This is a genomic window from Bacillus sp. CDB3 (genome assembly GCF_002081505.1).
Classification (GTDB): Bacteria; Bacillota; Bacilli; order Bacillales; family Bacillaceae_G; genus Bacillus_A; species Bacillus_A cereus_AT.
Genome location: NZ_ALBR01000090.1, coordinates 1 through 47,861, shown reverse-complemented (window position 1 = coordinate 47,861; position 47,861 = coordinate 1). Strand labels below are relative to the sequence as shown.

Below are 47,861 nucleotides of genomic sequence, written 5' to 3'. Positions count from 1 at the left end.
TAGAGCATGGACCGTTTCGATTCCTTTCAAGGTACGTGAAGCATGGCGAATATTTTGAAATCCTGCGGACTTGGAAAAACGTCGTTTGATATGTCTATGATCTTGTTCGATAAGATTGTTCAAATGCTTGCTTGTACAATGAATTGCACGATATAAATAACACCATTTTCCTTTCACTTTGAGGGTGTTGCAAAGCTAAAATAAACATGCAATGTTATGAATCAGAAAAACTAGCTGAACATGTAATAGATAGCGATTTTGGCCCTACCAACAAGGCTGTTCCAGCCCTTTATCTTTTAATGTACTAAACTGTTGTTCAATTTTCCGACGCTCTTTCATCAACTGTTTTCCAAAGATGGTTTGTATAAAATGAGACAATACACGACGATGTGTATTGTCTCATTTTTTCACCATTCCGAGGGTTGATTGGATTTATGGCAAAGATGTCACGTGTTCGTGCAATTTCATAAATGTGCTGACTATCATAAGCCGCATCTGCCACGGAAAGCAGGACATTTCGATCTTGTATACCTTGAAGTAATACAGGAGCCATTTTGCTATCATGTACGTTCGCTGTTGTAAATGTATAGGGCAACAATACAACACCTTCTGGTGTAGCACAGACAAGGGCTTTATAGCCCTTATACCAACCATAACGAGTAGATTTTCCCCATTTTGCTTGGGAATCGTATAAACTACTCCGTAAGGCTGTACTATCAATTAAAACACACGGAATCAGTCCTAAATTCATTTCTTGAAGAGTTTGTTTATGAATCAACGGAATTCCTTCGTTGCGAAACCAAGTACCTACACGTGAAAAAGTAGATATATGAGGAACAAAAGAAAGACCACAAGATACACGAAATGAAGGATATTGATGCAAAAAACGAGTTAATTTGCGTAAAGAGTCAATTTGGAATACAGTTTTCAAGAAAAAACGTAACTACTCAGCCACCTTTTGGTGTCTTTTTTTAATTTTACTAGTTTCATATGCCTCCTATTTGTAAATACTGAGTATATCAAACAGGGGGGTGAATATGATGGTGGATCGAAAAATCATTTTAGATGCATATAAAAAAGGATCTGAAGCTGTTATTTCTTTATTTGAAGAAACATTTTCTAAGTTAGAAAAACGGATACTCGAACTAGAAAATGCTTCAAAAAAAACTCTACAAATAGTCATAAACCACCTTCTACAGATGGTTTGCGTAAGCCTGTTACAAAAAGTTTACGCAAATCGTCTCATCGTCAAACTGGTGGCCAGTTGGGCCACAAAGGACGTACTCTTGGTTTGACAGCGACTCCAGGCCATACAATTACGTATTCTCCTACATATTGTACTTGTTGTCATACTTCTTTGGACCATGAGCCTGTAAAAGGATACCGCATTCGCCAAGTGTATGACTTACCCCCTATTCAAATAGAAGTAACAGAACATAAAGTAGAACAGAAAGAATGCCCACATTGCCATGCCATCCAAGGAGCCCTGTTTCCTTCTACCGTCTCTCGTCCTGTCCAATATGGTCCAAATATAAAAAGACTGGTTCCTTATTTAACACATTATCAGTGTCTTTCTTTGAAACGCACAAAAGAATTCTTTCAAGATTGTTTTGGACATTCGATTAGTGAAGGAACTTTGATAAATCATACAAACAGTTTTTCGGCTCAATTACAGCCCTTTCTCCAAGAAGTAAAAGACAAGATTCTGCAGTCTCCTGTTGTCCATTTTGATGAAACCGGTATGCGAGTAGAAAATAAAACACAATGGTTACATACTGCCAGTACAACGGAGGTGACATTGCAACATATTCATCAAAAACGCGGAAAGGAAGCAATGAATGCGGGAGAAATTTTACCGTCTTTTTCTGGAATTGCAATGCATGATGGTTGGAAATCGTATGATGCGTATACAGATTGTCGTCATGTATTATGTAATGCCCATCTCTTGCGAGATTTGCAAGGAATTATAGATAGTACCGGACAAAAATGGGCACAACAGATGCAGAAATTTCTAACGCAGGCTTTCACGCTGAAAAAGCAATACAAAGGAAGTCTGCCAAAAGCGGAGCAACAGAATCTATTTATCATTTATCAATCCATATTGAAAGAACAACCAGTCTTTTCTGCAGAATTAAAAAAGAAAAGAAAGCAGACGCCTGCTCAAAATTTATGGAATCGCTTCGTCAAATATGCTGACAGAATTGTAGCATTCTTAGAACATCCAGACATTCCATTTGATAACAATCAAGCGGAACGGGATATCCGAATGACGAAAGTAAAACAGAAAATGTCTGGAACTTTCCGAAGTAAAAAAGGCGCAGAATCTTTTTGTCAGATACGAAGCTTTATGAGTACCATGAAAAAACAAAAACAATCTGTCGTATAAGCGGTAGGCCAGGTTATAGAAACCGGAACGATTCCTTGGAATCGCATGACTTCATAAGAGAAATTCTCTATTTGATCTAGATTCTTTCTCTTATTGAAATATTTTCTTTTTCATGTTTTCGAATGGAAAACATGTATTTGGTATGCCCTTTTTCCTAACTAAGCTGAGTAGTTACAATATACTTTAGTATAAAGAGAAGAGAGATACAGCGCAAGGTTGCCTGTATGACTATGAATCTGCAGAAAATTGAGGATGAAGATATAAAAAGTGGATTTTGAGAAAGATATGAAAAAATGGTCTCTTATTTTCCTTTTTATGAGAAAGAAGAGGGACTCCGAATGGTTTTGTATGCAGGGAAGATAAAACCTGTTATACAAAATAAATAAACGGTTAAAAGGAATTGAGTAGACTTGAAAGATAAAAGCAGTAGAAAAAGAACTTGTTAGAAGTCTATTTAGTGGTGTATTGAAGTATTATATAATTTCACGTACTTTATTCATTAACAAAAATAAAACCAATCATCAAAGGTTGCTTCTTCTCTCAATTTTTCGATACTATAGAATACCGATAAGAAAGGTGACTCTATCCATGAAGCAACCTTTAGTGAATTTACGAGTCGATTTTGCATGTAAGCAATTATTTGGTGCACAAGAAGAATTATTAATTTCTTTTTTAAATGCAATCTTGCATGAATCCTTATATACACCAATTGTGTCACTGAAAATTGAAGAACCACATTTGTATAAAGAATATGAAGAAGATAAATTATCCCTACTAGATATACTTGCAACAGAACCTTATTTCGGTATCAACCTTTGCAGTGTTTTAATCAAATCTTTAGCACCTTCGTGACTTAAAATCAAACGCCCATCATAAAATTCCATATGATTTTCAGATATGTTTCCTGTTACAAAACAAATTCTTTCTTGTTTCCGTATATGTATATTGCCATCTTGTACAAACATCTCTACACTAGTATTCGGCATTAAATCTAACGTTCTTCGCAGTTCTTTAGGTAGTACACATCTTCCTAAGTCGTCCAATCGTCGAATCATACCTGTTTTTTTCAAAGTGAATACCTACTTTCTTTTTTGTTTTGCACATGTAGTAAGCGTATAACAGTGTATATATGAAATTGAAAAATATGTATATCCTTGGTTGAATTCAAATACAAGTGTCGGAGGTACTTTTGATTATAAATTGATATCATGATTCCTTCATCCTTCAAGAATAAAATGACTGAGTGGAGTCGAAGGCTTGTATGACTCATGCTATTTAGTTTGGAAGGACTTCACAATTGGTAAAAGAATTGTACAAGTGTTCTTTTCCATTTTTAACATGCACCATTGTTTGGTTTTTTATACCAATAAAAACAACTGCAACAAAAAAAGAGACGAATCAGCTCGGCTCTTTTTTTACAGGTGTGAGTGTAAGGATGGTACAGTACTTATAATAAGATAACTAGGGAAAGATATCTTATATGAAACAAACTTATTTGTAATATATTCCATTTTTAGTATCATATACTTTTTTAGTTATTGAAAAAATTTTTCCTATCAACTCCTACAAAACAAACGAACAAAAATAGAGATGGTTAACAAAATGAAGTTTACCATGTATCTATAAAGGTATATCTTTGCGAATATTTTTTACTTTCATATTCCTAAAAACGCGAGAATCCCTTGATGCGTATTAAAAGGTACACGTTTATTTACAATTTTATTGGTATGTAAAACCAATTTTGTTACATACTAAGCACATGAATGTAGAAATTTATTGTATTTTCTTAAAAAATTGGGTCTTTATACCCAATTTTTTTGGCTTTATCTATGGGCTTTTTTCAGGTAGTTGTTTACCACCTTCCTGTTATAGTAATAATGGATCTTTTCTACATTTTTATTAAAACAGACAATCAGATTGATTTAGGATTTTTCTTAAATAACCAATCAGATATATAGGCAGGCGATAAAATATGAAATTCGTTTCTTATGCCATATCATTTGGTATATTGGGGCATTGTATTGGACTTCTATATACATTTTTTAGATGGTTTGGTTTAATTTTTGCGGGATCTGATCGAAGTATTTCATATTCCGAAGAAATATATAATACCCTTCCTTTCATATTAACAGCTATAGGAATTAGCACATATGCATTATTCAAACAAAATTTTAAATGGTTATGTATTATAGGCAGCATTTCTATGCTAAATGCAATATTTTTAATAGGTGATAGCATCTATTTAGCAAGCAATAGCACCATTTTTTCCGACGATGAACTGGCTGGGCATATTTTTAATTACGTGCTTACTGTATCACCACTTGTTTATTTTATCTTTATCGCGTTATCGATTATGTTTTTAATTACTTCTCGAAAAAAAACTTTCTAAATCAGTCGTGATATATTTGAAATCTTAAAAGAACGTGGTGTTTCCGTTCATCCTACAATTATCATGCGCCGGGTTCATGAATAGGGCAATTTGATTTATAATTTGTCAGGTATATTAATTTTTTTGGTTCTTTGTAGGGGAAATATGACCGCTCATTTTCCACTGTAAGGAAAAGAAGAAGGGTTCAAAATGATTTTGTATGCGGAATGAATAAAATTTGTTATATAAAACAAATAGATCATTAAAAGGAATTGTGGGGGATTGGAAGATAAAAGTAGTAGAAAGATCCCGGTTTAGAATTCTATCAGATTTTACCGAAAGAGTACCCCCACTTCAATCATGTGAAGGGCAAAACCAAATGATAAGTGGGGGTACTTCAATTTAATGTTGGTTGTTTGGAATATGAATTAGAGCCACTTATGACATCAAAGTGGTTAAAAATGGAGTAACAATTCCCCAAAGTGTGAATATAGTAAGTGTAAGTGTATCCTTTTTCCATATAAAGATATATTTCTATTTTCCATTATAAGAATATTTGGATTAATTAAAATAACAAAATAATTATGTACATGTTTCCTTGTATACTAATTTTTGTAGTTCTTTGTAGGTAAAAAACGAAATCTAATTTAAGCATGATGAATTTCTAAAAAGGACTTACATACGTCGAAATTTGCAACTAAATCATTAAAATATCCTTTAACAACGGACAAAATAAGACTTATGGATTCTTGACTACTTGATATGATAAAAGCGATACTATTTTATAATCTACGCTAAAAAGAAAAAATAGATGATTTTTTCATTGATGTTAACTAGAAAATATGATTAAATTACGCCTTATGTTGTTAGATAAATATTGTATTATTACGCCGTTTTCGAGAGAGCGTAAGCGATCGAAGAACCCCGAAACCCCACTCCTTTAGGGGGATGTGGAACGACAATTAAAACTTGTAACCTTCAAAGCCCACTGCTTTAGCTGTGGGTATTTACCCTGTCTTTAAAATCAGTTAATAGTAATATACAGAAAATAAAAAACAATTCAAAGGGTGATAGTAGGAGGAGATCATCTGTTGGAAAATAAAGTACCATTTGCACTTATTTATCTAAGTGCAAAACATAGTATTCTATTAGCTTTTTAACAGAACCGAATATATCTTGGAGGTATAAATCATGAATTTTAGACAGTTTGCTTTTAAAAATATAACGCGAAATTCAAGTGCTTATTTCGCTTATTTCATAAGCAGTTCATTTTCAATTGCGACGTTCTTTTCGTTCGCTGTTTATATATTTCATCCGAAACTCGAAGATTTGCACACGATACATATAATGGTGGCTATAATGAATTTTTCAGAAGTCGTTATTGTAGTGTTCTCTTTCTTCTTTCTATTATATTCAATAAAGGCATTTTTAACTGTTCGTAAAAAACAATTTGCTGTTTTAACTATTTTGGGCATAGCAAAAAAACAACTATATCAGCTCGTCTTTATGGAAAATATGTTAATTGGTTTTTTCTCTCTCTTTTTTGGTATGCAGTTTGGACTTGTCTTTTCACAATTTTTCTTATTAGTAACAGCTAAAATTACGCATGCTCCAGGAATATATTTATATTGGCCAACAAATGCATTTATTTTAACAACGATCGTATTTTTGGGTCTTTTTATTGTTGTCTCTGCATTCACACCAATGCTTATTCGGACAAAAAAATCAGAACATCTTTTAAAAACAATCCCTTTTACACAAAAAGAATGTAAGATATCTATCATTATTTCATTATTAGGAGTTATATGTTTAATGTGTGGTTATGCATTAGCTGGGTATTACAACTACTTCTCCTCTCTAGTTGATAATAGATATTCTTTTTTAATTATTTTTGTTATTCCAACACTTGTTACAATTGGAACATATTTTTTCTTCCGTCAAACTAGCTTCTTGCTTATTTATATTTTAAAAAAGAGAAGAAAGTTCTATATGAAACGAATTAATATGCTTTGGATTTCCGATTTAGCAAGCCGTATTCGACCGAATATTAATATGTTTTTTATTGTAACAATGTTATCTACAATCTCTTTTACAATGATTATATGTTTAGTTAGTATCGATAAGCTTAGAAAAAATGATATTATTGGATCTTCCCCCTTTGCATTTTCATATTTTTCATATGATGCCAATCCATTTACTAAGGAGCATTTAACATGGCTCGAACAACAATTACAAAAGGAAGGTTTCTTATATAAGAGAATAAAAGTTGATTTATATGAAACACGGTTGAAGGAAGACAAAGGCGAAGCTAATGATAATGACGTATACGTAATGAAACAGAGTGACTATAACAAACTTGCTACATCCTTACATTTGAAACAAATTTTTATAAAGGATAACGAAGCATATTTTGTTGAACCAATCGATGATCGAAAATACATTACACTTTCTAATACAAATCAGAAATTGCAAGTAAAAACTCACAAACATGCAAATGCACTGCCGTCTGAATTTTCATATAAAACACTAGTCCTATCTGATAATTTCGAAAAAAACTCACCGAATATAACAAGACATATAACGGCTTACAATTACAACGTACAAAATTGGAAAAAAACGCATAAAATTGCTAATGCGTTTATACAACAAGTACAACAAGATCGAAAAAAAATCCAGTACGAAGGCCCCCTCATATATCCATATGAAGCGGCAAACTCATTAGTGAGCATGACATCAAATAATAATTCATTTTTTCTAATTGGGGCATTCTTAGGAGCTATTTTCTTTATTGGAGCTGGTAGCGTACTTTACTTCAGAATATATACCGATTTAACGAATGAACAAAGAAAGTACGTTGCGATTTCAAAAATTGGTGCAACAGATGCTGAAGTGAAACGCTCTGCAACAATTCAACTTAGTATTTTGTATTTCGTTCCATACATTGTGGCATCTATTCATACCGTTTTTGCAACTAAACTGTTACAAGATCTAACTAAATTATCATTATTCACTGAAGCTTCAGCTCTTCTTAGTATTTTCGTTGTCGTTGAAATCATCTTTTCCTTAGCGATTCGTTCGTTTTACATGAAAAAATTATTAAGATATATTAATAATTAATATAAGAATTAATTGGAATTTTTTCCATTAATCTGAAATTATAGAATTAAAATATAAACAAGAAGCATAAACCGTGTGAAAAATACAAAATGGTGTAGCGTACATCCATTATTTTGTACCACTTTTCAACTTTGCACCAGAATCCAAAGAATTACAGCAATTATTTAGAACTGCTTAAACTACAATAATATTTTGTAAACAGGATTATGTTTTCTCCAACTTTGCAACAGAACCTATCCTGGTCTTTTTATATGGTCTACCTTGAGGGGATAATATCAATGTTTCTTTTAATCTTGTCCTTATACAAGGACATTTTGAAGCTAATCATTTTGTGCCCTTTATGTTAAATTAAGATTTCTAATAATATCTTTCCTTTTCAAAGGTGCATTAGATGGTATACAACACCAAAAAATGTGCACATTAATACTAAAAAAGATGGTGATGAAAGTTGAAGTGGACTGGGTACGCTATAACATTCGGAAAAATTGGAAATATAATTGGATTTATATATGCTCTTTATAGTTGGCTGGTCTGGCGAATACCTATAGGATCCGAGCGGTTTATTCCATTTTCTGAAAACATATTGAATGTTTTCCCTATTGTATTAGCAGGTATAGGGCTTATCGGATATTCATTATATAAATCATTCTTTTTCATTTTTGGTATTTCTATATTTAATGCGCTCTATTTAATAAATCATTCGATTTATTTGGCACGTATGAGTACAATAACTGTAAATGATAAAATAGGATATCTAGTTGTACAGTCTTCCTTTGATTCCTTACCATTTATTTGCATTACGTTTATTGTTTTATCGGGTATTTTCCTATATTCTCCTAAATTAAATAAACAAGATACGCCCCTATAACATGTAGAAATATTGTGAAATCAAAAAATGAAATAAGTGGCTGTAAATATTTCAACCGAAAATAAACTAATAAATAAAACGATGGAGGAATAACTATGATTTTCGAATTACCACTTAATCATGAGAAATTGTAACACAATATACTAAAGGTGGTAGAGCAGGCTATTTCAATAGTCTGCTCTTTTTCGTTCGTAAAGGTAGACTTTTATGTATAAATGACACAATAATTATTTATATTTTTCCTTGTATACTAATTTTTGTGATTCTTTGTAGGCAAAAAAACGAAATTCAATTTAAGCATTATGAATTTCTAAAAAGGATTTATATATCAAACTTTGCAACAGAACCAATGTGCTACTGTTTTTTGTGAAATATGGACACCTTGTTTTTACAATTCCTTTGTAATTTTAGGGCTTCCATAAATTTGATTAGATTGTAAATATTCATTTCGGATTTGTTTGATTAGCTGCTCTTTACGATTTTTCTGTGAGCTAGTGGGGGCGCTTTAACCATGCATAATAACCACTACGTGATACACTGAAGACTTGACACATCTTCACTACACGAAATTCATCTCGGTGATCCATAATAAATGTGTAGATTACTTCTGGTCCTTGCTGAAAATGCCAAGCGCCTTTTTTTAAATAGCCAATTCTTCCTCGAGCTCACGATTACGCCGCTTGAAAGCAAGGAGATCTTGATTCTCTGGTTTGATGTTTCCAGATCCTACAAAACCGGCTCCCTTACTTTGTGTATATTCATTACACCAACGGTGTAATGTTTTATATGAAATCCCTAGATTTCTTGCGGTTTGAGCAATTGTTTGGCCCTCTTCCTTACAAAGTTGAACAGCTTATTTTTTATAATCTATATCATATTGTTTTTTCTTCATAAGACACCTCGAACTTGTTTTTAGTATAAACAAGTTCGAGGTGTCTATCATTTAGACTGGCATCATAGTTACTATGTTTCTTTATGTCCACTATCTTGATTAAAGATTTTTCTCTCCAATTATTTCTACTTGCTTTATATACCTTCATTTGATTAATATTTGTATCGTATTCAGCAATTAAATACGTTTGCTGTGATGCACTACCGGATAAAAAGACCGGTACATCACCAAAATACTCTTTAAAATTATATACACCACTGTATTTATGATAATGTCCTGCAAATACAGCTTTCACGTCATATTTTTTTAATAAATCAATAAAACGTTGATTAGGGCCATTTTCCCACTTATTGGGTTTATGCATATTTATAATAATAACTTGACCATCACGGTAGGCCTCTTCAAGGTCTTCTTCTAGCCAATTCAAATCACTATCTATTGTATATGTTAACTTACCGTTCTTTGCTGAAACATCAAATTGCATTGTCGGATTGATGTTTAATTGAATCGAATGGATTGGCCCAAAATTAAGGGAATAAGAAAAGCTACCAAGGTGCTGTGTTGAATTCGTAGTGAATCGTATGGTCCTATCAAATCGTATAGTAGGCAACATTTCAGTATATGCCAAATACATAGACAGTGATCTATGTACATATAGCCTACAAATCCAGAAATTATTTTCAATATCATGATTCCCCAATCCGAAAGAAAAAGGTGATTTTAACGTGCTAAGAAGGGACTTCATTTTGTTCCACTGCCAAATATAACTAAAAAATGTCAAGTCCCCGTTAATCAGTACATGTGCTAAATTAGATTTTTTATCATTAAATTTATTTATACTATTGTATTGTTCTCTAATCATCTGAGCTGATCGTATTTCTTTTTCTATATCTGTTTCAAAATCGCCACCATCTGTTTTGCCTGTCCATGGGTATTGGGGATCAGATGTGATAACGAACACCCCACTTTCATTTCCATATGCTTTTTTAGTTGTATATGTATTCAAATGTATGCAACTGGAGGTACATAGTCCTGCAATAAACAGTACCGTTAACATACATATTAAATATTTTTTGGTATGTAGATGAAACATAGCATTTACCCCCCTTGTATTTTTTGGCTCTGGTATCAAAGAAACAAGATAGTACAAAAGAAAGGAGAGAGAATCCTAACAAGTTCCTTTCATTATGTTTTCATGTGAGACTTACTGTTTTTTAAATTGTTCATATTTAGGTTTTACATACCAACTATTTTTCATTATTGGTATGTAAACCTGACATTTGAAGAACATAAGAATCTAATGAGATATCCATATCCCTGTTTTTCCATCAAAATTCTTACTACTACTGTCCAGATAATGAGTTTGTATCACAATTAAAAGACATAATTGATGTACCACATTAAAAATACAAATATTTCTACATTGAATACTTAGATTACGTAATAATAAATTCTTCTAGAAAAGAGTGATAATTAACATGAAAGATATATCGCATAACCCACAATTCATTGATGGACTAACGCAGGCACAAGTGCACGATAGAATAAACAAAGGACAAACCAATACCAATCCTAAGGTACCTTCTTGAACATTTCTTCAAATTATGCGAGCAAATTTGTTCACAAGCTTTAATATTTTGAATGCTGTATTGGCAATTGCAGTTATCATTTCTGGATCACCTAAAAATGCTCTTTTTGCAGGAGTAATTATTACAAATACATTAATTGGAGTTATCCAAGAAGTACGTGCAAAAACTATTTTAGAAAAACTAGCACTATTAAATATGACACGTGTAAATGTTAAAAGGGATGGTAAGGAAAAAGACATAGGATTAGAGGAATTAGTACTTGATGATGTAGTGATTTTAAAGCCAGGTACAAAAATTGTGGCCGATGGAGAGATCATGTATGGAAATGAAATAGAAGTAGATGAAGCATTACTAACAGGTGAATCTGATCCTGTGTTAAAAAAAGAAGGTGACGCGGTTTATGCCGGAAGTTTTGTTGTTATGGGAAGTGGCTATAAAAAAGTTACAAAAGTCGGAGCAGATACATATGCAGCAAAATTAGTAGAAGAGGCAAAAAAGTTTAAGCTACTTAATTCTGAGTTGCAAAAATCTGTAAATCAAATACTTAAGGTAATTATTTGGCTCGTCTTTCCCATTAGTATATTACTTATTACGACTCAGATTTTCTTTGCGAAGAGTACTTGGCAAGACGCTGTGATACGTGCTGTAACAGGTATTGTCGGTATGGTTCCCGAAGGACTCGTATTATTAACGAGTGCAACGTTTGTGGTAGCGATTATTAGGCTCTCTAAATGGAAAGCCCTTGTTCAAGAACTTCCAGCTACGGAGGTTTTAGCACGAGTCGATGTTTTATGCCTTGATAAAACAGGTACAATTACAGAAGGTACGTTAAAACTAGATCGTGTAGAACCAATAGGACCATATTCAAAAGAAAAAATTGATAATGCTCTTGCAGGACTTGCACATGCATTTCCAAATATCAATCCCACGCAACAAGCAATTCTTAAACACTATCCGCAGTCTTCGCCGTTACACATTACACATAAAATTCCATTTTCATCTAAAACCAAATGGATGGGAGTCACCTTTGAACAGGAAGGTGCTTGGATACTCGGTGCGCCTGAGGTTATTTTAGAAAATCGATATGGAGAAATACAGAATCAAGTGGAAGAAGAAGCGATGAAGGGTAGACGTGTTTTATTATTAGCTCATCTTCAAACAACATCTTTTCAGGCATATGATTTTAAAAGAGTTGTAACAGGTGCATTACTTTTTATAGAAGACATTATAAGAGAAGAAGCTCCAAAGGCATTACAATATTTTGAGAAAGAAGGCGTAACAATAAAAATCATATCAGGTGATAATCCAGTAACCGTTTCAGCAGTTGCTCAAAGAGCAGGGGTGATAGGTGCGGAACAGTACATTGATGCGCGTACTTTGCCTGAAGGTCAAGTGCAATTCGCAGAAATATTAGAAAAAAACACGGTATTTGGTCGTGTAACGCCTCATCAGAAAAAACTGATGGTGACAACGTTACAAGCAAAGGGGCATACAGTAGCAATGACTGGTGATGGTGTAAATGACGTGTTGGCATTGAAAGAAGCCGATTGTGGAATAGCAATGGCAAATGCTTCTGATGCTACCAAAGCAGTGGCACAATTAGTATTATTACAGTCGAATTTTAGTGCGCTACCTGAAATTGTTGCGGAGGGTAGACGACTCATTAATAATTTAGAAAGAGTATCAGAATTATTTTTAACAAAAACAGCGTATTCCATTATCCTATCTCTTATTTGTGGTTTATTTTTCATTCCTTATCCATTCCAACCCATTCAACTAACATTAATAGGTTCTTTAGCTATCGGTATACCTGCATTTTTCCTTGCATTAAAATCGAATACTGATATAGTTCAGAAGGGGTTTTTAAAACGGATATTAACAAGTACTATTCCAAATGGGGTTGTGCTGAGCTTAGGTGTGTTAGTGACCTTTTTATTAGGTCATTTAAAGGGAGTAATGTTACAAGAAATAGAGACACTTGTTGTAATAATATTAGGAGGCGGTAGTTTTGTAGTCCTCGCTAGAATTATTCGACCCTATACAATGCTAAATGTATCTGTAATATTAACTATGTCAGGTATATTTGCAGGTACCTTTTTTGTTCCTTTCACAAGAAAGTTATTTTCACTGACTATGGTAGAGAGATATCATGTTTTTTTTGTGATCGGTGTGGTTGTATTAATGTGGCCATTTATTTCAATAGTACGAGGGTTGTGGTATAAATGTTTGAATATATTAAAAAAGAACAGTGTATGATTTTATATGGTTCTGTTGCAAAGTTTGAAAAAAGCACACATGAATAGATAAATAAGAGAAACTATTTATACAGTGGCCACTAATTGTTGGAGTTCACTATATACTGAAAAGACGGAGTCTTCAAGACTTCGTCTCTGTTTATATAGAGCATGAATGGTTTTGATTCCTTTGATGGTACGAGAAGCGTGGCGGATAGTTTGGAATTCCGAAGATTTGACCAAACGTCGTTTTCTTCGATCTAACCGCTTAAAGACGGATTCCAGTAGGAATCTCTTGTTGTTTTTTCTGTACTCACTCTATATTTGCACCAGAACCTTATTTTATTATCTATTATGAATAAGCGAACTGGAAAAAAGAATATTTTTGGTTTTAAATACCAAGTTATATGTATTAACTTTTGGAAATATTAATCTTAAACTTGCCATCAATTTTTATTGTGCAAATATATGAGAAATCCCAATCATGTAAGTCCTGCTTATATTTTTAAGAGGACTGTTGTACAGGAAGTTTTGATTCTGATGATTTTCTAAAGGGAACTTATATACGCAACACAAAAATTTTAGAAAGTAGGAAGTTATATGAAAAGATTATTTTTATCACTATTTTTATGTATTTTTGTGCAAGCTTGTTCATTTAATAGTCATGGACATGTTATTAAAGACGGAGAAATTATAAAAAAAGATGATTCTATACAAGGTACTTACTCCTATTTTAATGGAACTGATGTTATAGAAAAAATTTTTTCTAATAACCATATTGTTCATTTTTCTATAAATAGTCAAACAGACAAAGGTGATTTAGAAATAAGTATAGTGGATTCAAAGGGAAAGGAACTTCTAAAAACTAAAAATCCAAAAGACATTCATAAAGATATTAAATTTACAGAGGATAATGAATATAAAATTCGGATAAATGGCAAAAAACATAGCGGTAATTTTAAAATAACATGGAAAAGAGATTAGTAAAGGAATTCGCCATGGAACCGTTCCGGTTTTTATGACTTGACTCATTAAACAGTGCTTAATAATTTCTGTAATTCATTGTACATCGAAAAAACAAAGTTTGCTTGTGAACTGCACCCCAATTGTTAGACAAAAACTAACAATTGGCGGTGTATTCTTTTATGACTAAATTTATTGCAGAAGAAAAATTTCTAATACTCTAGTAAGAAAAAATTAGTCCGCAAAGGTAGACTTTTATGAGTTTTGATATAGGATGTAAAGCCTATTTCTCAATCTATTTAAATATTTATTCACTTACAACAGAGGCCGTTAGCTAATATAGGGATACTACATCATACTCCAGAGATTATATAATAGTTAGTGTTTTTTGAATATTAATTAAATTCGTCCTAGCCAAGGACATTTTGAAGATACTCATTTTGTGATCGTGATGATATATTGAGAGTGCTAATAAGGTTTTTTGCAAAGTTTTACGCAACCTTAACAATATACAAAGAAATATATTACATATGTATTTTTTTAAGTCAGTTTTCAATTTTAGACTGGAATCTCAGTAATTATATGAGTTTAATAGTACTAATATTTAGGTTTATTATATTTTTAAAATTTTATAATAAGAAAAATAAATTCAAAAGGGAGAGATATTATATGGGTAATTCAGGAAATTGAATACATAAAATATTTGTAACTACTCAGGTTAGTTAGGAAAAAGGGCATACCAAATACATGTTTTCCATTCGAAAACATGAAAAAGAAAATATTTCAATAAGAGAAAGAATCTAGATCAAATAGAGAATTTCTCTTATGAAGTCATGCGATTCCAAGGAATCGTTCCGGTTTCTATAACCTGGCCTATCGCTTGTACGACAGATTGTTTTTGTTTTTTCATGGTACTCATAAAGCTTCGTATCTGACAAAAAGATTCTGCGCCTTTTTTACTTCGGAAAGTTCCAGACACTTTCTGTTTTACTTTCGTCATTCGGATATCCCGTTCCGCTTGATTGTTATCAAATGGAATGTCTGGATGTTCTAAGAATGCTACAATTCTGTCAGCATATTTGACGAAGTGATTCCATAAATTTTGAGCAGGCGTCTGCTTTCTTTTCTTTTTTAATTCTGCAGAAAAGACTGGTTGTTCTTTCAATATGGATTGATAAACGATAAATAGATTCTGTTGCTCCGCTTTTGGCAGACTTCCTTTGTATTGCTTTTTCAGCGTGAAAGCCTGCGTTAGAAATTTCTGCATCTGTTGTGCCCATTTTTGTCCGGTACTATCTATAATTCCTTGCAAATCTCGCAAGAGATGGGCATTACATAATACATGACGACAATCTGTATACGCATCATACGATTTCCAACCATCATGCATTGCAATTCGAGAAAAAGACGGTAAAATTTCTCCCGCATTCATTGCTTCCTTTCCGCGTTTTTGATGAATATGTTGCAATGTCACCTCCGTTGTACTGGCAGTATGTAACCATTGTGTTTTATTTTCTACTCGCATACCGGTTTCATCAAAATGGACAACAGGAGACTGCAGAATCTTGTCTTTTACTTCTTGGAGAAAGGGCTGTAATTGAGCCGAAAAACTGTTTGTATGATTTATCAAAGTTCCTTCACTAATCGAATGTCCAAAACAATCTTGAAAGAATTCTTTTGTGCGTTTCAAAGAAAGACACTGATAATGTGTTAAATAAGGAACCAGTCTTTTTATATTTGGACCATATTGGACAGGACGAGAGACGGTAGAAGGAAACAGGGCTCCTTGGATGGCATGGCAATGTGGGCATTCTTTCTGTTCTACTTTATGTTCTGTTACTTCTATTTGAATAGGGAATAAGTCATACACTGGGCGAATGCGGTATCCTTTTACAGGCTCATGGTCCAAAGAAGTATGACAACAAGTACAATATGTAGGAGAATACGTAATTGTATGGCCTGGAGTCGCTGTCAAACCAAGAGTATGTCCTTTGTGGCCCAACTGGCCACCAGTTTGACGATGAGACGATTTGCGTAAACTTTTTGTAACAGGCTTACGCAAACCATCTGTAGAAGGTGGTTTATGACTATTTGTAGAGTTTTTTTTTGAAGCATTTTCTAGTTCGAGTATCCGTTTTTCTAACTTAGAAAATGTTTCTTCAAATAAAGAAATAACAGCTTCAGGTCCTTTTTTATATGCATCTAAAATGATTTTTCGATCCACCATCATATTCACCCCCCTGTTTGATATACTCAGTATTTACAAAGAGGAGGCATATGAAACTAGTAAAATTAAAAAAAGAGGTTCTGTTGCAAAGTTTTTCGAGTGGAGCTAAACTGTAGGGAAAATGAGATGAGGAGAATGATACATGGGATATTTTAAAGGAAAACAATTCAAAAAAGATATTATTTTGGTAGCCGTCGGCTACTATTGCCGTTTTTCTTTAAGTTATCGCGATGTATCTGAGATCCTGAAAGAACGAGGAGTTTCTGTTCACCCTACAACCATTATGCGCTGGGTTCATGAATATGGAAATTTGATCTATCAAATTTGGAAAAAGAAAAACAAAGTTGCACACCATGCTTGGCATTTAGATGAGACTTATATCAAAGTGAAAGGAAAATGGTGTTATTTATATCGTGCCATTGATAGTGATGGTCATACATTGGACTTTCAACTTCGAAAAACTCGTGATCATCAGGCTGCGTATGCTTTTATGAAAAGATTGGTCAAGCATTTTGGAGAACCATCGGTTCTCACAACAGATAAAGCGCCTGCCTTGCTTTGTGCGTTCAAAAAATTACAGAAAGACGATTTTTATACACATACAAAACAATGTACCATCAAACATCGCAATAATCTGATTGAACAAGATCATCGACATGTCAAACGTCGATTTGCGAAATCGTCTGGATTTCAAAGTATCCGACACGATTCTCGTACCATAAAAGGGATTGAAACGATTCAGGCCCTATATAAACAGAGACGAAGTCTTGAATCAGATTCCGTCTTTTCTGCGTACAAAGAACTACAAAAATTAGTAGCGATTGCTTAAATTCTATCCCAAATTTATAGCCCTCTTTATATTTTTTCTAACTTTGCAACGGAACCTTTTTACTCCTTACGATGGCAAGTTGAACTTATCTTTAAAACATGGAAATCATTCTTTCGTATTCATCATTGTAATTCTGTAAAATTAGAACGACTAGAATGTCACTTATACGGACAATTAATTAGCATCTTTCTTTGTTCCTCAACTATGCTCCAAATGCGCCAATTACTCCTCAGCAAGAAGAAACGAGAATTAAGCGAATATAAAGCGATTTATATGATAAAAGATTATTTTCCACTTATTTATCAATCTCTACAAAAAGACACCCAAGAATTAACAAAGATATTGTCTCGGCTGTTTAATCTCTTACAGAAAAACAGACGAAAATCCCATAGGTATGAGAAGAAAACAGTCTTTGATATCTTAGGCGTCGTATATAACTTTTCTATGTCTCACAATCATGTAGCGTAATCAAAAAAACTGAAACCCGATAGGGTTTATTTGGTATGCAAATCTTTCAAGAACTTACACTAGATCTTTAGAAAAAAGAAAAAATCTCACATGAAATTAAACTTATATAAGCTTAGCTTGATGGGCATGGGGTACCACCAGCATTTCGGAAAAAAACACGCTAAGGATTTTAGCTTAGTGGTAGACTTATGTTTTTACTGTATTATAAAAAAAACATGCACTAGTTTTAAAATAGAAAAGAATCCCTCCCGCATTTATAAAATAAGGAAAGATTCTTTTCAGTTTAACTAATTCATTTTGTATTCTCCACAATAGTCTCTTTTGCTAATTTCTTTGCCTGCTTTTCAATCGTATTATAATCATGACTTGCTTCGATTTCTTTGACTTTTTTAGGTTCTGGTGTAGAACAGACATGAGCTTTATATCCCTTATACCAACCATAACGAGTAGATTCCCCCCCATTTTGCTTGAGAATCATATAAACTACTCCAACTGAAGAGAATATCGCCTCTTGAATACAGTTTTTGACTCTGTTGCAAAGTTTGAAAAAGCATAAACCCGTTTACAAAATACACTTGTAATTCAAGTACGAATATCTTTTCCCCTCCCTTAACAAGGTGACTAAGCTTAATGTATAAGAAATTTAAACATAATATCAAAATGTCTACCTTTATGAACAAATATATTTATTCTGTATAAGCGTATTGAAATTACTTTTACAATTGAAAAGAAACCTTTCCTTAAGGAAAGGTTTCTTTAACAGATATTGACTAGTAGACTTGTTTATTTAATAGAACGATATACTTTTTTTCATGGGAGTAATGTAAGCACACCCAATCCTTGCAATAGAACTGTCTTACTTTGGTTGCCAATTCAAACCGGGTTTCGCCACATCAACCATAACTGTTTTAATAAAATAAACCTTTTTCGCACTATCATATCCCTCAGCAACGGCAATTCTGGATGTAGCTTGATAATAGACAGTACTATCATTTTTAGTATCATGATATTGTTTTCCATTAGCAATTGCACCTATAATTTGATCATTGGATACATTTCGTTCGATTGCTCTCTGTATAGAATGTCCACTTGGCTCTCTGTAGTTTTTCTTATTCTTAAATAAGTTGTTTAGTTTTTGGTGAAGATCCTTGGTTCTATTATTATTATGGTGCTGGCCTATTATAGTAGAACCGGCTCTTTTCTCCCGCGTAAGAATTTGACTATTCTCCATGTCAATTTGAGGCTCGCTCGCTTGTACATCCATATTGCTCATAGTCATAATTCCGCTGAACAAAATGCCTGCACAAAAAATAGATTGCATCCATTTTTTCATCAATGTATTTCCTCCTTACTACTATATTTTAGTTATGCAAACATATCTCATTTTACATGAGGTCATCATACGCTATTTCCTAGATGGATAAAAAGTATTAAAAAGACATTTTGCAAGGGACATATTTTATTATTTCTAATATAAAAAATATAAAATATACATCTATATGATAGGTTTGAGCTCGCTTTCAATATAATTATTCCCACTAATAATTTCTAAAAATTGGATTTAAAAGATTTCCTCACTTGTATTCCTTTTATTTGACCTTTGACACAGGACATATTTGTGATTCTGTTTTTGTTTTCTTTCCGTTATAGTAAGGGAGTCTTATTTCCTTTCACCAACCATATCGCCTTTCACACATGATATGGTTGGGAATTTTGGTTCTGTTGCAAAAACTTCAAAATAACTGAAAGTCATCTTATAAATTTGGAAATACTGAAAGAATTACTTTAAAAAAGGTGTGTGGTTAATATGAAAAGGGTAAATGTTTTTAAGTGGAAACATTATCAGCCAGATGTTACCTTATTAACTGTACGTTGGTACCTGCGGTACAACCTAAGCTTTCGCGATTTAGTGGAAATGATGGAAGAACGAGGATTATCTTTGGCCCACACGACTATTATGCGATGGGTTCATCAATATGGACCAGAGTTGAATAAGAGAATTCGAAGACATTTGAAACAAACGAATGATTCTTGGAAGGTGGATGAAACCTACATTAAAATCAAAAGAAAAGATATGTACCTGTATCGAGCAGTAGATTCCGAAGGAAATACGATTGATTGTTACCTCAGTAAAAAAAGAGATACCAAGGCTGCCAAAACTTTCTTTCAGAAAGCCCTGGCTACTTGTCATGGGACGATTCCTTGTGTGATTAACGTAGATGGAGATAAAGCCTATCCTCCTGCAATCCGAGAGTTAAAACAAGAAAACAGCTTACCATCAAGTATCTTACTACGGGTCAAGAAATACTTGAATAATATGATTGAACAAGATCATCGATTTATCAAAAAACGTATTTGGAATATGTTAGGGTTACAATCTTTTCGTACAGCGAAAAAAATGATTGCTGGGTTAGAGGCCATGTATATGATCAAAAAAGAGCAAATACATTTACAGGATCAGTCTGTCCAAAACCAGAATATCTTTATCCACCAACTGTTTGGATTAACGATATAATCAAAGAATCCGTTAGGAAACTAGGCTTCTTTTTTCATTTATGGTCTTTTTGCACCAGAACCTCTATAGGGTTCTGGTGCAAAGTTGAAAAATCACTCAAAATAATGAATTCGGCATGCGATTTCTTGTATATTTTATAATATTTATTCTTGTAATTTGCATCTTTATTCTAAAATTTTAAGAAAATAAAAACTTTGCAACAGAATCCCTTTTCTCCTTATTTATGCAATTTTTTATTCGTCTGAATCACTTGATTTATCAAATCTCTTCCTGGGAAGTCTGCAACCACAATGCCAGCGTAATCAAAAGAATTTGCTGCAAGGTAATCCGTTGTTAACACATTCGTTCCTTCAAAGGCAATGGTGCAAATCCCCAGGAAGCAATTAACTCTAGGGAAATCGGGATACGAATTTTTCCAACCTGGAGTTGTTAAACCTGTAGCAAGTCGAGAAGCTCCTGTTGCTGGATTACTATGTCCACTGGCTACAAAATAGGGGAAGGAGCCACCACTGCCACTTAAATAATTTATAAATTTTGTACGCTCTCCATTGCGATGTGCGGTATTTGTCGTTTGCAAATGTGCTTTTATTTTCAGCCATTTATCGTATAAATCCCAATTTGTAGATAAATTATAATCATCTTGAATATGGAAATCATCTGAATAGTTCAGACCAATATTAGATCCTCCTACATTTAGCAAGATTACAATTTTTCCACGCATTTGGCTTACAGTAGGATTGGTATTTGTACGATTTTTACTATCAAAAAAATAACCTGGGTATTGATTCATATATTTTTTTAAAGTTTGATTAAATGTATCATTTGACACATCACTATGTTCTTGTTTTATTCGCATAAATATTGTTTCACTTGGATGTTTTTTTAGGAATTTGGTTGCTGTCTGTAATACATCCCCAAACATAGTATGTAAAAATACTGGACCATGGTGAATGGCAAACGAGCCATCTGTATAACGACAACGAATATCGAGAAACCGTATACCGGCATCTAATTGTGTTTGCAAGGACATAGATTGTGTCTGCACAATATCACCTCCATATCCAGTCGACATGGTATCATGTGTACCTGGAATGGAGAGATCACTCATTTTAGCAGAATCTCGAATCTTAGACATCCAAGACTTGTTCTCGATTCCTATGGTTTGATCATGTGAATATCCCCCGTGCTCATGAGCAAAAGCTAATGAAGAGTAGCAAAAAATAAATATACCAACTAAAATACTACTGAAGGCCTTTTTCATTCCGTCACTCCGTTCTTTTGATTTTCTTCTCTAATACGCCTCTTATTCTTTCTTCCTGTATATCGTGAATAATTCGCAATAAAACAGAACATGCATATGCATGTTCTGTTTTAGAGGAAAGTTATACAAAAAACAAAAAGTAACACGTTGTATTAGCACTTTTTATTTTACAAGATTTTAATCCGATGTATATTGAGAAAGGTTCTGTTGCAACAGTTTTTGAGTGAAGCTAAACTGTAGGAAAAATGGGATATAACAGCTGTCCAATTTATGAATTTACTCCAGCCAAAGAAAAATACAATTCATAAAAAAATAGAATAAACTAAAAAGAACGGTTCTATTCGGATAGTCCGTTCTTTTTAAAAGGGAAGAATGTCAGCACTCTTCTATATTATAATCAAAAATACAGAATGTTCATTTTTTTAGCGTTGAGAAAGTTTTTGTCTGCGAAGGAAGGTTGTTGTATATGAATAAAGGAGATGCAATTTTAAGATTGCTATCAGAAATCAAGTTGGAGTTTAAAGAAGTAAAAGAACAGATAGAAAAAATGCAAACAAAGTTAGATAAACTAGAACAACAAACTCAGGTGAAGAACAAAATAGAGCAAAAGAAGCCAAAAACAAAACCTGAAAAAAAGATAAGCGAGATTGGAAGTATCCAGCTAAAATGAAATAATGAATGAAAAAAGACATCTATATGGTTATATATTGCAACGGAACCAGCAATGGTATGTCAATGCACGTAATGCATTTTGGCAACTGTCCGATATTCAAGAAGCGACTGGGTATACAAAATAGGGATAAAATTGTAGGTTATTGAGAAATAAATTCAGGACTTACCATAGAATATGCACTATTATAAAATCAATTTGTAATTAAATTTAAATTGTGGGAGTGATTTGGTTTGGAAGCGTATTATGGGTGTAGTCTCTACTGCTTTATTAGCTGGAACAATGATATTTGGTGGATCTGATGGCATGGTATATGCAGATACTTCGTCACAACCTTATAAAGTTGTGACACCAGGAGAACGTTTTGAAAAACCTGTAACAATTGGATTTGATAGTAAGGGTGAGTTTGAATCTTATGTAAAGAAACACCCAGTAGCTCTGAATTTGTTAACAGCATCTCAATCATCACGGATTCATTCAACCTTTTATCATGATATTAATTTAAAAGGAGCGCAATTGGATGTAAATGCAAGTCGAAATCCAGTTGTAATCACAAATTTTGGTGGTTCCAATAATGATGCTATTTCATCGATTCTTACACACCCTTTTGGAAATTATACAGTAATTTACGAACATACGAATGCGCAAGGTCGAGCGCTTGCTATCGTTAATAACGGAAAATATCTAAACTTAACAGATGTTAGTATGGGAGATGGAGAAAGAACTTGGAATGATCAGGTTTCTTCTACGACTGTAAAAGCTAATTAAATGTGTGTAATGGTAGATATATTATGATTGAGAGGAGCTTTGGCTCCTCTCTTTTGTAGTTTACGGAGGTATGGATCATGTATGCTTTATATAAGAAAAATGGGAGCCTTAAACCAGACTCCTATTTTTCGACGTGCAGTGAATTACAAAAATTATTTATAGTTGCATAGGTTCTGTTGCAAAGTTTTTCGAGTGGGGCTAAACTGTAGGGAAAATGAGATGAGGAGAATGATACATGGGATATTTTAAAGGAAAACAATTCAAAAAAGATATTATTTTGGTAGCCGTCGGCTACTATTGCCGTTTTTCTTTAAGTTATCGTGAGGTGGTACAGTAAAACTGGAACACAGTATAGAGATAAATTATTCTATATGAAGAGGTGTTTCAGATGAAAAAACAGTATGATGAAATGTTTAAAAGACAATGTGTTGAATTGGTGATCAAAGAAGGTCGTTCTATTTCAAGTATCCAGAGAGAATTTGACTTGGGTAACGGAACTCTAAATGTATGGATTAAAAAATATTCTACACAGATTTCCTCCTGTGAAAGCAATGAACTGGAAGAACTACGTTCTTTACGAAGAGAAATCCAGGCGTTAAAAAAGGAAAATGAATTTCTAAAAAAGGCGGCAACCTTCTTTGCCAGCAACCAAAACTAACACGCTTTCAGTTTATAAGACAATATAATCAAATATTTGGAGTGCGCTGGCTTTGCCATCGATTACAAGTGTCTGTTAGTGGTTTTTACGACTATATTCATCGTAAACCCACTGAAAATCAGAAAAAACGTAAAAAGACAGCGGCTTATATTGTCATGCAATTTAAATGTTTAAAAGGAAGAATGGGGTATCGAAAGTTGTACCGTTATCTTGTAAACAAGGGAGTCAAGGTTACGTTGTCACAAGTAAGACAAACGTTATGCAAAGCCGGCTTGCAGTCAAAAGTTGTCACTTATTATAAGAAACGAAAACAAGAACACCGTACATTTCCCAATGTATTAAAGCGATCCTTTAAACCTGGTAAGAAAGACATACCAACTGTAGTATGTGATATTACGGAATTCCGTTTGATGAATGGGATGAAAGTATATTTTTGTGCGGCATTAGATATTAGCACCCGACGGGTGCTTGGTTATTCGTTAGATACTTGTCAAGATGCTCAATTAGTAAAAAACACATATGGGAAACGAGAAAACATATTATTTCATAGCGATCAAGGATCACAATTTAGCAGTTACCAAGTGACTGATTTTTGTAAACAGCAAAAAATTCAACAAAGTATGTCCCGAAAAGGAAACTGTTGGGATAATGCAGTAATAGAATCTTTCTTTAGTATCTGTAAGCGAGAATGCTTACATGGAGAAAAGCTCATTTCCCTGTCCCAAGTGAATCAGTTAGTAGCTGAATTTATTTATATGTACTATCATTCTGTTCGTCCTCATTCAACATTAAACGGAATGACTCCTTATCAATATTCAAAATCAATTGCGTAATCTAATTTGTGTTCCAGTTTTTCTTGACCAGGTCATCCCAACACTCTGAATAAAAGACAGTCTGCAGACTGTCTTTTATTATGTTATAAAGGAAAGAACTAGGAATACAGATTATTAGCGATGAAAAATTTGCAACAGAACCAAATAAGAGATATCCTCATCGCTTTTATAAAGGATGGGAGATTATAGTTCATAAAAATTATATACTTTATTATTATTTTCCTTGTGGATAAGCAGTTATTAGAAAAGGCACAGATCCATCGGTAGGTTTGTTTACAACTAATACTAGATCAAATTTTTCTACGTTTCTAATTCGTTGTCCTTGAGGGGTAGAGTTTATTGGAAGTAATTCACGAACAAATCCTTGTGCTGGAACACGATACGAATTCCTTCCTGATTTTAAAGTAATTGATTCTAATCCGCTTTTTATCTTATTCAAGAACTCCCTATCTTCTAAATTAAAGAATACTGAATGGATTTTTTTATCGGGATCGGAAATTGCATAATTATGTTTAAGAATATGCTTTGTGTTTATAGCAACTCTTGATCCATCTTTTAAATTCATAACGGTAATATTTTTTCCATTAACTGGATCTCTCCCTTTAGTTATATACGAAGTTATCTGTGGAGAACCCATCTCTTGAGTTATACCTTTTTTATCATAGTTGTCTAGATTGGTTTGCGTAACCTGTGCATGGACGGATATGTTTGACGCAAACGCACTGGATAATATTCCTATAGAAAGAACTGCACGGAATAGAATTCTTTTCTTCTTCACTTTAAAACCTCCGTATAAAAATTAATATTTATAATGATTTCAATCCAAGTATATTCCGAATTCGTTTGTATAAAAACCAATTGAAAAAGAGCGCCTGTACGAGAAATACTGTTTCGTTTTATCAACTCTCATGATAGATGATAAAAGTTTTTCTTCCACGGCTTGTATGATTACTGTAGCTACTATTTTTGTTACGATCTCTATATAGAGTTGTTAAATATTCAATGGTTTGTGCATCTTACTTGATAAAAAGTTTCTGGTTTAGTATACCAAAAAAGAAATAAGTTATACCCATAATGAAACTCCTCATTCTTTCAGAATCTCAGATACATCACGATAACTTAAAGAAAAATGACAGTAATAGCCGACGGCTACTAAGATAATATCTTTTTTGAATTGTTTTTCTTTAAAATACCTCATATACCATTCTCCTCATCTCATTTTTCCTACCGTTTAGCTCCATTCGAAAAACTTTGCAACAGAACCAAAACATGTAATTGTCTATTTGTATGTGTAACATCGTGAAGAACACAATCCAATCACGGATATGTTTTATATTTAGATATAGAAAATCTAATACGTTGTCTGTTGGTATCAGACAAATTTACACTATCTTAATTTTTGTTTTTTAAGTACGATAAAATTATCAGATGGGACACGAAATATACTCACCTGACGTTTTAATTAACAAAGAAGTAAATTTTTATATGAGAAATATTTTTATAGCTAGTACAGAAGAACCTGAAGCGTCTGAAAGATGTTTTATAGACTATTTTTTATTTTTAAAAAAACAACGTTGAATCAATCTAAATAAAATAATAAATTGTAAAGGAGTGGGCTAAATAATGAGAAGATGGATTAAATCTATTTTATGCGTAGGGATATTAGTAAGTGGAATAATAAATGTAAATACTGTGAATGTAGAAGCAAGTGAATCTAAAAATAAAAAGGCTGTTGATCAGGGAAATAGTCTTGTCCACAATGCAGATGAATTAGAGAAAATAAAAGCGAATCCAGAAGGGTTTTCTACTTCAGATGGAAAAATCCACACCGACAACGAAGTAAGAGAAAAGAAAAAACAAATGTTAACAGGTGAAATTCAACAAGATGATGCTCTTCAACGAAAACAAAATCGCAAAATTCGTTCTATATTTGGGAAAGATGAGCGAAAAAGAATTGAAAAAACAACACAATCTCCTTATCAGTCAATTGTGTTATTGGAGTATACTAGTGGTCCGTTCTATAACAAGACTAAGCACACGTGTACAGGGGCCATCATTGATGACAGTACAATTCTTACAGCGGCACATTGTATATACGATAAATCCAAGCATGCTTATGTTGATGGTATAACTGTATCTGCTGGTTATAATAATGGGGAAATACCTTATGGTCAAATTGAAGCTACTAAATTGATGGTCCCAAATGCATATGTAAACACTGAGAAGGTTAATCAGTCGATAGCGTTAGATTTTGGAGTGGTAAAAGTGCCAAAAGGTACTTTTACAAATCATAAGTTCTTCAAATTAATAAATGGAATATCACATGGAGATCCAATAATCATCACTGGATATCCTAGTGATAAAGAGGAAGATGGTGGATATTTTAGTGATGATAGACCAACAATGTGGGAGTCACGTGGGACGATTGATCACATTCAAGACGTGAATAGCATTCAAAATGGAAACAATTACGATTACTCTATTTTACACCATAAACTTGACACATATAAAGGTATGAGTGGATCTCCGAATTACTATCTTGGAGAAGATGGAGAAACTATGTATTTATATGGTATATTCAGTTCGGAGAGTTCTACTAGCAATTATTCTTGTGGGATAACACTTACGGTAATAGATAACGTTAATTATATGAAGCAAGCTTAATTCAGAGCCTGCTTAAAAAACCCGAACAATATTGTTCGGTTTTTTTATTTAGTTGGGGTATATTTTTGAAACCACTGTTGATAATCAGATTTTTTGTGCGCTCCTTCTATCCGATCAATTTCTTTTCCTTTTTGAAAATAAACCAGAGTAGGTGTCCCGATAATGTGAAATTCTTCCCACACAGATTTAGATTCTGTTTGAAGATTAAGATTTTTCATCTCAATGTTCATTTCACGTGTTAACGGATTCAAAATAGAAGCAGCTGTTTCACAATGAGAACACTTTGCTTGATAAAAATACACAAATTGTGTGATTTGATTTTGTAATTGTTGTTGTAACTGTGGAACAGAAATAGATTGATTACGTAAAGGGCCTGTTGATGTATCTAATTGTTTTTGTTGATTAGATATATTACTTGTAGAAGAGGATTGTTTGTTATCTTTTTTATCAGAATGACATCCGATAAGTGTTATGCATAAGAGAATGCCGAAATAGATACTGAGTTGTTTTTTAAGTTGAACATGGAAAAATAGTCTCCTTTTTTTATCAAACAGAGTGAAAAATATCTTTTATATATTTTGATATTTTTAGTTATTTAAACCATTTTTTTGATTTGAATGGTAAAAATGGTCTTATTGCAAAGTTTCTTAACATCAAATGAGATAAGAGATTTATCACTAACTATTATGCAACTATAAATAATTTTTGTAATTCACTGTACGTCAAAAAACAGGAGTCTGGTTTTGAACTGTACACCAATTTTTATGATTAAATTTACTACAGAAGGAAAATTTCCACTACTCTAATATTTTTTAGTTCGTAAAGGTAGACATTTATGTACAAATGACAAAATAACTCTTTACATTTGTCCTTGTATACTAATTTTTGTAGTTCTTTATAGGTAAAAAACAAAATCTAATTTAAGCATGATGAATTTCTAAAGAGGACTTATCTATTTCGAACTTTGCAAGAGAGCCCTGCAAATAATAGCGGATGAAGATATGAAAAAGTGGAATTTGAGAAAAATACAAAAAAACGACCTATTATTTCCCTTTGTAAGATAAAGAATAAGTCTTCGGAATGGTTTTGTATGCAGATGTGATAAAACTTGTTATACAAAGTAAATAGACCGTTAAAAGGAATTGACGTGATTTGTGAGATGAAAACTGTAGGAAAAGTTCTATAAGAAATTTTTTTAGTAGTATACTGAAGTATAATATAATTTCACGTACTATATTAATTAAGAAAAATAAAATTCTTCAACAAATCATTAGGGGTTGCTTCTTTTATTTGCCCTTCGATACAATGGATATATAGAATATAAAATAGAAAGGTGACTCTATCCATGAATCAACCTTTAGTGAATTTACGAGTCGATTTTGCATTTAAGCAATTATTTGGTGTACAAGGACAAGAGGAATTATTAATTTCTTTTTTAAATGCAATCTTGCATGAGTCTTTATCTACACCGATTGCATCACTGAAAATTGAAGATCCGCATTTGCATAAAGAATATGAGGAAGATAAATTATCCATACTAGATATACTTGCCACACTGCATGACGGAACAAAAGTCAACATCGAAATCCAACTAAGAAATACACAAGAGATTGTAAAACGTTCCCTTTATTATTGGAGTAAACTCTACACGTCTCAGCTTGAAAAAGGAATGCCGTATCGTTCGCTCCGAAAAACGATTGCCATTAACTTATTAGATTTTCATCTCTTTCCTGATTATGAAGATATGCATACAATCGGACAGTTTTGGAGTAAGCAGCAGAAACAAGTCTTGCTGGATGATTTGGAAATTCATTTTATTGAGATTCCAAAATTACTGCAGCAATGGAGAGAAGAAAAAATTAATCCGTGGGAAAATGAATTTGCTCGTTGGTTACTCTTGTTACCAGCACATGAAGATGAACATTTGACCCACACATTGGAGGATATCGCCATGAAACAAGACCCCATGTTACAAAAAGAGATCCACAAATGGGAGAATATGAGTCAGAGTAGTTCCTTCCGATTAGCATATGAAGCACGGGAAAAAGTGTTATTTGATGAACAAGCGAAATTGGCACATGCTCGTGAAGTTGGTATAGAAGAAGGAAAAGTCCAACTTATCCGTGGGATGCACAAAAACGGAATGGATATTGAAGATATTGCAAAGTTTACGAAAATGGATATGTCGGAAATACGCCTTTTATTGTCTGTCTTTTCTAGGAAATTTCCAGTGTATGTAGAATAAAAAAAACGTATTGAACATGTAATAGGTAGCGATTTTAGCCGTATCAGCGTGGTTGTATGAAAAAGTGTCTATAACAATGGATTTTTTTGAAATGTTCGTTTTTGTGTTTGCATGGTATAGTAAAATCTCTCAAAAAGAACAGCTTTTTGAAAAAGACTAGGAATTTGTAAAAAAGGGAAACGAGAGAAGTGCATGATGAAAAAGAGGAGTGACATATTCAGTTGGCTGTAGATATTAAAAAATGTACCTGGAAAAACTTACGAAGACTTCAAAGGATTATGTATGAAACATTTTATGAGACATTTAAGCATCAAAACTCATTGACACAGATGAATGCTCATTTGGATAAAACATGTAACTTACAACAATTAGGTAAAGAAGTATCGAATGATAGGTTCTGGTGCAAAAACTTCAAAATAACTGAAAGTCATCTTATAAATTTGGAAATACTGAAAGAATTACTTTAAAAAGGTGTGTGGTTAATATGAAAAGGGTAAATGTTTTTAAGTGGAAACATTATCAGCCAGATATTATCTTATTAACTGTACGTTGGTACCTGCGGTACAACCTAAGCTTTCGCGATTTAGTGGAAATGATGGAAGAACGAGGATTATCTTTGGCCCACACGACTATTATGCGATGGGTTCATCAATATGGACCAGAGTTGAATAAGAGAATTCGAAGACATTTGAAACAAACGAATGATTCTTGGAAGGTGGATGAAACCTACATTAAAATCAAAAGAAAAGATATGTACCTGTATCGAGCAGTAGATTCCGAAGGAAATACGATTGATTGTTACCTCAGTAAAAAAAGAGATACCAAGGCTGCCAAAACTTTCTTTCAGAAAGCCCTGGCTACTTGTCATGGGACGATTCCTCGTGTGATTAACGTAGATGGAGATAAAGCCTATCCTCTTGCAATCCGAGAGTTAAAACAAGAAAACAGCTTACCATCAAGTATCTTACTACGGGTCAAGAAATACTTGAATAATATGATGGAACAAGATCATCGATTTATCAAAAAACGTATTTGGAATATGTTAGGGTTACAATCTTTTCGTACAGCGAAAAAAATGATTGCTGGATTAGAGGCCATGTATATGATCAAAAAAGAGCAAATACATTTATAGGATCAGTCTGTCCAAAATCAGAATATCTTTATCCACCAACTGTTTGGATTAACGATATAATCAAAGAATCCGTTAGGAAACTAGGCTTCTTTTTTCATTTATGGTCTTTTTGCACCAGAACCGTTCGTCCTCATTCAACATTAAACGGAATGACTCCTTATCAATATTCAAAATCAATTGCGTAATCTAATTTGTGTTCCAGTTTTTCTTGACCAGGTCACCTTTTGTAGAGTAATAATATCGTATGTCCAAGATTAGGAGATTATTTGCACAATCTTTAGCGTTTTTGCACCAGAACCCAAATAAGCCAAGATATTTATTCTTGGCTTATTTGTAAATCTATTTTTCAGGTTATTTTACAGTGACAGTGGCTTTCTCATTCATACGTTCAAATAACCAATGTATATCAGTATTATACATGCGAATACAACCAAGTGTCGTAGCTTTGCCAATCGCTTGATTATTGTTAGTACCATGAATCGCATACGTTGTTCCATATGTTCCAGCCATATTTAGCCCCATCCAACGATCACCCAGTGGATTACGAGGATCGCCACCTTTAATATGCCCAGTGTAGTAAGGACGATTTTTAATTTTATTTACAATCATAAATGTCCCTTTGGGTGTTGGAGTCGCTGATTTTCCAGTAGCAACAGTAAAGGTTTTTATGAATGTTCCATTTTGATAAAAGTCCATTTTATTTGTGTTTGTATTTATAATAAGTTCTTGCTTATTTGCAGATGCTTCAGCTGATGTGAATGGAACCACAAATAATCCTACTGATAAAATAAAGAATGATAATAGTTTTTTCATGATAAACTCCTTTTACTAATTTAGTAGTTATAAATGTATTAAATGCAATGGAGTTTCACTCCGCGTAATACTAATGAATATTTTGTTTAATGTTTCGAGTTAATATTTTAATTTTCAGATACTTTACGTCTTGTATCTCCATCTCAAAGGTATGGTAGGGTATCTAACGTTTGTTCAATAAAATTATCCTTCTGTTGCTGAACAGATCAAAGTAATGTCCTATTTTTTAAAAATACAAAGTATATGCTAGGATAACAGTCTTCATATTCGTAGAATAGATTTTCTAAAAGTAGATTTAACAAAATTTTTAATTCAATGGAATCATTCTCCTTTTTATATAAAATTATTATAATCTAGAATTATGAGGTTACTTATATTATATAATAAATGAACAAATATTTTAAATAGTCATAAGTAATAATTTTTAAATCTGTGTAAAAATTATTACGTTCGTAAAGGTACACCTTCTTATGAGACATATAGCAATAGAACATTTATAAAAGATCACCTTACATATTTGTAAGGATTACGTAAGGAAAATGGATAGTAATCGGCAGTAAATCCTAGTACTGTATGAGGGAAAGAGACGTAACAGCTAAAAGAGGAGGAAAAAAATGATGTTGAAAAACAAACAAATGTTGAATATATGTAGTGTATGTATATGTATATGTATATGTATATGTATATATATGATGTCATTACTAACAATACCTATTAATACTTCGGCAGAGACAGTTACCCCTAATCAACAGTGTCATTCTACAAATCCATTGGACTTTCATTCAAAATGTAAACCAGAAGCAACAGCTTGGGGAAATGAACTATTTAACTTGTGGAATAAACTTACTCCACAAGTAGAAAAAGATGCGATAAGAAGCTATAGTTCGATGGGTGCTGGAATGGTTAACAGCTTTCTTCGTAATGACTATTTTGATGTTCTAGATCAAGAAAAAGTAGAGAAGAGTATTAAACAGATAGATCGTGCTTTTTCTAGGGTGAGACTACATGATGATATGATAGTCTATCGTCGAGTAAGTGAGAGTGCATTTGGATTACCAGAAAACTCATTAGTGAAACTTGATCTACAAGAGGATGATCCAGTTAACAGTACTTCAAAGATAAATATGGAAAGCTTTGAATTCTTTAAAAATAGGTTTCAAGGAAAATATAAAAAAGATCCGGCATATATGAGTACTAGCATTGTTAAAGATGCAGCAGAAGCATTTAGCGAGAGACCTATTTTGATGAAAATTCATGTTCCTAAAGGAGTACCAGCTATATATGTAGACCCTTTAAGTAGTTTTCCTGGAGAAATGGAACTACTTTTACCAAGAAATAGAACGTATAAGGTTACAAATATATCACCAGTAATTGAAAAAGATAAAGAATATATAATGGTAGATGTTGAAATTTTAGATATCTCACCTAACTATCGTAATAAACGTGCTGCCGACATCATATATGAAGACAGTTTACCATCGCTATCAAAATAGACTTAGCTAATAGAAAAGAATGAAATGTACAAGTCTTTTTTATATTTTCAACATAATTATAATGAGCCTAAGTTATTTAAAAGTCATGAACAAAAGGAGCGTCCATCTGGGGGCTTCTTTTGTTCGTAAAGGTAAACTTTTACGAACGATTTTGCGAGAAATTCACTAAATTAAATTTATTTTTAGTATGATGAGCCAAATCGTATCGAATATGAATAAAAAGGAAAAATATACTATCCAAAAATGAAACCCAATCAAAAGATTTTAATACCATTGAAACAAAAAATCAAAGGCGCTTAGAAAGTCAGCTTTTTTATTGGGAAAATTTTTAACAAGTAAACGCCAATTTTGAGGAAATGATAAACCAATCTTTCAAATAGCTAATGTCACTATTAAATATGTCTTTTGAAAGGACATATTTAATAGTGGCATTTTATGTCCGTCATGCTACATTAAAAAAGCATTCAATTCTTGGTATGGAAAACCAAATGATAATACATAGTAAGGGTAAAGCTGTTTTTCCTGTTATCTTCGAGTTTCTGTTTTACCCAAATCATAGTACACAAAAAGACGAGAATTCTCTCGTCTTTTTGTGCTCATTTAGTAATAGATGAGGAAAATAGGAAGACGAGGAAAGTTTCAGAGGAATTTCCCATGGATGCATTTGCATTGTCAAGACAATGGGGTAAAGAAGATATGAAACCAAAACAATGGAAAGACGCTTTCCGGATAATCCAGCCAACTTATATGTATCCTGATCATGAAATAAAAATTGTAGATCAAAACATATATGATAGTATGAAGGGTAAAGAACGTACTGTGTTTATTGGGAAAACAGATGATTTTGGAGCATACTTGAAAGAATGGAAAAAACTTGATGAATTACAGGTAGTGAAATATAAAAATGTGAAAGCTGAAGACTTGGATAGCACGTATCAAATATATAATATGAATCATAGTCTTGCCAGCGGATTCATGTTTATGGGCTTCTTCGTTGGAATTGCGTTCTTAGCAATGATGGCAAGTTGCTTAATGTTTAAAATTCTATCTGGTGCATCCAAAGATCGTACACGTTATCAAATGCTTCGTAAAATCGGTGTGCGCCGGGAATTATTAACACAATCGATTTATAAGGAGTTATTCTTTGTATTCTTAGTCCCTGCAATTGTGGGTATTGTTCACGTATTAGTTGGTATGAACATGTTCAGCCCTCTTTTAATGGATACGTATTTCCGCATTTGGTTACCACTTGTTATTTTCGTAGTAATTTACTTGATTTACTACTTTATTACAGTTCAATTGTATAAAAGAATTGTGCTTCCGAAAGAAAGTTAATGTAATGATATTATTTATACGAAGTATCAACAGAATCGAAAATCGTTTATTGATAATCCTAAATGGGTACAAACGATTTTGGATAACAGATGGACTAGTATTATGGCCCATAAACAATTGGTTCTAATACAAAAAACTAAAAATTTATTGTTTACCTAAGAACAGACTAATTCAATAGTCTGTTTTTTTCGTTCGTAAAGGTAGACCTTTATAGATATACGATAAATTTCATTTTGTTAACTATCTCTTTTTTTGCTGCAGTTGTTTTTATTGGTATAATGGACCAAATAATAACGCATGTTATGAATGGAGAAGAAACTCGTCCCAATGGTATAGCCATTCTTAACCACTTCATCATTTGAACCGCACTCAAAATTAGGTTATAGAAACCAAAATCAAGGGTACTTTATAACCAGGAATTTCATTTCAAACCTATTCAGCTACATCACAGATTGTACAATCATCAAAATATATTCTCTTATCATGAATTGATGGGAGAGACTTTATCTAAGCATCTACCAATCGTCTCTGCAATTCAAATGAGAACGTAAAGATTTAATTTCTTAAAAATAGGTTTGCTATCTAGTCATTTTACAGATAGTTTTGGACTTTATCTATACGGATTTGGAGGCACTAAACTATTATGAAAAAAATTAAAAAGCTAAGTATCATAACTTTATGTGTAGCTGTTATAATTTCTACCTCAGCCTGTATGCAAGATAATACAGGTGCAAAAATCAGACCACAAGATGACTTGTATGAGGCTGTAAATGCTAAATGGCTCAAGTCTGCGAAATTACCGGCGGATAAAACATCGATAGGTAACTTTGAGGTCCTCGCGACCAATATACAAAAGCTACTGTCAGAGGATATTGAAAAAATGGTAGGTAAAGGCCGTAGTAACACAGATGACGAAATCGGCAATATGATTAAATTCTACAAACTGGCTGCTGACAGAGAAAAGCTTCGTAAACAGGGTTATGAAGCAATTAAGGCTGATATTGAAAAAATTAAATCGATAAACAGTTTAGCTGATTTTGAAAAAGGACAAAAAGATCTTTATTTTAAAGGTCTTGCTTTACCATTGAGTTTGGGTATTTTGCCTGATATGAAAGATGTGACTAAAAAGATGATATACATTGGAGCTCCTGGACTTACTCTTCCAGATAAGAGTTACTATACATCTGCCAATCCTAAAAACAAAAAGTTATTAGAGATATACAAGAAAACGTTAGCGGATCTATTAATAATGGTTGGAGAAACAGAGAAAGAAGCAAAGCGAATTGCAGGTGAAGCTGTAGATTTCGAAAAAGAGTATGCGCAATATACACAAAATGCAGAAGAAGCCAGTAATTTAGAAGCTTCTTATAACCCAAAAACAATACATGAGCTGAAAGCATACAGCCAAAATATTGATCTTAAAAAATTCGTAGTAGATGTTGTTGGGAAAGAGCCAAAACATATCTCAGTCACGAACCTTAAATATTTCGAGAATTGGGATAAGATTATCAACGAAAAGAATTGGAGTAAAATCAAAAGTTGGACTTATGCAAAATTTGTAGGAGGTTCGGCCTCTATGCTATCCGATGATTTTATAAAAACATTCTTTCAATTAGATAGAGCACTGTCGGGTCAAGAAAAAATGACATCTACTGAAGACAGGGTTTACGGTATTGTAAATTCATTATTTGGGGAAGTTCTTGGAAAATATTATGCTGAGACATATTTTGGACCCGAAGCAAAGAAAAATGTCACAAGTATGGTTAAGAATATGATCGGGGTTTACAGAAATAAGTTGCAAAAAAATGACTGGCTGTCTGAAAAAACTAAGGCAGAAGCGATTAAAAAACTGGATGCTATGAAAATTCAAGTTGGCTATTCAGATAAGCTAGATCCTATCTATTCATTGTTTAAGGTGGATAAAAATAAGACGTTATTTGAAAACGTTCAATTCATAAGAACGATCGTGACTAAAGATGCGTTTGCAAAACTCGATCAACCTACTGATCGAGATGAGTGGAGCACAGCTCCACATGCTGTTAATGCGTTCTATAGTCCGCTGACAAATACGATTAGGTTCTCTGCTGGGATCCTTCAAGCGCCATATTATGATAAAAATCAAAGCGCAAGCCAGAATTATGGCGGTATAGGTTCAGTTGTTGCACACGAGATCTCTCACGCCTTTGATGCAAATGGAGCAAAACAAGATGCGATTGGAAACTTAGTCAATTGGTGGACAACAGAAGATTACAAGAAATTCGAAGAAAAAACAAAGGCCGTTGTGGACCAATACAACAAAGCAAAGTATCGGGGCAAAAAAGTCAATGGACAACTGACATTATCAGAAAATATTGCAGACATTAGTGGACTACAGGCTGCGCTTGAAGCAACAAAACAATTGCCAGATGCAAATTTGGAAGAGTTTTATAAATCATGGGCAACCAATTGGCGAAATAAAACTCGCCCTGAAGTAGAAGAAATAGATTTAACAACCGATGTTCATGCGCCAGGGAAAATTAGGGCAAATAAAGTTGCTGCTAATACCGATGATTTCTACTCCACATTTGGTGTAAAAAAAGGCGATGCTATGTATATGGCTCCAAAAGACAGAATTACCATTTGGTAACATACTGTATGATTTCATATGGAAGATAGATGTCATAACTCAAGTGTAGAAAAAGAAATTGCGAACCCCCACTTACATTAAGTACCTACTTTTAAGTGGGGGTTTGTAAACATTCAAGAACATGAAATCTTCTAAACCAAGTCACAAACCACAGCAATCTTAAAGGAGGATCAGAAATTGAAGAAAGTAGTAGTAAAATTAGAAAACGTGCATAAAAAAATAAAAAATAATGAAATTATTCATGGTCTTTCATTTGAAGTCCATGAAGGGGAAGTATACGGATTTCTTGGACCAAATGGGAGCGGAAAAACGACAACGATTCGGATGATGACAGGTTTGATTGCAATGACAGAAGGGGATATTACAATATATGGTCATAGCATTCGTACCGAACGTGAGAAAGCATTAGAACAAATTGGGGCGATTGTGGAGAATCCTGAACTATACGACTATATGACAGGAATGCAAAATTTAAAACATTTTGCGAATATGGCTCTTGCGCCGATTAGTACCGAAAGAATCACAGAAATGGTTAAACTTGTGGAATTAGAGCACGCCATTCACAAAAAAGTAAAAACATATTCGCTTGGGATGAAACAACGGCTTGGAATTGCACAAGCACTTCTACATCATCCTAAAATTTTAATTTTAGATGAGCCGACAAATGGACTAGATCCAGCTGGTATTCGCCAAATTCGTGATTATTTACAGCGTTTAGCGAAAGAAGAAAATATCGCGGTAATTGTATCAAGTCATTTATTAAGTGAGATTGAACTGATGTGCGACCGAGTTGGAATCATTAAGAATGGTCAATTCGTACAAGCCTATAATTTAAAGGAACAAGTGAAAAAAGATGAAACTGTTGTAGTAGCTTTTGAAGTGGATCAAGTTCAGAAGGCTAATGAAGTTATTAAAGGGAACGTAAAAGAAGATACAATTGTTATATCTGTAATGAAAGAGGAAATTCCGCAGATTGTGAAGAAACTGGTGTCTATTGATGTACTTGTATACAGTGTAACCGTTCAAAATAAAACATTAGAAGATGAATTCTTGGCGATTACAGGAGGCATAGAGGCATAATGTTTAAATTAATTCAAAATGAATTTTTAAAGTTACATGCAAAAAAAGGTATATATATTTTAATCGGTGTAATTGCTTTATTGGAGATTTTAGGAGCAGTAGTAATCGCAAAATGGGGTGAAGCTGATAGTTTGAGTGGGTCTTATTTAGATTTTGTAATTTCTAATATTGATTTAATTATATTGTTTGCAATGATTTTTGGAATCACAACAGCCTCTCGTACAATTACAGAGGAATTTCAACAAGGAACAATTAAACAATTACTAATTCGTCCAAGAAAACGAATTACAGTTTTATTTTCTAAATATATTACGGTGTTATTAACGATGTTATTTATTGTACTTGCGAGTACGTTAATTACCATGATTATTGGCGGGATTGTAATGGACGGTAGTAAAACAGAGTTAACGTTAGCGATTGTATTAAAAACAATTTTATATGAACTTGTACGACCATTTTTCTTTGCAACACTTGCATTCTTCTTTGCAAATGTATTTAGAAAATCTGTACTGCCATTGATTATTACATTGTTATTACTTTTCATGAGTCATATAGTTAATATGATGCTAATGAAATTTGCTGAAAGCATAGCAAAATTTGTTGTATTTTCTCATCTGAATTTAAAGGTATATGATAATAACAACCTAATTAGTGGCGATGGTACACCGCCATTTACAGATTTCAATTTCACAACCTCACTATTACTTGTAATGGTATACTTTGCAATACTGCTTGTTGCATCAAGTATCTTATTTGAAAAACGTGATGTAGTATAAGGATATAGTATGCGATTACATGACGATAGCGTAAAGAAAAACAAATCTGTACATCATGTTTGGGGTTCTGTTGCAAAGTTTGAAAAAACATAAACCGGTTTACAAAATACGGTTGTAGTTTAAGCAGTTCTGAATAATTTTTGTAATTCATTGTACGTCGAAAAAGAGAAGTCTGGAATGTGACTTCTCTTTTGTTTGTATATAGCATGAATCGTTTCGATTCCTTTCAATGTACGTGAAGCATGGCGAAGACTTTGAAATCCTGCGGATTTGGCAAAACGTCGCTTGATATGTCTATGATCTTGTTCGATGAGGTTATTTAGATGCTTAACGGTACAATGTTTCGTATGCAGATAAAAACCGTTATGTTTCAGTTTTTTGAACGCACAAAGTAGGGCAGGAGCCTTGTCTGTTGTGAGAGCCGTTGGTTCTCCAAAAGCTTTCACTAACCTTTTCATAAACATATAGGCGGCTTGATGATCTCTTGTTTTACGAAGTTGGATATCCAAGGTATATCCTTCTTGATCAATCGCACGATAAAGATAACGCGACTCTCCCTTGACTTTGATATAGATTTCATCTAAATGCCATACGAAATGTACTGATTTATTTTTCTTCTTCCAAATTCGATAAATCAAATTGCCATATTCATGCACCCAACGCATGATTGTTGTTGGGTGAATAGAAATTCCACGTTCTTTCAGGATTTCAGATACATCACGATAACTTAAAGAAAAACGGCAATAATAGCCGACGGCTACTAAAATAATATCTTTCTTGAACTGTTTTCCTTTAAAATATTTCCTGCATCATGCTCCTCGAATCATTTTTCTTACATTTTAATTTCACTTAAAAAACTTTGCAACAGAACCCCAAGTGTGATTAGGAGTTGATTGTTATTAAAGAAATAGATGTGCCAAATTCTATTCGATTAGCATTAAATCCGTATGCCATTGTATTTAGGGCGAATGTGGGAACATTTAAAACGATAGACGGTCGAACAGTATCGACTGGATTGCCTAAAGGATTTAGTGATTTATTTGGTTATCGTAAATCAGATGGAAAAATGTTTTTTATTGAAGTGAAAAATGAAAAAGGCAGATTAAGACCGGATCAAAAGCATTTTATTGAAACGATGCATAAAAATGGAGCGATTTCTGGGGTTACAAAACGGTGTTTATGAAATATAAAAGAGCAGCTAGCAAAAGCTAACTGCTCCATTATAACTTGTTAGAAAAAAGGTACAGCTGCAGGGAATACAGCTTATGGATAGTATGAATTAAATGTAGAATTTTATACAGGGAGGGAAAAACATGGATACATCCACAGATTTCTTATTAGCATTATCCACAAAATTACAGGAGATTGCAGACAATACAGCGGATTTAGAAACGGCAGCTGAATTAGAAGAATTAATTGATAAAATTGTTCAGAGTATTTTAAACAGTTAGGTACATCATGGACCTGAGTGTGAAAAGAGGTTTTCATTCTGAAACTGTCTTTTGTAATGAAAAAAATCTATCAGAAACCTAGTAAATTGAAGTTTAAATTCTTTCTGAATACCATATGTATCTCGAGAGTTATAATCGCTTAGGAATGGTTATAGGCACCTTAAAAGAATCTACCCTTCACAAACAACCTCGGTATAATAAAAATAAACGGAAAGAACCGAGGAGGAATGAAGTATGGACGCAAGAGAAACTAGAATTCGTATTTTAAATTTACAGGATAATCATTGTCATAATAATTGTGAGTATCACATGGGAAAAATACATCCATACTGTACAGAAGCGTGTAAGATTGGTCAAGAAATTCAGCAATTAGGTTCAAGTTTGATTACAGATGAAAAAAGTCGGGAGTATAAAACGAAACTGAAGTGGAATAAGGTATGTCTAGACGTAATGGAATTGAAAAAGGAAGGCCTGACATACGCTCAGATAGCGGAAATATTAGGGTACGACAAGAGTACGATCCGCCAACAATTGAAAAACCGAGGATTATTAGAGTCATAGAGAAGATGAGGAAGGAAGTAGGTGAATCATCATTTGTTTAACTGGTTAAATATATATCAAGAGCTAGAAGGAGAAATTGAGTACATTGAGTTTAATCTACAGCGCAGTAAAAGAGAATTAAAACGTTAGGTAAGTGGTGACTTACAAGACGTACGTTTAACGGCTGAATCAGAAGGCGCGAAGGTAGAAGGTCATATAGAACGGATTGAATATGAATTAGCACATAAGATGAATGATTTATACGATTTAAAACAAATAATTGGAAAGTTCAAGGGGTTAGATCATCAAATATTGAAGATGAAATACGTAGATGGAATGACACTAGAACAAATATCCTACGATTTGGATTACAGTCCCTATTACATTAAACGTAAGCATGCTGACATACGAAAAGTAATCAAATTTATGGAAGCCTTATAAAGGGTTACTTTTAGGTGAGGTACTTTGTGGGTAACGACCCCCTTGATTAAATGAGTTATAGTAATAACATAAAGAGTTTTACGAAAGGGCAACTGAACGTATCAGTTGTTCTTTTGTTTATGTGTGGATGTTAAAATATCACGTATTGTAATATGCGATTAATTTTTAAAAAATAGGATCCCTGAGTGGAGGAAGAACAAACGTATTTATTATGTCTAATCGATAGGCAGGAACGGTCCAAAAGAGGTTTTATGCATAAATATTATCGCCTGTTCTTCTTCCATTTTCAATATGCATTATAGGTTGGTATATAAAACCAAATTTTGGTTTATATTAGAAAAATAAAGTGCGCTCCATGTCATTCTTTCCCTTATACGCATACTGTTGTCATCTCACTGTCAATAGTTGATTCATCTCTATTGTGAATAACTGTATTTAAAATGGAGGCCATTTAATGGAAAAGTTCTATAAAAAATATCCTACTGCTGCACTAATTTCTTTCTTTATAGTTATAATAATTCTTATGGCAGTATCCGACACATTGTTTACATTCTTATTTCTTGACAGTCATGAATCCGACATATTATCACGCTCTACTCTTCTATTAGTTTTATTGTTATCGAATACGGCAATTTTTAAAATTAAATTCGGTGATATAACCAATCGAATTGGATTGGGGCTACTTTTATCTATTCCGATACTAATTGTAGTCGTATCGAATGCACAAGGTATTGAACCTAATAATTTAATGAAAGTGAATATGCATACTTACCTTTTAGCAGTAATATCCACGATAGCTTCAGTTACATTTGAAGAAATACTCATGCGTGGTATTTTATTAAATGGATTTATAAAAGTTTGGAACCATAAAACGAATGCGATTTGGTTATCAGTTATTTGGTCTAGCCTGATATTCTCACTTACGCATCTTGCAAACCTTTCTTCGGGACAAAAACTTAATGTAACTATGATCCAATTAGTGTTCACAGTAGGTTTGGGATTTTTCTGTGCTGCTATATATATAAGAACAAACAATTTATTAATTCCAATTATAGCGCATTTTCTAGTAAATATAGCTGCACAGTTAAATGAGCTAGATCTGAGTTTAACAAAAATTGCGAACGAAAGTACAAAGGATGGAGATATTTTATGGCAGTTTATATACATGGGAGGGATATCATTAGTTTTAATACTTTTCTCATGGATTTACTTACGAAAAAAGAAATTTGTCAAAGTCCTAAACAGAGACTAAAAGGTACTGTTGCAAAGTTGATAAAAATTTCAATAGATTGAGTAAAGGGTATCAAGTTTTATGCACTTGTGAGTAATTTCTGTGCTTCCTTATACATCGAAAAAGAGAAGTCTGGAGTGGACTTCTCTTTTGTTTGTATATAGCATGAATCTTCAAGTGGAGTACCTACTCATTTGTGGATGCTTTATTTTGGTGTGGTATGAAGTTTTTTTACAAAATAAACGAAAATAGATATCTTTAACAAGGTGAAGTTTATGTAATTTAAATGTTAAGTACTTAAAACAATGGAGAAATTTCTTTTGGAGTAATTAAATAAGCACAGCTGGATCATCTGCTAGAAAGATGTGCAACTGTGCTTAGAAAAATATATGTTGACTGAAACTGCCAACGGAAATTAGGTTACTCTCACTATAACATTAGGAAAAAAAGAAAAGGAGTGCAAATATTCCTTTTATTCAGACAAATAAAAGGTGGACAAGCGATGAAAGAATACAAGACCAAATAACAGAAGCGTAATTCGTTCGTAAAGGTAGACTTTTATGAGTTTTGATATAGGATGTAAAGCCTATTTCTCAATCTATTTAAATATTTATTCACTTACAACAGAGACCGCTAGCTAATATAGGGATACTACATCATACTCCAGAGATGATAGAATAGTTATTGTTTTTTGAATATTAATTAAATTTGTCCTAGCCAAGGACATTTTGAAGATACTCATTTTGTGATCCTGATGATATATTGAGAGTCCTAATAAGGTTTTTTGCAAAGTTTTACGCAACCTTAAAAATATACAAAGAAATATATTACATATGTATTATTTCAAGTCAGTTTTCAACTTTAGACTGGAATCTCGGTAATTATATGAGTTTAATAGTACTAATATTTAGGTTTATTATATTTTTTTAATTTTATAATAAGAAAAATAAATTCAAAAGGGAGAGATGTCATATGGTAATTCAGGAAATTGAATACTTAAAATATTCTTTAACTGAGGTGAATTTATGAAGAAAATAACTAAGCTCATTCCAACTAGCCTTGCAATATTAGGAGTATGTGGAATCGTTGGTCCGGCGGATCTCACACACGCTAAAAATTTGAGTAACTTACAAGTAGAAACGAAAGAAAAATATTTTACAGTAGGTCAACTAACTTTACCATCAAACACAAAACCTGATAAGGTTGTACAAGACGCTTTGCAAAAAAAGATAAAACATGTCCTAGCCCCAAATCAAGTAAATGGAGAAGTAGGTGTGGACTTTCAAGTAATTCAACAGCGACCTTCTTACGATAACGAAACGTTGGTTCGTGTGCAACAAATGTTTCAAGGAAAAGAAGTTTATGGTCACCAGTTAACAGCACATGTAGATGATACAGGTGTTATTACAAGTATTTCAGGAAAAAGTGCTCAACAATTGAAAGAAGCTAGTAGCTTGAAAAAAGAAATACCTTTTTCAACAGAACTTGCAACAAAGTATATATATGATAGATATGGGACAGAGCTTCAACTTATTAAAGATCATGAGATAAAACAAATTATTTATATAAACAAAAACGGTGGGGAACCATTGTATTCCTATAAAGTAACAGTTAATATGACTACACCGAGTAAACATGTATTCGGCACCTATTTAGTAGATGCAAGTAATGGAAAGTTATTGCAAGATATGATGCAAGAATCAGATATAAAGACTACTAAACAGCTGGCAAAAAAACAGGAATATAAAACTACTTCCTTGCGCGGAAATGGGATTGATAGTTTAGGAATTTTGCGAACTTTTGGTGTATCAAAAACAAGTAATGGTACCTATTCACTTGAAGATTATACACGTGGAGGAGGGATTAAAACTTTTTACACGAAAATAGATGATTCTACAGAGGAGCCTGAAACAACATCCGCAGAAGAATCTGAAGAAAAGCCTGTTGAAAGCTCGTCATCTACTTTCCATAATCCCAAGGCCGTTAGTGCTCATTATATTGCTACAAAATCCTATGATTTTTACAAAGAAAAATATAATAGAAATAGTATCGATAATAAAGGGGGAGAAGTACATTCTTTTGTAATGGATTACTCTCCACCAATGGAAGAAATGATGAATGCAGAAAATATTGAAAATAAGATATTTTATTTTGGTTCAGCTGTAAACGGACATGATATTGGGGGCCATGAATATACTCATGGAGTAACTAATTATGAATCTAATTTAGAGTATTATGGAGAATCAGGTGCAATTAATGAAGCAATTTCAGATATTTTAGGGACTGCAATAGAAAAATATATGAATAATGGGGATTTCAACTGGGATTTGGGTGAGAAATCAGGTACTGTCACTCGTAACATGAAGGATCCTTCTTCTATCCTTGGTCCATCAGGCGTCCCATATCCAGATGACTACAGTAAATATGATGGCTCTGATGAGGGTGATAAGGGTGGTGTCCATTTTAATTCTAGTATTATAAATAAAGTAGCGTATCTTATTGCAGAAGGCGGAACGCACAATGACATTACAGTTGAGGGTATAGGTGAAAATAAAATGTTTGATTTGTTTTATTATGTAAATGTTGATGAGTTAAACCAGACTTCCAACTTTGTAGAATTAAGACATGCTTGTATTAAAGTCGCTACGATAAAATATGGTAAGCATTCAAAAGAAGTCAATACTATAGCAAAAGCGTTTGATGCAGCTAAAATTATTTAAATAACCTTATCGAACACACGCCTGTCAACTATTCTGGTATAAACCTAGAATAGTATAAAAATATATACGAAATACAAAATTAATTTAGGATATTAAATTAATATTTGATAAAAAAACCTTCTTAAGTAAAGGTTTTTTACATCCCTAAAGGTAGACTTTTATATCCCAATGACAAAATAACTCTTTACATTTGTCATTGTATACTAATTTTTGTAGTTCTTTATAGGTAAAAAATAAAATCTAATTTAAACATGATGAATTTCTAAAGAGGACTTATATATATCGAACTTTGCAACAGAACCTATTTCATCTATCACGGGACGAAATATAACAAAAATGATTTTCGTATAACCGACTCCACGGAGTATAAATGAGAAGATTTTTAGTCTTCTCCCAGTCACCGAACGTAAAGCGCGTAGCTAATAAGAGCTAAAAAAATTATATGATGCGGTGGCTTGGAGAAGGTTGAGAGTACTCAGTCTTAATCTAGGAGAAACTTTGACATTTGTTTTCTCTCTTTTCTCCCATCCCCTTGAAATCTGTCACTTCGGTGATGGCTTTTTTCTTTGTTATATAGAAATTACACATTAAACGTGAGTGTGAATGGTGGAATGTGGATATCTATACGTCATCAATTTATTATTGTCCTTTGTCTAGGGACAAATAAGTGAGAAAAGCTGTGCTACAAGGAATCTAGAATTTAATTTGGTTTTTTAAACCAAAAAAGGGATTTTTTTTACATATACTCACTCTCCCTGAAAATGTAAGATTTGAATTAGGAATCGCTTCTAGCAGGTCTAATGGCCGGGTTAAGTGGATTTACGGATGTAAAAGAGGAGTGTGAATTTTAATTATGGAAATTTATCATTATGGATCATTCATAATGAATATATGCTTTTTACTTTATATAATAAGCCTAAATAAAAAAGTAACAGCTTTAAGAAAAGAAAATAGCAAACTGTTAATCAATTCGCATACTCTTGACAGCCTAAAGGAAGAAATAAAAAAAGTTTAGAAACTAATAATGAAATACAAACTATACATTTTTTAAGAACAGAAACAGGAATGTCTTTTGTCGATGCAAAACAATTGGTTGATTCTGTGCAGAATAATAAATAACAATGTTGCAATAGGGATACATGTAGATATGTTTTCCAAACTCTTGTAGAAAAGTATGGTAGTAAAAAACAGGTTTGTAAGGTGTTGAGTTAAATGAGGAACAATTGTATATATGTGATTTTAATGATAGTAGAAATATCTTTATCAAAATTTTTACACGGTTCATCTTGGATAGATCTAGGTCGTAATTTAATAATAATGTGTATTGTAACTATTGCTGCATATTATATATTGCTTAAATTAAGCTATATATTTTTCAAAGATAAAAAATAAATTCTTATTTAAAATTAATTAAGAGTGGCGAGTTGATACGATGAGTGAGAAAACTAGAAAAATAGTATTTTGGACTTTAGGGTTGTTTTTTCTTATAACTAATTTTATAAGAACTTTTATAGAGCCTAAATTTGGAGAATCTATAAGGATATATTTTTGTGATTTTCCCATCGGTGTAAAAGTGTTAATCATAATTCTATTTATAGTATTTTTAATTTATATATACCCTTACAGAAAAAGAAAGACGGATTGATTTATATAGGGGTTAATAAAACAGCGGCTTGGTGGATTACGAAAGTCTTAACCCTTTATGCGCTGTAGAAGGGAGTGAGCAGGGATGAATAATAAACTGAATACTATTGTGTTCGTGAGTGTTTTTATAATAGTATTTTTTGTGTTGCCCCTTATCTTTCCTCATAATATAGTAGTTTATTGGATAAAAGGTATTTTTGCTGCATTGGTAATTTTCTTATCAATAGATGAGTATATACGCAAGAAACGTAAGAAATAATAGTAAATATTGTTAGTTTGTATATGTAATTTAGTTGAATTTTATATGAACTTGAGAAGCATCCATCTGGGTGCTTCTTTTTGTGGAGAGAACGAAAATTTCCTGCCCAACAAATGAACACAACGAGTGAAAATATAGTTATTTAACAAGGTGAAATTCATGCAAGAAATTTTAAATGTTGAGTGTTTAAAATACTGGAGTAATTTCTGTTGAAGCAATTAAATAAGCACAGCCACATCATCTGCTGGAGGAAGATGATGTGGCCGTGCGAATAAAAAGTGAATAACAAACCGTTATAAACTTGATAGGGTACTTTTACTATAACATGAGGAACATAAAAATAAATTTTAAAAATATCCTTTGCAAAGGACAAAATGAAAGGCGAGCAAGTGATGAATAAATACAAGACCAAACAACAGAAGCGCAAGTTCTATGATAGTGGTGAATTCCCTTTCTTTTGCACACACGGAAAAGACATGTATATAGTAAAGTACGGACAAACTTACTTGTCTTACCTTTCTCATAAATTATAGTTCTGTTAGAGCATCCATTCGGTTACTCTTTTTCGTTCGCAAAGGTAGATGTTTTGGAACTAGGTGAAATCTATGAAATTTAAGTTCCTAAACGTTAATTTTCTGTTTTGGGAACGAACCTATAAAACAGACACCCTTTGGTCCGTTCTTCTGTTATATTATTATGTAAACAAAATGAAGATAGACAAATAGAATCCATGAAACAAGTTGGGATTGATGAACGCGATATTTT

At 32.9% G+C, this 47,861-nt stretch carries 29 protein-coding genes and 15 pseudogenes; 29 read left to right on the top strand and 15 right to left on the bottom strand.

Annotation, left to right across the window (positions count from 1 at the left end):
- Both CDB3_RS21610 and CDB3_RS21605 read right to left on the bottom strand, forming a co-directional pair.
- Nucleotides 1-141, bottom strand: a pseudogene (locus tag CDB3_RS21610) (DDE-type integrase/transposase/recombinase); the annotation flags it as partial.
- A gap of 54 nt (nucleotides 142-195) precedes the next feature.
- Nucleotides 196-937, bottom strand: a pseudogene (locus CDB3_RS21605) (transposase); the annotation flags it as partial.
- 103 nt (nucleotides 938-1,040) lie between these two features.
- Between CDB3_RS21605 and tnpC (CDB3_RS21595) the strand changes: the two are divergent.
- A pseudogene (gene tnpC / locus CDB3_RS21595) lies at nucleotides 1,041-2,386 on the top strand (IS66 family transposase).
- A gap of 588 nt (nucleotides 2,387-2,974) precedes the next feature.
- Nucleotides 2,975-3,178 (top strand): annotated as a pseudogene (locus tag CDB3_RS21590) (PD-(D/E)XK nuclease family transposase); the annotation flags it as partial.
- A gap of 5 nt (nucleotides 3,179-3,183) precedes the next feature.
- Here the strand turns inward: CDB3_RS21590 and CDB3_RS21585 are convergent.
- On the bottom strand, nucleotides 3,184-3,456 hold the full coding sequence (locus CDB3_RS21585; protein WP_179139737.1) for an AbrB/MazE/SpoVT family DNA-binding domain-containing protein: 273 nt from the start codon (nucleotides 3,454-3,456) through the stop codon (nucleotides 3,184-3,186).
- Nucleotides 3,457-4,358: 902 nt separating this feature from the next.
- On the opposite strand from CDB3_RS21585, the gene CDB3_RS31795 reads away from it, so the two are divergent.
- The 3 genes and pseudogenes from CDB3_RS31795 (at nucleotide 4,359) to CDB3_RS21580 (ending at nucleotide 7,871) form a co-directional block, all read left to right on the top strand.
- Nucleotides 4,359-4,775: a hypothetical protein gene (locus tag CDB3_RS31795; protein WP_179139733.1), complete on the top strand. Its 417-nt coding sequence runs from the start codon at nucleotides 4,359-4,361 to the stop codon at nucleotides 4,773-4,775.
- 6 nt (nucleotides 4,776-4,781) lie between these two features.
- Nucleotides 4,782-4,856 (top strand): annotated as a pseudogene (locus tag CDB3_RS33160) (IS6 family transposase); the annotation flags it as partial.
- Between the two features lie 1,089 nt (nucleotides 4,857-5,945).
- The gene (locus CDB3_RS21580; RefSeq protein WP_128855900.1) at nucleotides 5,946-7,871 is read left to right on the top strand and encodes an FtsX-like permease family protein; all 1,926 of its coding nucleotides are present in this window, start codon (nucleotides 5,946-5,948) and stop codon (nucleotides 7,869-7,871) included.
- A 1,508-nt stretch (nucleotides 7,872-9,379) separates the two neighbouring features.
- On the opposite strand, the pseudogene CDB3_RS33155 reads toward CDB3_RS21580, so the two are convergent.
- Both CDB3_RS33155 and CDB3_RS21565 read right to left on the bottom strand, forming a co-directional pair.
- Nucleotides 9,380-9,580: pseudogene (locus tag CDB3_RS33155) on the bottom strand (transposase); the annotation flags it as partial.
- A 31-nt stretch (nucleotides 9,581-9,611) separates the two neighbouring features.
- Entirely contained in the window at nucleotides 9,612-10,724 is a 1,113-nt protein-coding gene (locus tag CDB3_RS21565) for a metallophosphoesterase family protein (protein ID WP_128855898.1), read from the bottom strand.
- Between the two features lie 544 nt (nucleotides 10,725-11,268).
- On the opposite strand from CDB3_RS21565, the gene CDB3_RS21560 reads away from it, so the two are divergent.
- Nucleotides 11,269-13,476 carry an HAD-IC family P-type ATPase gene (locus CDB3_RS21560; RefSeq protein ID WP_218673344.1) on the top strand — a complete coding sequence of 736 codons (2,208 nt, stop codon included), beginning with the start codon at nucleotides 11,269-11,271 and terminating at the stop codon, nucleotides 13,474-13,476.
- A gap of 65 nt (nucleotides 13,477-13,541) precedes the next feature.
- Here CDB3_RS21560 and CDB3_RS32540 read toward each other — a convergent pair.
- Nucleotides 13,542-13,706: pseudogene (locus CDB3_RS32540) on the bottom strand (IS6 family transposase); the annotation flags it as partial.
- Nucleotides 13,707-14,054: 348 nt separating this feature from the next.
- Between CDB3_RS32540 and CDB3_RS21550 the strand changes: the two are divergent.
- Nucleotides 14,055-14,438, top strand: coding sequence for a hypothetical protein (locus CDB3_RS21550; protein WP_128855897.1), 384 nt, complete (start codon nucleotides 14,055-14,057; stop codon nucleotides 14,436-14,438).
- An 802-nt stretch (nucleotides 14,439-15,240) separates the two neighbouring features.
- On the opposite strand, the gene tnpC (CDB3_RS21545) is transcribed toward CDB3_RS21550, so the two are convergent.
- Entirely contained in the window at nucleotides 15,241-16,644 is a 1,404-nt protein-coding gene (tnpC, locus tag CDB3_RS21545) for an IS66 family transposase (RefSeq protein ID WP_128855903.1), read from the bottom strand.
- Between the two features lie 142 nt (nucleotides 16,645-16,786).
- On the opposite strand from tnpC (CDB3_RS21545), the gene CDB3_RS21540 reads away from it, so the two are divergent.
- Entirely contained in the window at nucleotides 16,787-17,473 is a 687-nt protein-coding gene (locus tag CDB3_RS21540) for an IS6 family transposase (protein WP_128855896.1), read from the top strand.
- 57 nt (nucleotides 17,474-17,530) lie between these two features.
- Nucleotides 17,531-17,941, top strand: a pseudogene (locus tag CDB3_RS21535) (transposase); the annotation flags it as partial.
- Between the two features lie 394 nt (nucleotides 17,942-18,335).
- Here CDB3_RS21535 and CDB3_RS21530 read toward each other — a convergent pair.
- Both CDB3_RS21530 and CDB3_RS21525 read right to left on the bottom strand, forming a co-directional pair.
- A pseudogene (locus CDB3_RS21530) lies at nucleotides 18,336-18,429 on the bottom strand (ISNCY family transposase); the annotation flags it as partial.
- A gap of 368 nt (nucleotides 18,430-18,797) precedes the next feature.
- Entirely contained in the window at nucleotides 18,798-19,277 is a 480-nt protein-coding gene (locus CDB3_RS21525) for a DUF4258 domain-containing protein (protein ID WP_128855895.1), read from the bottom strand.
- Nucleotides 19,278-19,748: 471 nt separating this feature from the next.
- Here CDB3_RS21525 and CDB3_RS21520 point away from each other — a divergent pair, with 471 nt between their 5' ends.
- Nucleotides 19,749-20,456 carry an IS6 family transposase gene (locus tag CDB3_RS21520; RefSeq protein ID WP_128855894.1) on the top strand — a complete coding sequence of 236 codons (708 nt, stop codon included), beginning with the start codon at nucleotides 19,749-19,751 and terminating at the stop codon, nucleotides 20,454-20,456.
- 217 nt (nucleotides 20,457-20,673) lie between these two features.
- On the opposite strand, the gene CDB3_RS21515 is transcribed toward CDB3_RS21520, so the two are convergent.
- Nucleotides 20,674-21,717: a phosphatidylinositol-specific phospholipase C gene (locus CDB3_RS21515; protein ID WP_128855893.1), complete on the bottom strand. Its 1,044-nt coding sequence runs from the start codon at nucleotides 21,715-21,717 to the stop codon at nucleotides 20,674-20,676.
- A 466-nt stretch (nucleotides 21,718-22,183) separates the two neighbouring features.
- On the opposite strand from CDB3_RS21515, the pseudogene CDB3_RS31790 reads away from it, so the two are divergent.
- The 5 genes and pseudogenes from CDB3_RS31790 (at nucleotide 22,184) to CDB3_RS21495 (ending at nucleotide 24,646) form a co-directional block, all read left to right on the top strand.
- A pseudogene (locus CDB3_RS31790) lies at nucleotides 22,184-22,392 on the top strand (hypothetical protein).
- 241 nt (nucleotides 22,393-22,633) lie between these two features.
- Entirely contained in the window at nucleotides 22,634-23,155 is a 522-nt protein-coding gene (locus tag CDB3_RS21510; protein ID WP_128855892.1) for a hypothetical protein, read from the top strand.
- A 235-nt stretch (nucleotides 23,156-23,390) separates the two neighbouring features.
- Nucleotides 23,391-23,483 (top strand): annotated as a pseudogene (locus CDB3_RS21505) (IS6 family transposase); the annotation flags it as partial.
- 60 nt (nucleotides 23,484-23,543) lie between these two features.
- On the top strand, nucleotides 23,544-23,813 hold the full coding sequence (locus CDB3_RS21500; RefSeq protein ID WP_128853850.1) for a transposase: 270 nt from the start codon (nucleotides 23,544-23,546) through the stop codon (nucleotides 23,811-23,813).
- Complete coding sequence (locus CDB3_RS21495) at nucleotides 23,768-24,646, top strand: IS3 family transposase (RefSeq protein ID WP_128855891.1); 879 nt, start codon at nucleotides 23,768-23,770, stop codon at nucleotides 24,644-24,646. Before CDB3_RS21500 ends, CDB3_RS21495 begins: the two co-directional genes overlap by 46 nt.
- A 214-nt stretch (nucleotides 24,647-24,860) precedes the next feature.
- Here CDB3_RS21495 and CDB3_RS21490 read toward each other — a convergent pair whose 3' ends face one another.
- Both CDB3_RS21490 and CDB3_RS21485 read right to left on the bottom strand, forming a co-directional pair.
- On the bottom strand, nucleotides 24,861-25,424 hold the full coding sequence (locus CDB3_RS21490; protein WP_128855890.1) for a hypothetical protein: 564 nt from the start codon (nucleotides 25,422-25,424) through the stop codon (nucleotides 24,861-24,863).
- Nucleotides 25,425-25,736: 312 nt separating this feature from the next.
- Nucleotides 25,737-25,844, bottom strand: a pseudogene (locus CDB3_RS21485) (IS6 family transposase); the annotation flags it as partial.
- Between the two features lie 425 nt (nucleotides 25,845-26,269).
- On the opposite strand from CDB3_RS21485, the gene CDB3_RS21480 reads away from it, so the two are divergent.
- Nucleotides 26,270-27,310 carry a trypsin-like serine peptidase gene (locus tag CDB3_RS21480; protein WP_128855889.1) on the top strand — a complete coding sequence of 347 codons (1,041 nt, stop codon included), beginning with the start codon at nucleotides 26,270-26,272 and terminating at the stop codon, nucleotides 27,308-27,310.
- 44 nt (nucleotides 27,311-27,354) lie between these two features.
- Here the strand turns inward: CDB3_RS21480 and CDB3_RS31785 are convergent, their stop codons facing one another.
- A complete protein-coding gene (locus tag CDB3_RS31785) occupies nucleotides 27,355-27,663 on the bottom strand; it encodes a thioredoxin family protein (protein ID WP_256869916.1) in 309 nt (102 codons plus the stop codon).
- A 992-nt stretch (nucleotides 27,664-28,655) separates the two neighbouring features.
- Between CDB3_RS31785 and CDB3_RS21470 the strand changes: the two genes are divergently transcribed.
- On the top strand, nucleotides 28,656-29,555 hold the full coding sequence (locus CDB3_RS21470; protein WP_128855887.1) for an Rpn family recombination-promoting nuclease/putative transposase: 900 nt from the start codon (nucleotides 28,656-28,658) through the stop codon (nucleotides 29,553-29,555).
- A gap of 484 nt (nucleotides 29,556-30,039) precedes the next feature.
- Nucleotides 30,040-30,687, top strand: coding sequence for an IS6 family transposase (locus CDB3_RS21465; protein WP_128855886.1), 648 nt, complete (start codon nucleotides 30,040-30,042; stop codon nucleotides 30,685-30,687).
- Between the two features lie 351 nt (nucleotides 30,688-31,038).
- On the opposite strand, the gene CDB3_RS21460 is transcribed toward CDB3_RS21465, so the two are convergent.
- Entirely contained in the window at nucleotides 31,039-31,500 is a 462-nt protein-coding gene (locus CDB3_RS21460; protein ID WP_128855885.1) for a L,D-transpeptidase, read from the bottom strand.
- 614 nt (nucleotides 31,501-32,114) lie between these two features.
- On the opposite strand from CDB3_RS21460, the gene CDB3_RS21455 reads away from it, so the two are divergent.
- From CDB3_RS21455 to CDB3_RS21435, 5 genes and pseudogenes are all read left to right on the top strand, one after another.
- Nucleotides 32,115-32,993, top strand: a complete 879-nt coding sequence (locus CDB3_RS21455) for an ADP-ribosyltransferase (protein ID WP_128855884.1) — start codon at nucleotides 32,115-32,117, stop codon at nucleotides 32,991-32,993.
- A gap of 600 nt (nucleotides 32,994-33,593) precedes the next feature.
- A pseudogene (locus CDB3_RS21450) lies at nucleotides 33,594-34,328 on the top strand (ABC transporter permease); the annotation flags it as partial.
- A 643-nt stretch (nucleotides 34,329-34,971) separates the two neighbouring features.
- Complete coding sequence (locus tag CDB3_RS21445; RefSeq protein ID WP_128855883.1) at nucleotides 34,972-36,954, top strand: M13 family metallopeptidase; 1,983 nt, start codon at nucleotides 34,972-34,974, stop codon at nucleotides 36,952-36,954.
- 177 nt (nucleotides 36,955-37,131) lie between these two features.
- A complete protein-coding gene (locus CDB3_RS21440) occupies nucleotides 37,132-38,034 on the top strand; it encodes an ABC transporter ATP-binding protein (RefSeq protein ID WP_128855882.1) in 903 nt (300 codons plus the stop codon).
- Entirely contained in the window at nucleotides 38,034-38,810 is a 777-nt protein-coding gene (locus CDB3_RS21435; protein ID WP_128855881.1) for a DUF2705 family protein, read from the top strand. Before CDB3_RS21440 ends, CDB3_RS21435 begins: the two co-directional genes overlap by 1 nt.
- Before the next feature lie 119 nt (nucleotides 38,811-38,929).
- Here the strand turns inward: CDB3_RS21435 and CDB3_RS21430 are convergent.
- Nucleotides 38,930-39,610 (bottom strand): annotated as a pseudogene (locus CDB3_RS21430) (IS6 family transposase); the annotation flags it as partial.
- Nucleotides 39,611-39,699: 89 nt separating this feature from the next.
- Here CDB3_RS21430 and CDB3_RS21425 point away from each other — a divergent pair.
- The 6 genes and pseudogenes from CDB3_RS21425 (at nucleotide 39,700) to CDB3_RS21405 (ending at nucleotide 45,193) form a co-directional block, all read left to right on the top strand.
- Nucleotides 39,700-39,993 carry a VRR-NUC domain-containing protein gene (locus CDB3_RS21425; RefSeq protein ID WP_256869914.1) on the top strand — a complete coding sequence of 98 codons (294 nt, stop codon included), beginning with the start codon at nucleotides 39,700-39,702 and terminating at the stop codon, nucleotides 39,991-39,993.
- Between the two features lie 130 nt (nucleotides 39,994-40,123).
- Nucleotides 40,124-40,261 (top strand): hypothetical protein, encoded by a 138-nt coding sequence (locus CDB3_RS31780; RefSeq protein ID WP_179139734.1) that lies wholly within the window; start codon nucleotides 40,124-40,126, stop codon nucleotides 40,259-40,261.
- Between the two features lie 234 nt (nucleotides 40,262-40,495).
- Entirely contained in the window at nucleotides 40,496-40,822 is a 327-nt protein-coding gene (locus CDB3_RS21420) for a helix-turn-helix transcriptional regulator (RefSeq protein WP_128855879.1), read from the top strand.
- Nucleotides 40,823-40,855: 33 nt separating this feature from the next.
- Nucleotides 40,856-41,242: pseudogene (locus CDB3_RS21415) on the top strand (DUF1492 domain-containing protein).
- 454 nt (nucleotides 41,243-41,696) lie between these two features.
- Nucleotides 41,697-42,494 (top strand): CPBP family intramembrane glutamic endopeptidase, encoded by a 798-nt coding sequence (locus tag CDB3_RS21410; RefSeq protein ID WP_128855878.1) that lies wholly within the window; start codon nucleotides 41,697-41,699, stop codon nucleotides 42,492-42,494.
- Between the two features lie 1,004 nt (nucleotides 42,495-43,498).
- Complete coding sequence (locus CDB3_RS21405; RefSeq protein ID WP_128855877.1) at nucleotides 43,499-45,193, top strand: M4 family metallopeptidase; 1,695 nt, start codon at nucleotides 43,499-43,501, stop codon at nucleotides 45,191-45,193.
- Nucleotides 45,194-47,861 lie beyond the last annotated feature (2,668 nt).

Coding starts and splice junctions, on each gene's coding strand:
- CDB3_RS31795 (WP_179139733.1), top strand. CDS start 4,359: ATGAAATTCGTTTCTTATGCCATATCATTTGGTATATTGGGGCATTGT.
- CDB3_RS21580 (WP_128855900.1), top strand. CDS start 5,946: ATGAATTTTAGACAGTTTGCTTTTAAAAATATAACGCGAAATTCAAGT.
- CDB3_RS21565 (WP_128855898.1), bottom strand. CDS start 10,724: ATGTTTCATCTACATACCAAAAAATATTTAATATGTATGTTAACGGTA.
- CDB3_RS21550 (WP_128855897.1), top strand. CDS start 14,055: ATGAAAAGATTATTTTTATCACTATTTTTATGTATTTTTGTGCAAGCT.
- tnpC (WP_128855903.1), bottom strand. CDS start 16,644: ATGGTGGATCGAAAAATCATTTTAGATGCATATAAAAAAGGACCTGAA.
- CDB3_RS21540 (WP_128855896.1), top strand. CDS start 16,787: ATGGGATATTTTAAAGGAAAACAATTCAAAAAAGATATTATTTTGGTA.
- CDB3_RS21520 (WP_128855894.1), top strand. CDS start 19,749: ATGAAAAGGGTAAATGTTTTTAAGTGGAAACATTATCAGCCAGATGTT.
- CDB3_RS21515 (WP_128855893.1), bottom strand. CDS start 21,717: ATGAAAAAGGCCTTCAGTAGTATTTTAGTTGGTATATTTATTTTTTGC.
- CDB3_RS21510 (WP_128855892.1), top strand. CDS start 22,634: ATGGGTGTAGTCTCTACTGCTTTATTAGCTGGAACAATGATATTTGGT.
- CDB3_RS21500 (WP_128853850.1), top strand. CDS start 23,544: ATGAAAAAACAGTATGATGAAATGTTTAAAAGACAATGTGTTGAATTG.
- CDB3_RS21480 (WP_128855889.1), top strand. CDS start 26,270: ATGAGAAGATGGATTAAATCTATTTTATGCGTAGGGATATTAGTAAGT.
- CDB3_RS21470 (WP_128855887.1), top strand. CDS start 28,656: ATGAATCAACCTTTAGTGAATTTACGAGTCGATTTTGCATTTAAGCAA.
- CDB3_RS21465 (WP_128855886.1), top strand. CDS start 30,040: ATGAAAAGGGTAAATGTTTTTAAGTGGAAACATTATCAGCCAGATATT.
- CDB3_RS21460 (WP_128855885.1), bottom strand. CDS start 31,500: ATGAAAAAACTATTATCATTCTTTATTTTATCAGTAGGATTATTTGTG.
- CDB3_RS21455 (WP_128855884.1), top strand. CDS start 32,115: ATGATGTTGAAAAACAAACAAATGTTGAATATATGTAGTGTATGTATA.
- CDB3_RS21445 (WP_128855883.1), top strand. CDS start 34,972: ATGAAAAAAATTAAAAAGCTAAGTATCATAACTTTATGTGTAGCTGTT.
- CDB3_RS21435 (WP_128855881.1), top strand. CDS start 38,034: ATGTTTAAATTAATTCAAAATGAATTTTTAAAGTTACATGCAAAAAAA.
- CDB3_RS31780 (WP_179139734.1), top strand. CDS start 40,124: ATGGATACATCCACAGATTTCTTATTAGCATTATCCACAAAATTACAG.
- CDB3_RS21420 (WP_128855879.1), top strand. CDS start 40,496: ATGGACGCAAGAGAAACTAGAATTCGTATTTTAAATTTACAGGATAAT.
- CDB3_RS21410 (WP_128855878.1), top strand. CDS start 41,697: ATGGAAAAGTTCTATAAAAAATATCCTACTGCTGCACTAATTTCTTTC.
- CDB3_RS21405 (WP_128855877.1), top strand. CDS start 43,499: ATGAAGAAAATAACTAAGCTCATTCCAACTAGCCTTGCAATATTAGGA.